The sequence below is a fragment of the Pontiella desulfatans genome, assembly GCF_900890425.1.
GTDB classification, from domain to species: domain Bacteria; phylum Verrucomicrobiota; class Kiritimatiellia; order Kiritimatiellales; family Pontiellaceae; genus Pontiella; species Pontiella desulfatans.
In genome coordinates this window covers 1,153,433-1,211,103 of sequence record NZ_CAAHFG010000002.1, presented here as the reverse complement: position 1 = coordinate 1,211,103, position 57,671 = coordinate 1,153,433, and the positions used below count along the sequence as shown (strand labels likewise).

The window sequence follows — 57,671 nt, the reverse complement described above, 5'->3', positions numbered from 1 at the left end:
GCGACCCCAACGCCCCGCTCCGCAAGCTCGTCATCCCATCCGAGCTGATCACGCGGGACTCCGTCAAACAGCTGTAACAAGGAACCTGCCACCCGACTTGCCCAACGGGGATCCCGGACGACCACGCCGTCCATCTCCGGATCGACTCGTTGGACGTGCTGTCCGGAGACTGCTCCCGCTCCGGTGGCAGCCGACGCAAGCCTTGCGCTACTTGAGCGAGGGAAGCCTTGCTTTCGAAAACCAACACGGGCACACCGGCGCCACGGAACCATCAGATAGGGAACGGCGCCCCATGGGGATGCAGTTACAGGAACCAAGACAAACATCATACTTGCATAAGTGTGAAAACCCGCTAGATCACAGCCAGCAAGGGCAGGTCTCAATATCACACTTATGCAAGTAAGATATTCACCCGCGGAAAAATGGTGGCATTCCTGCGACCGGGAACATGTAAAACCGGCGAGGGAGTTTCCAAAGCCCCCCTTTCATAGGGGAACTCCGACACAAACGCCCCGCTCGTCGGGAGGAGGCCCATCCCTTCAGGTTGCCAGCCCCCTGAAGGGGTGGCACCTGCTTTTCCCTACTGACTGTTGTGATTGCGCATGGCGCGCTGCGAGTCGCGATCGGATTCACGTTTTTTGAGCGTTTCCCGCTTATCGACCACATTCTTGCCCTTGGCCAGCCCAATCCGGATCTTGACCTTTCCGCGCACCAGGTAGACTTTCAACGGAACAATGGTCAGCCCCTTTTCGCGGATTTTTCCATATAGCCGTTCGATCTCCTTGCGATGAAGGAGCAGCTTGCGAGCGCGCGTCTGGTCATGATTGAAGATATTGCCGTGGTCGTAGGGCTGGATGGTGCAGCCCACCAGATAGGCTTCCATATGATCATCGACCTGGACGTAGCCCTCCTGGATGCTGACATGCCCCTGCTTGACCGATTTCACCTCGGTGCCGGACAGTACAATCCCCGCCTCGATCTTTTCCAGGATATGGAAATCGCGCAGCGCCTTGCGGTTGGTGGCCAGCACCCCTGCACCAGGATCGTTCTTTTTCTTTTTGTTTTTACCCGCCATAGAGAAACCAAATTCAAAATCCGAAGCACGGAATTCTAACCCAATTCAAAAACCACAAAAGCAAAAAGCCCAAAACAGGGATGCCTTGGGCTTTTGAGATTCGAATTTCGAGCTTCCCTCTAGAGGAGGATTGAAGCGTCGAAGTCGAGACCGGGAACTTCCGACTCTTCCTGGGTGAAGTTCATTTCCGCAGTCAGCAGACCGTTGGCAATCTCTTTCAGCACCAGATCGTGGTTATCCATTTCCGGATGGTCTTTCTTCACCATCGGGCGTGCACCGCTGTTCAGCTGGCGGGTACGGTAGGAAATCAGGTTGACCAACATCGGGGTATTCGGGATCTTTTCTTCGGCTGTGCTCAAGTATTCCATGTTCATATATAGTTTGCTCCGCGCAAGTGCTTTGCCTTATTCCGTTTAAACGGAATTCTAATAAATGTAAAAAAAATCGGCGCGTAGTATAGCACCCAACCCCTTGGCGTCAAACGCCATTTACAACAAAATCCGCTCCCCTGGAAGGGAGCGGATATGCACCTTGGAGTGCGCAGGCTCGACTGCGCTTTTAAAAGCGGCTGCGAGCCGCAGCACTCCAACGTTTTTTTCCTACATCATGCCGCCCATACCGCCCATGCCGCCCATGTCGGGCATTGCAGGGGCTGCCTTTTCCGGCAGGTCGGTGATCATCGCTTCGGTGGTCAGCAGCAGGCCGGAGATGGAGGCCGCGAACTGCAGGGCAGAACGCGTGACCATGGCCGGGTCGATGATGCCTGCGGCGATCATATCGACATATTCACCGGTCGCCACGTTGTAGCCCATGCTCTGCTTGCTCTTTTTGACTTCCTGCACCACGATGGCACCTTCTTCACCGGCATTGGCCACCAACTGGCGAAGCGGTGCTTCGATCGCCTTGCGAACAATGTCTGCACCGATCTTTTCATCGCCTTCAACGTCAATTTTGTCGATCGCTTTCTGAACACGGATCAGGGCAACGCCACCACCGGGAACAATGCCTTCGGCAACTGCGGCGCGGGTGGCGTGCAGTGCGTCTTCAACACGGGCTTTCTTTTCCTTCATTTCAGCTTCGGTAGCCGCGCCAACGTTGATGACCGCAACACCACCAGCCAACTTGGCCAGACGTTCCTGCAGTTTTTCGCGATCGTAGTCGGAGGAGGTTTCTTCGATCTGGCGACGGATCAGGTCGATGCGCGCCTTGATGGCGGCAACCTTTCCGCCACCTTCAACGATGGTCGTGTCATCCTTGCCCACGGTGATGCGCTTGGCGGAACCGAGGTCGTCGATGGATACGGTTTCGAGCTTGATACCGAGGTCTTCGGTGATGAACTTGCCGCCGGTCAGGACCGCGAGGTCTTCCATGATGGCCTTGCGACGGTCGCCGAAGCCGGGCGCCTTAACAGCGCAGACGTTCAGGGTGCCGCGCAGCTTGTTGACCACCAACGTAGCGAGTGCTTCGCCTTCGATGTCTTCGGCGATGATCATGAACGGCTTGCCGGTCTTTGCCACGTTCTGGAGCAACGGCAACATGTCCTGCAGGTTGGAAACCTTCTTTTCGAAGAGCAGGATGTAGGGATCTTCCATAACCGCTTCCATGGTATTGGCGTCGGTCACGAAATAGGGGGAAAGATAGCCCTTGTCGAACTGCATGCCTTCAACCACGTCGAGGCTGGTCTCGATGGACTTGGCTTCTTCAACCGTGATGGTGCCGTCCTTCCCGACCTTTTCCATGGCTTCGGCAATGATCTTACCGATGGTTTCGTCGCCGTTGGCCGAGATGGTGCCGACCTGGGCAACCTCTTCGCTGGTCTTGACCGTCTTGCTGAGCTTGCCGAGCTGGACAACCATGGCTTCGACGGCTTTGTCGATGCCGCGCTTGAGACTCATCGGGTTGGCGCCGGCGGTCACGTTCTTGAGGCCTTCGCGATAAATCGCTTCAGCCAGAACGGTTGCCGTGGTGGTGCCGTCGCCGGCGATGTCGGAAGTCTTGGAGGCCACTTCCTTAACCATCTGCGCGCCCATGTTTTCGAAGGGGTCTTCGAGTTCGATTTCCTTCGCAACGGAAACGCCGTCCTTGGTGACGGTCGGGGAACCGAATTTCTTATCGAGAATCACGTTGCGGCCTTTCGGGCCGAGGGTAACCTTCACTGCGTTGCTCAGCTTTTCAACACCGCGCAACAGCGCGTCGCGAGCTTCTACATCAAATACAATCTGTTTAGCCATAATCTTAATCTCCTTCGTCGATTAACAAATCCCAATCACTAAGCTCAAAATCCAAGACCCTTGTTTCCGAACATTGGAAATTGGCCTTTTGGATTTGTTTAGAATTTAGGTATTGGAAATTAGAATTTTGATTTATCCAATTACCGCGAGGATATCGTCTTCGCGCATGATCTGATATTCCTTGCCGTCAACCTTGACTTCGGTTCCTCCGTATTTCGGCATCAGCACGATATCGCCAACCTTGACATTGAAAGGGACTTTCTTGCCGTCCTTATCGATCTTGCCGGTGCCGACGGCAATCACTTTGCCTTCCTGCGGTTTTTCCTTGGCGCTGTCGGGAATGATGATACCGCCCTTAACAGCTTCTTCTTCTTTCACCGGCTCAACCAGTACGCGTTCACCCAATGGTTTAATCTTCATGGAACTATCTCTCCTTGTTAGGTTTTAGATTTTCAGCGGTCGCCCGCCACTAATAAATTGAACTTCGAACATCGAACTCCGAACTGCCAACCCTGAACACCTTAAGATGTTCAGAGTTCGAAGTTGAACGTTCTACTTCTTCTTCTCGTCTTCGTCGACCATTTCAAAGTCGGCTTCCTCAACATCGGAAGCCTGCTTTTCGCCGCCCGCCGATGCACCGGCATCCGCTCCCGGGGCCCCGTCGGCCCCTGGCTGGGCATTGGCATACATTTCAGTCGCCGCGGCCTGCATCTTTTCGTTGAGGGCGTCGAGGGCGGTCTTCATGCCTTCGTAGTCTTCGGCTTCGATCGCCTTCTTCACCGGCTCGATCGCGGCTTCGACTTCCGCCTTCTGTTCCGCCGAAACCTTGTCGGCGTTTTCCTTCAGGAATTTTTCCGTCTGGAAGACGGTGGAGTCCGCCTGGTTCTTCAAGTCGATCTGCCCCTTCAACTTTTCGTCTTCGGCGGCGTGCGCTTCGGCATCCTTCATCATCGCATCGATCTCTTCATCGGACAGGCCGCTCGAGTTGGTGATGGTGATGTGCTGCTCCTTGCCGGTGCCGAGATCCTTCGCGCTCACCTTCACGATGCCGTTGGCATCGATATCGAAGGTCACTTCGATCTGCGGCGTGCCGCGCGGTGCCGGAGGAATGCCGTCAAGGTTGAAGCTGCCGATGGTCTTGTTGGCGTTGGCCATCTTGCGCTCGCCCTGCAGCACCTTGATTTCCACGGCCGGCTGGTTGTCGGCGGCGGTGGAGAAGATTTCGCTCTTCTTCGCCGGGATGGTGGTGTTGCGCTCGATGAGCGGGGTGGAAATGCCGCCCATGGTTTCAATACCCAGCGTCAGCGGAGTCACGTCGAGCAGCAGGACATCTTTCACTTCGCCCTTCAGAACGCCGCCCTGGATGGAGGCCCCGATGGATACCACTTCGTCCGGGTTCACGCCCTTGTGCGGCTCCTGGCCAAAGATTTCCTTAACGGAATTCTGCACCTTCGGCATACGGGTCGAGCCTCCAACGAGAATGACTTCGTTGATTTCGGAAGCGCTCAGGCCTGAGTCAGCCAAACAAGAGCGAACCGGCTGGATGGCCTTGGTAATCAGGTCGTCGCAGAGTTCTTCGAGCTTGGCGCGGGAGAGGGTCACGTTCAAGTGCTTGGGCCCCGAAGCATCGGCCGTGATGAACGGCAGGTTGATTTCGGTGGACTGCGAGCTGGAAAGTTCGCACTTGGCTTTCTCCCCCGCTTCCTTCAGGCGTTGCAGCACCATCGGGTCGGCGGAAAGGTCGATGCCCTGCTCCGCCTTGAAGCCGGCCACGAGCCAGTCGATGATCTTCTGGTCGAAGTCGTCGCCACCCAGGTGGCCGTCGCCGCTGGTCGCGGTCACTTCGAACACACCGTCGCCGATATCGAGGATCGACACGTCGAACGTACCGCCACCGAGGTCGTAGATCGCAATCTTTTCTTCCGACTTCTTATCGAGGCCATAGGCCAGCGAGGCTGCGGTCGGCTCGTTGATGATGCGCAGCACTTCAAGTCCGGCAATCTTGCCGGCGTCCTTGGTGGCCTGGCGCTGCGAATCGTTGAAGTAGGCCGGAACGGTGATGACCGCCTGCGAAACGGTTTCGCCCAAATAGGCTTCCGCGTCGGCCTTCAACTTCTGAAGGATCATCGCCGAAATTTCCGGCGGGCTGTAGACCTTGTCGTCGATCTTAACATGCGCGTCGCCATTCTTGGCTTTTACCACATTGTAGGGAACGAGGTGGATTTCGTGTTCCACCTCATCGAACTTGCGCCCCATGAAGCGCTTGATCGAAAAGATCGTGTGCTGCGGGTTGGTTACCGCCTGGCGCTTGGCCGCGGTGCCGACCAGGCGCTCACCGCTCTTGGTGAAAGCCACGATCGAGGGCGTGGTGCGTCCGCCTTCCGCATTCGGGATAACGGTCGGCTCGCCGCCTTCCATCACCGCCATGCACGAGTTGGTGGTACCGAGGTCGATACCCAATACTTTAGATCCTGCTGTGCTCATTGTTAGTCTCCTAATTTAAAATGGTGTCGTTTGTGACACGCCCCCTTTAGCAACGGGTGTGCCACCCGACGTGATGCGTAGTGCGTGAGTCGTTAGGCACTGCAAACAAAGGACTTAAAACTTAACCACCCAAAACTTAAAACAGTATGGCCCAGAGCGAAACTGCGCCACATGTCCCACTTCCGCCCCTCCCCGTGTCACACATGGGACACGATGGCACACCACATGGGGCCAACTTTCCAGTCTGCCCAGAGCAGGCAAGAAAGCCCGCTCCACAAAGCCCCTTTACTTGTCATTTTAAATTTGTTTTGACATTTTGATAAGTTTTGCCATTTTACGCTCAACCAAGCCCGAGGGGACGGAACCATGAACGAACTGGCGATTAATCTGATGCGACTGCGCAAACTGAACAGCCTGACCCAGCAGGATCTGGCCGATGCCGCCGGGATCAGCCGCGTGGCCTACCGGAATCTGGAAAAAGGCAATGCCAATCCGCGCCAAGGAACCTTGCAGGCGCTGGCAACCGCGTTGAAAGTCCCGGCGTTCGACCTACTCGCCCCCCTGCCCAAACTAAAATCCCTGCGCTACCGCGCCAATAAGGAGATGACCGAGCAGGAAAGAGCAAAAGGGAACCAAGTGGTCGTACGCGCGGGCAACTGGCTGCAGGACTTCAACGAACTCGAATCCATGCTCGGCACCGGCAAACGAGCTGCGCTACCGAACATTCGTAAAGGAACCAATCCCCAAAACGCGGCGGAAAAACTGCGGACTGCGCTACTGGGCGATGGCGCCAAATGCGATTGCGTCCCCGACATCTGCGAGCTGCTTGAAAACAGCGGAATCAAAATCTTCCTCTTCGATTTCCAAATGTCCGAACTCTTCGGCCTTTCCATCGGCGAGGCCGACGGCGGCCCCGCCATGGCAATCAATACCAGCCAAAAGATTTCCGTCGAGCGGCAAATCTTTTCCATCGCCCACGAGCTTGGTCATTTGATCCTGCACAAGGAGAGCTATGGAAAAAGTCCCGACGAACTCAGCGACGAGCAAGAGCGCGAAGCCGATACCTTTGCCGCCGCCTTCCTCATGCCCGAAAAGAAATTCCTTGCCGAATGGAACGAAAACCGCGGCCTGCATTGGGTCGATGCCGTGCTTAAAACCAAGCGGCATTTCAAGGTTAGCTACCAAGCCGTCCTGCATCAGCTCGTCGACCTGGGCAAAGCCGAATCCCCCGCCATCTATAAACAATTCCGAGCCGACTATGAGACCCGCTACGGCCAAAAGCTCCACTGGAAAGAGGAGCCGCCCCTCAATCCAGCACCCCGGCCCCGTACCGCAGGCGTCTCGCCGGCCCCGCCGCCAAGCCGCACCGAAGAACCCCTCCACCTCGATCCGCTCGACCTAATGGAAGACCGCCTGGGCTCGCTCGTCCGCGACGCACTCGACAAGGCACTCATCACCGTCAGCCGTGCCGCCGAAATCCTGGACGTCGGCATCGAGGAAATGCGCGCCCGTCTCAACTCGTGGGAGATCGTTTCGTGAACCCATTTGCCGCAAAGAATGTAGACGATGTTTCCAGCTTCGTTGCAAATGAAAAGGTGATTTTGATCGGCCACGAAAATGCACAAAGGAACGCAAGACAACAGTACGGAATACGTCTAACCACGGAAGACACGAAATACACAGAAGGCGGAGAGGAAGCAAGTAGATGACCGACCGCCCCGCCGCCGTGATTAGCGATGCCAATGTTTTGATCGATTATATTTCGGTCGAACGGACACTGGTACTGCGGCTCGTGTCGGAGCACCTCTTCCCCATCAAACTCCCCCGCTCCATCCTCAACGAGGTTGACCAGCTAACCCAAGACCAAGCCGAAGCCCTCGGCATGGAAATCGTCGAAGAAACCTACGAGCAACTTAAAGAAGCCTCCATCCGTGGCGGCGCGCTGTCGCACGTCGACAAACTCTGCTTCGCCATCGCCCGCGACAACCACTGGGCCATCTGGACCAGTGACAAGCCCCTGCACAAACAATGCAAGACCTCCGGCATCCCCGTCTACTGGGGCCTCCAGCTCATGCTCGAACTTTGCCAAGCCGGGAAGCTTGATCCCGAATATGCAAAGGAAGCTGCCGAGGCCATTGAACAAATAAATGAGCGAATTACAGCTGAAGTGGTGAGTGAATTTATCATCAAACTAACGGAGGGACAGCGTGGCACACCTGCGCCATGAGAGTGCGACAAACACGCCCGCACAATTTGTTCAGCGCAAAATGAATATAGAGAATAACAAAGGAATTTATAGATTTAGGGGGTACTGAGTGCTGGCACACCTAGTGCGTTATGCGCCAAAACAAAAAGGGCAGCACAAGGCTGCCCGCAACAGAGCTGCTTGGAACAGCTTCCATCGCCTGAGAATCGAGGAACTTACCAGACGGTCTCTGTTGTTCAACTAGTAAAAACAACTATTGCCGCAAGGCAAGGAGACAGAAACATGGCTACAAATCCACCTAGTGGTGATGGGCATCGCAATGGCGCGGTGCGTGGACGCACCCAAACCTACAACCCTCAAAACGGGCGCTATATTAAGCGCGATACCAGCACAGGTCGCTTTATGGATCAAAAATCCGATGGCACAAAATTCAAAGGCGTTCGCCGCGAACGATAAAGGAGTAAGTCCATGAAGGAATATAAACTGAATGAATCCCCGTTTACAATAAGCTAGCGTTATTGCTGGTTGATGTTATTGCCCTATCGGATCTGGCGGAGCAGGCGAAGATGGATGGCGATATTTCTGAAGAAAAAACCGAGGCTGCATTCAAGGCCATCAATGAGCTGCGGAAGGAAGCAGAAGACGTTGTGACAGCGCTTAAATGTAGCGGTGGTACCCAGAACCGCAGGTGGCTCTAAGAGTCACTTGCCACTACAGTCGTAGGGTTGGCGGGGCGAGATTGCTTTTATGCGGTTTCACCCGGCCTACTCCGTTGAGCACAGTTTGCCCCCAGCCCTCCCGTTCCCGGTCAGCCGAAGACCACATGCCGACTCCGTCGAGCCGCTTGCCTCTCTAGAACCATCTCCTTTCGACTCCAACGACTTTCAAGTAGACTTCACCCCTTCGCATCCAGCCGACGCTTTTGGCCATCGACCGTCCCCGCCGATCAGACAACGGGTCGTCCCGGTTTTACCCTCCGCACCCTCGCAGGCTTTCACAGGCCGGAACTTCATCACTACTACGGGTTCATCTGCCTCCCTGCACCGCCCGGCTCTTGAGCTTCCTCTTGAGCCAGCCGATTCCGCCGAAACGGAAACGATGCCGGGCTTCTCCGGTTAATACACCGATCCCAGTGGATAATCCCATCCTCACTCACATGCACGGTCTGTCCGAGATTCGGGCGTCGTCCTATTTTGCGCACTCGCCGCCCCGTGCCTGCCGTATCTGGTTCGCTTGCGCTATGTACCATCCACTTCCTATCGCTTCGTTGCCACCCCGCCGTTACCAGCGACGCAGTTGCGATTCGGATTGATTTCCCCTCGGACGGGGCATCGCCGCTCTCTTTCAAGCGACCGGGTTTGTCGGCTTTGCCGGACAAACAAAAAGCCCCCCGGGGAAATCCGGAGGGCTCTTTTTTGCGGGGGAGATGGGATTATGCGGCTTTGGCGTTGCGGTGGCTGGAGCGCTTATCGTGCCGCTTGATCAGCTGGCGCTCGATACTTTGGAAGACATCGGCGATGGCGCTGTATACACCGTCGTGGATGCCGGTTTTTTCCGAGCTGTGCGCGGTATACATGCGCTCGCCGGGAATGGTCAGCTTCATCTTAACCTGGAAAACGCCGTTGTTTTCGCGGTGGTGGGTTTCATCGACCGTCACCGTGGCCGATGCGCCGCGTATGGGAAACTTTGTAAACCTTTCCATCATCTGATTCACCAGCCAAACCACCTTTTTCGATTCGTCCATGTGCCGGAACTGAACTTTTACAGGGATTGCGGGAGTCGTCAGTTTTGATGTGGTCATACCATCATTTCCTTTCCTGTTAGGTTTATTCAGATGTCGAGCAGTCCACCCCTCCGGGCGTCACGCTCGCGTTGCACAGGTAGACTACCCTTTGGGCGGCTCTGTTCAAAGATAATCCTGTCTCAAGAAGACCGCCTTATTTAGACAACGCCGTAACCCGCTCATTCCCAAAAAGGAGCGCATTTTCCACCTCGGAAAAGTTTTTCACCCCAAAGGCACGGAGGACACGAAGCTCCACCACCCATTTGATTGAAAATGGAAATAACCCTTCGTGCTCTGTGTGCCTTCGTGGTTATAATTCGCCTATTCCAATTGGAGGCGAGTTTATGGAAAAACGGAGTGTAACGGTCGAATACTGCTCGAAGTGCAAGTTCATGATGCGCTCGGCCTGGATCGCGCAGGAGCTGCTACAGACGTTCGAGGGCGATATCGACGAAGCCGTGCTAAAGCCGAGCGAGGTGCCCGGCATCTGGCGGATCTACGCCAACGGCCAACAGGTCTGGGACCGCAAAACCGAGCGCGGACTGCCGGAACTGAAAGACCTGAAGCGCCGCGTGCGCGACATCATCGCCCCCAGGAAAAACCTCGGCCATGCCGAGACGGTTGAACCCAAGAGTGAAAGCTAACCCATGAATATACCAGCCCCCCTCATGCTGGCGATCCTCTGCATCGCGCTGGCCATACACTATGTCAGCCAAAAGACGCTGCTGAAAAAAGGATGGGAGTCCGACGACCCGAAAAAGTATGTCAACCGGTTCATGATCAACGGGGCCGGGCTGATAATTGTGGCCGTTGCCGCCCTCGTTGCCGCCAGGCCGCCTTTTGGCCTATTCGGAATCCTGATCTTCATCGAAGGCGCGGTGTGCGTTACCTTCGGCCGCAAACTCAGCAAAAAATAGGGTTGTTCTCGGAAGAGCGTTTTTTAGGGTCGCCGCCCCGGAGGGTGGTGCGTACGGCCATGCGAACGCATCCATCCAAGGGGAACGACCAGGCCTAGGTTTCCGCCTTGGGATAGGAGCCGAGGACGGTCATGAGGGTGCAGTGCTCCTGGAGCTCGTCGAGGGCGCGGGCCACTTCGGGGTCGTCGGCATGGCCGTCGATATCGACGAAGAAATAGTATTCCCAGGCCTTGTTGCGGCTGGGGCGCGACTCGATCTTAGTCATGTTGATGTTGTCGGCCTTGAAGACGGAGAGCGCATCGTAGAGCGCGCCGACCTTGTGCTTCACGCCGAAGACGATGGAGGTTTTGTCGGCGCCGGTGGGTGCGCTGTATTCCTGCCCGATAATCAGGAAGCGGGTGGTGTTGCCCTGCATGTCCTGAATGTTCTCGGCCAGCACGTCCACGTTGTACATATCCGAAGCCATGACGCTGGCGATAGCGGCGGCACCGGGCGTTTCGATCGCCAGCTGCACCGCCTTGGTGGTGCTTTCCACCGGGGAAAGCTTTACGTTGGGCATGTTGGCCGTCAGCCAGCTGCGGCACTGGCCGAACACCTCCTGCTTGCTGAAGATCAGGTTGATCTCATTGCTGGGCTGATTGGAAAGGAGCGTCAGGGAAATGGGGAGATAGATTTCCGCGCAAATCTTGAGCGGGGTTGTGGCGAACTGGTCGAACGTGTGCGTCACGGCGCCTTCGGTCGAATTTTCGACCGGCACGACGCCATAGTCGGCGGTTCGGTTCTGCACGCAATTGAACACTTCGCTGATGGTGCTCGTCGAGATATAGTCGACGCTCACGCCGAATTTATTGCGGGCGGCCTGGTGGGTGAAGGTGGCCTCGGGGCCGAGATAGGCGATCTTCATTTCGGTTTCAAGCGCCAGCGCGGCCGACATGATTTCGCGGTAGATCGCATGCGCCGCTTCGTCCGGCAAGGGCCCCTGGTTCAAGGCTTTGATTTTTTCGAATACGGCGCGTTCCCTCGAAGGCACATAGACCTCCGCGCCGGCCTTTTTCTTTTCCTCGCCAATCTCCAACACAACATTGATGCGCTTGTTGAGCAGCTTAACAATTTCCGAATCGAGCGAGTCGATTTCGTTTCTCAAATGATCAAGATTCATATTCTGTGTCCTCGTAGATATTTCGACCGCAAAGACGCTAAGAAACAAAGACTCCCGATCCTTTGCTCCTTCGCGTCTTTGCGGTCATTTAATCCTGCTTCTCCGACTCTTCAGTCGTTACGGCGGTTTCCTCCGCTTCGATTTCTTCGTCGAGCGCGGCCATTGATTCGTCGGAGCTTTCCTCCTCGTCCGGAACATGCTTCGCCAAATCCTCTTCGATTTCCTGGAAGCTCTCCGTGGTTTCCTTTTTCTTTTCCTCCACCGGCATGGCCCGTTTCAGCTCCTGGCTGCCGGGCAGGTCGTCGATGTTGTTGATGCCAAAATGTTCCAGGAATTTTTGCGTGGTTCCAAACAACCACGGACGTCCCGGAAGCTCGCTGCGGCGCACAACGCGCACCAGCTGCATATCGATCAACTTGCGCAGCACGGCATCCACCGACACCCCGCGCACCTCTTCGATTTCCGAACGAAGGCAGGGTTGGCGATAGGCAACAATGGCCAAGGTTTCCAGGGCCGGTTTGGAGAGGCGCATGGTTTGGTTCTTTTCCAGCAATGCACGGACGAACGGCCCGCACGCGGCATCGTTCTGCAGTCGGTACGCGCCGCCAACCAAGGCCACGCCCAGCCCAACCTTGGATTTTTCCAGATCCTCCACGAGTTGGTCGATCGCGCCCTCGATCTGCGCGTCGGTCGCCTTGGCATACTGCTCGTACGGACCGCCAAACCCATTCCCGGTTTCAATCATGGCCTTGCGCATGCGCTTGATGGTGAGCGGCTCCTTGGCCGCGAACAACAGGGCGCCGACAATCTGCTTCAACTCCGGAAGTATATCTACCGTGCTTTCACTCATATCCATCTCCAGGACAATCTTGCCAAAGGGACGCAGCGGCACGGGGCAAAGAAAACCAGTTTCCCCTGCGCCGCGGTGTCTCCGTGGTCGAAAAACATTTAGAAATCCTCGTCTTCGTCATCCAATTCGTCCTCTTCATCGAAGTCATCGTCGATGTCAATCCGCTCGTCGCCCAGCGAAAACTCCGGATGCGGCTCTTCCGGTTCCTCCGGCGGAAGCGTCGGCTCGGGATCGGGTTCGCGCGGCTCCACGACAATATCGCCGAAGTGGGCATCCTGCACGCAGGCAATCTTGTTGAGCTTGATGAGCTCCAGCACGGCCAGGAACGTGCAGACGATTTCCTGCCTCGACACCATGCCGCCGAAAAGGTCGCTGACGCACATGCGGCTGACCACCTTGAGGTTTTCGACGATATAGGTCACCTTTTGGCCAACCGTGTATTCCTCGGCAAAGATTTCCTGCAGGTCTTCTTCCTGGACGCGGCCCAGGGCCTCGTTCAGCGAGGCGATCAGGTCGAAGATGCTGGCATCGCGCATGTCGATCTCCGGGGCGGCCCCCAGTTCCACATGGTCGCTCTCCCGTCCAAAGACGTTTTCCTGGTACAGTTCAAGGTCTTCAAGATAATCGGCGGCATCCTTGAATTTTTTGTATTCCACCAGCTGGCGGACCAGATCCCAGCGCGGATCCTCCTCGTCCTCTTCCTCCTGCTCCTTGCGCTCGTCGACCGGCAGCAGCATGCGGCTCTTGATGAGCATCAGCGTCGCCGACATCACGATGAAATCGCCGGCAATATTGAGGTCGAGCACCTTCATCAACTGCAGGTATTCCATATATTGATCGGTGATGCGGCCAATCGGAATATCGTAGATATCCACCTCATCCTTCTTGATCAGGTAAAGCAGCAGATCGAGCGGCCCCTCGAACACTTCGAGCGAGACCTTGTAGTCGTCTTTGATTAATTCCATTTGTGAACTCATTATATTTACAGGACGATGGATAACAGGACGATTCCACATTGCATCCGAATAGTCCTGTTATCAATCGTCCTGTGAAAATTCCCTATTGCAGGCCGACGGCGTGTCGGGCTTTGCTCAGCGTTTCGCGGGCGAGGACGGAGGCCTTTTCGGCACCGGTCTTCAGCACGTCTTCCACATAATCCATATTGGCGGCCAGCTCGCGGCGCTTTTCGCGCATCGGGGCAAAATGCGAGTTGATCTTTTCGAGCAGTTCCAGCTTGGCGTGGCCATAGCCCATGCCGCCGGCGCGGTAGCGTTCCGCCAAGGCCGCCTGCTCCTCCTCCGTTGAAAGCAGCTTGCAGAGCGCAAAGACGTTGCAGGTTTCCGGCTCCTTCGGATCCTCCAGCTGCTTGCTGTCGGTCAGGATCGACATCACCCGTTTCTTCAACGGCTTGCCTTCCATGAAGATTTCGATGGTGTTGTCGTACGATTTCGACATCTTCTGCCCATCGACGCCCGGCACGACCGCGACGTGTTCGCGGATCGAAGGCTCGGGAATGGTGAAGACCTCGCCAAAGGTGTTGTTGAACTTGACCGCCAGGTCGCGGGTCACTTCCACATGCTGCTTCTGGTCCTTGCCGACCGGCACCACGTTCGACTGCACCGCCAGGATGTCGGCGGCCATCAGCACCGGATAGGCAAACAGGCCGTGCATCGGCGAGATGCCCTTAGCAATCTTATCCTTGTAGGAATGGCAGCGCTCCAGCAGCCCCATCGGGCAGACGGTCGAGAGCAGCCAGGCCAGCTCGTGCACTTCCGGCACATCGCTCTGGCGATACAACGCCGTCCGCTCGGGATCGATCCCGGCGGCGAGGAAGTCCAAGGCCACATCGGTGGTCATTTCGCGCAGGGCGTTGCCATCCTGCACCGTCGTCATCGCGTGGTAGTTGGCAATGAAAATGTAGGCGTCGCCCTGCTCCTGCAGTTCGATGCACGGCTTCATGGCCCCGAAATAGTTGCCGATGTGCAATTTGCCCGAAGGCTGTATGCCCGATAGTATTCTCATAAAAGTTCCGCTTTTACCGTTGTCAGTTACTGGTTGTTGGTTATCCGTTGGAGAGTCCCCCTAATAACGGATAACCCCAAACCGATAACCGACGGTTTTCCCGTCAAAATCAAGAACCCGTGTTTCTACCGGTTCCGCGCCCCCGATACAAATCCATAAATGAAAAGGAAAAGGCCCGTCGTTCCGGATTGAGCAACGCCACCGGGGCCTCCACCCCGGAGTCATCATGAACGGGACTGGCGGGCGAAGCGCTGGAATTCCGCACTATCCCCTTGAGATCGGATCAGCGCTGGATTATGAATGCCCGCCAACCAGGAGGTCGTGCAGTAATGGGCGGTTCCGCTCGGCCAGCACGAACAGAGCATGTTTCGCATCCGAAAAATCTACGACGACACGTCCGTCGCCAACCGCCACGCCATTACGCAGGTGCAGGCGATCATCCAGCAACAGTTCCCCACCGCGCGGCGCGAGGATATGGAAAAGCTCCCGCTGCAGCTGCACGACCCCGTTAAATACAAATACCGCTCCGTCCTGTTCGTCGCCGACGACACCGCCGGCAACGTCAAAGGCTTTGCCCTCATGCTGCACATGGCCGACATCAACGTCACCTATCTCGAACTCATCTCCGCCGCCCCCCGGAAAAACGGCGGCGGCATCGGCAGCCTGCTCTACGAACGGATCAGGGAGGAGTCGGCCAAGCTGAAGGTCAACGGCCTGTTCTTCGAATGCAGCATCGATGAAGACCGGGTCGCAGACCCCGCCACCCTCAAGAACAATCAGCTGCGGATGAAGTTTTACGAGCGCTATGGCGTCTATCCCGTCTGCAACAACGCCTACGACACGCCCGTGAAGCCGGGCGACAAGGATTTGTACTACCTCATGTACGACGCGCTCGACACCGGCGCACCGCTGCGCCTCCCGCTGGCCCAAGCCGTTGTCCGCGCCATCCTCGAACGCAAGTACCACGGCATTGTCCCCAAGGAGCAGGTGGAAGAGGTGGTGGAATCCTTCCGCGACGATCCCGCCATCCTCCGCGCCCCGCGCTACAAGGCCAAGCCCGCCGCCGTGCACAAACACGAAAAGACCGCCATCGCACTGGTGGTCAACGAAGGGCATGCCATCCACCACGTCTCCGACAAGGGCTACCTCGAATCGCCGATTCGCCTGCCGCAGATCCTCAAGGAGATCAGCCGGACCGGCCTCTTTGAACGCGTCGAACCCCGCAAAACGCCCGCCGCGCTGCTGCGCCGCATCCACGACCCGGAATATCTCTCCTTCCTTCACGATGTCTGCAAACAGCTCCCGGTCGACAAATCCATCTATCCCTCCGTCTTTCCCGGCCGCAACCGCTACCGGAAATCAACCGATGTCGAGGTTCAGATCGGCTGCTTCTGCACCGACACGACCACCCCGCTCAACCGCAACGCCTACCTCGCCGCCTCCGGCGCCGTCGACTGCGCGGTGACCGCCGCCGAAATGCTGCTCGAAGACTACGACCTCAGCTACGCCCTCGTCCGCCCCCCGGGCCATCACGCCGAATGGAGCAAATTCGGCGGCTTCTGCTATTTCAACTCCACGGCCGCCGCCGCGGAATATCTCTCCGACTACGGACGCATTGCCGTACTCGACATTGACTTCCACCACGGCAACGGCACCCAGGACATCTTCTACGAACGGCCCGACATACTGACCGTCTCCATCCACGGCGATCCCTCCTACGCCTACCCGTTCTTTACCGGCAACGCCGCCGAAACCGGCAAAGGCGAAGGCAAAGGGTTCAACATGAACCTGCCGCTGCCGGAAGACTGCTCCGTCGAGCTCTACCAGAAAACCCTGGCCAAAGCCCTCAAGCGCATCGCCACCTTCAAGCCCGACTATCTCGTCATCGCCCTCGGGCTCGATACCGCCAAGCGCGATCCCACGGGAAGCTGGAACCTCGTCGCCAAGGATTTCCACAGGAACGGCACCCTGATCGGCGCCATGGAGCTGCCGATCCTCATCGTCCAGGAAGGCGGCTACCGCACCCAGACGCTCGGCACGAACGCCCGCTGCTTTTTTGAAGGCCTCCACCAGGCCCGTAAAAAAGACGCCGCCTCCTAATCCGCCGGTTCACCCCCACCGCCTGAACCGCCGCTCCGCCCGGCGTTTTTTTTGCAGAACCGCCACCGGAATACATTTCCCTATTCTGCGATGTTATTACTCATGTTTTTGTTTGAACATTATACCCTCCGGGGGTATCTATCGCTTTGGACAACCGGAGACTGAAGGATGAAAGGCCACACCACCACCCACTCGGAAAACATGGCGAGACTCTCCCGCATCGAAGGGCAGATCAAAGGCGTTAAGCGCATGATCGACGACGGGGAATACTGCATCGATATCATCACCCAGATCCAGGCTGCGCGCTCGGCGCTGCAATCCGTCAGCAAGATCATTCTCGAAAAGCACCTCAAACATTGCGTCGCCGATGCACTCGCGGAACAGCACGCAGACATCATCGACGAAAAGCTCGAAGAAATCATGACCGTCATCAAACGGATGGAAAAATAGAAAGGAAACCTGCCATGAACAGAAAAACCGCATTCACCGCCATCGCCGCCCTACCATTCGCATTGGCCGCCCGGGCGGGCGAAGAAAAGAAACCGGAACCGAAAAAACAGACCACCTGCCCGGTCATGAAGGGGCAGCCCATCGATAGGAACCGGTACATCGACGTGAAGGGCAAACGGGTCTATGTCTGCTGTTCCGGTTGCATCAACCAGGTTAAAGCCAATCCGGACAAATACATCAAGCGCCTCGAAGACCAAGGCGTGGAATTCGAAAAAGCCCCGGCAAAGGAATGAAGACCGCAAGAACCATCCTGGTCATCGCCCTCGCCCTCGGCGCCGGCTTTGTTATCCGCGGCTATGTCACCCCCTCTTCCTCGCACCCCCTCCCCCCCTCGGAACAATCCGCCCCGGAAACATGGACGTGCTCCATGCACCCCCAGATCCAACTTCCAAAGCAAGGGAAGTGCCCCATCTGCTTCATGGATCTCATCCCCCTCGAATCGGGAATGGATTCAGGCGGTGAGCGGGAAATCCGCGTTGGCGACTATGCCGCGAGCCTGATGGAGCTCGAAACCACCGTGGTTGAACGCCGCTTTGCCGAAGCCGAAATCCGCATGGTCGGCAAGGTGGACTACGACGAAACCCGCGTTTCCACCATCTCCGCCTGGGTTCCCGGACGCATTGACCGGTTGTTTGTGGATTACACCGGCATGCCGGTGAGGGCAGGCGACCATTTGGCCGAGTTCTACAGCCCGGAACTGGTGAATGCCCAGAAGGAATTGCTCCACGCCATCCGTAGAAGCCCGGAAATGGTGGATGCCGTCCGCGAAAAGTTCAGGTTCTGGGGATTCGATACCACACAGATTGAGGAACTCGAAAAACGCGGAACGGCCACCGACCACATGACCATCAACGCCACCGCCGGCGGAATCGTCATCCATCGGAATATTTCCGAAGGGATGTATGTCGAAACTGGAACCAAGCTCTTCACCATCGCCGACCTGTCCCGCGTCTGGATCCTGCTCGACGCCTACGAATCCGACCTCAACGGATTGCGCTACGGCAGCCCGGTTGAATTCTCCACCGAAGCCTATCCCGGCGAAACCTTCGAGGGCACCATCTCCTTCATCGCCCCCATGGTCAACCCGATGAGCCGCACCGCCAAGGTGCGCGTCGTGGTCGAAAACAACGACGGGCGCCTCAAGCCCGGCATGTTCGTGCGCGCCATCGCCCGCCCACGCGTCGCCGACGGCGGGAGGGTGATGGATCCCGACCTCGCCGGCAAATGGATCAGCCCCATGCACCCCGAAGTGGTGAAGGACGGGCCCGGTAGTTGCGACGTCTGCGGCATGCCCCTCGTCAGCGCCGAGTCGCTCGGCTACGTTGCCGCCGCCGAGGCCAACGCCCCCTTGCTTATCCCCGCCACCGCCGCGCTGAAGACCGGCAAGCGCGCCGTCGTCTATGTCGAGATCCCCGACCAGGAAAAACCGACCTACGAAGGGCGGGAGGTCGGGTTGGGCGCAAGGCTCGGCGATTTCTACGTGGTTGAAAGCGGGCTCGAAGAAGGCGAGCGCGTCGTCAGCCGCGGCGCCTTCAAACTCGACGCCGAACTGCAGATCCAAGCCAAACCCAGCATGATGTCGTTCAGGAGCCAGGAGCCAAGAGCGCAAACCCACTGCCCGGTCATGGGCAACCCGGTCAACAAGGAGGTCTACGTCGACCACGAAGGCCTGCGGATCTACTTCTGCTGCCCCGGCTGCGACTCCACCTTCAAGGAAGATCCCGGGAAATACCTGAAGCAGATGCAGGCCGCAGGCGTTGTTCTGGAGCAAGTGGAGCACCAGCATGCACATTAATTCCCCAACGACAGATTTCTTAGCCACAAAAGAACGCATAGAAAACAAAGATTCTATGCTGCTGTTTCTTTTGTGTCCTCTGCGCTCTTTTGTGGCCAATCCTCAAACCACACCGCTTCCGTACTACGATCCGTCAATTTCTTGTTTTCCTGACAAGTTTTCACCACTCGCTGCGCTAGAGGACACAGAGGCTCAGAGGATTAGGATGCTCTGTGTCTCTGAGTTCTCAGTGGTGAAAAAATTCGTGTCTTCGGTGTTAATCTGTGGTTCTAAACAATTTGGTTGCGGCTATGCCGCGCTAGGTATTCTGTGTATTCCGTGGTTCCCCTTCCGAAAGGAGCGGCCATGAGCAGCAACCACACTCCCGAACAACGCTCCCCAATCGGCAGGTTGATCCGCTTTTGCCTGGAAAACCGGCTGGTCGTCGTGTTGTTCACGGTGGCGGTTGTGTTTGCCGGCATCCTCGTTGCCCCGTTCGATTGGAAGCTCGGCGAGCTGCAGCGCTACCCGGTATCGGTCGATGCCATCCCCGACATTGGTGAAAACCAGCAGATCGTTTTCACCGAATGGATGGGGCGCTCGCCGCAGGATGTCGAAGACCAGATTGGCTATCCGCTCACCGTGCAGCTGCTCGGCATCCCTGGCGTTAAAACCGTCCGCAGCTATTCCATGTTCGGCTTCTCCAGCATCTACATCATCTTCAAGGAGGAGGTGGAGTTTTACTGGTCGCGTACCCGCGTGCTCGAAAAGCTCAACAGCCTGCCCGCCGGCACCCTGCCCGAAGGCGTGCAACCCGCGCTCGGCCCCGATGCCACCGCGCTCGGACAGGTCTTCTGGTACACCCTCGAAGGGCGCGACCCCGCAGGAAACCCGACTGGCGGATGGGATCCCGAAGAGCTGCGCACCATCCAGGACTGGTACGCCCGCTACTGGCTGCTCTCCGCCGAGGGCGTCGCGGAAGTCGCCTCCATCGGCGGGCACGTCCGCGAATACCAGGTCGATGTCGATCCCGATGCCATGCGCGCCTTTGGCGTGGGCATCGACGAAATCCACCGCGCCGTCCAGGGCGCCAACATCGACGTCGGCGCAAAAAGCATCGAGGTCAACTCGGTCGAATATTTCATCCGCGGCATCGGCTTTATCCAGTCGTTGGACGACATCGGGAACAGCGTGGTCAAGGTCAACGCCGACAACGTCCCGGTGCTGGTCAAACACGTGGCCAACGTTGCCCTCGGCCCCGCGCAGCGGCGCGGGGCGCTCGACAAGGGCGGTGCGCCAGCCGTTGGCGGCGTAGTCGTCGCGCGTTATGGCGACAACCCGCTGAAGGTCATCCAGAACGTAAAGGATAAAATTGCCGCCACCGCCCGGAGCCTTCCCCAAAAGACGCTGGCCGACGGCACCGTGAGCCAGGTCACCGTCGTCCCGTTCTACGACCGCACCGGCCTGATCTACGAAACGCTCAACACGCTCAACGAAGCCATCGTGCAACAGATCTTGGTCACCATCATCGTGGTGCTCATCATGGTCATGCATCTGCGAAGCGGGTTGGTCATCAGCACCATGCTGCCGCTCACGGTATTGCTCTGCTTCATCGGCATGAAGCTGTTCAACGTGCAAGCCAACATTGTCGCCCTCTCCGGCATCGCCATCGCCATCGGCACCATCGTCGATATGGGCATCGTCATCTGCGAAAACATCATCAAGCATCTCGACAAAGCCGATTCCGATGAATCCCGCCTGGAAGTGGTTCACCGCGCCGCCTCCGAGGTGGGCGGAGCGGTGCTGACCGCCGTGCTCACCACGGTGATCAGCTTCCTGCCCGTCTTCACCATGATCGGAGCCGAGGGCAAGCTGTTCAAACCGCTCGCCTTCACCAAGACGACTGCCCTCGTCGCCTCCATCATCATCGCCCTCACCATCCTGCCCGTACTCGCACACACCTTTTTTGGCAGAACAAAACCAACGGCGACGAAACGCAGGACGCGATTCATTCCCATCATCTTGACCATCCTGTTCGTCGGCGTTTGGCTCACGCTCGAATGGGAACCGCTCGGCATGGGCAACCCCCTTCGGAACCTACTGTTTGTGGCATTGATCATCGGCGGCCTGTTGCTCGTGTTCAACATCTTCCAATATTTCTACACCCGCATCCTCGGCTGGTGCCTCGACCATAAACTGCTGTTCCTGCTGGCGCCCCTCGGCCTGCTGCTGGCCGGCATCGGCTCGTGGCGGACGCTCGGCAAGGAATTCATGCCCAGCCTCGACGAGGGCTCGTTCCTTTGGATGCCCACCACCATGACCCACGCCTCCATCGGCGAGGTGCTCGACATCATGGAAAAGCAGGACATCGCCTTCCAATCGATCCCCGAAATCGAGTCCGCCGTCGGCAAGCTCGGCCGCGCCGAAACGCCGCTCGACCCCGCGCCGATCTCGATGATCGAAACCGTCATCAACTATAAATCCGAATACGGAATCGACGCCGATGGCAACAGAGTCCGCCAGTGGCGCGACCACATCCGCTCGCCCGACGACATCTGGAACGAGATCGTCAAAGCCGGAAAAATCCCCGGCACCACCTCCGCGCCGAAGCTGCAGCCGATCGCCGCGCGCATCGTGATGCTGCAAAGCGGCATGCGCGCACCCATGGGCGTCAAGGTGCAGGGCCCCGACCTCGAAACCATCGAGCGCGTCGGCCTTGAAATCGAAAAACTGCTCAAGGAGGTGCCCTCGGTCGAACCCGCCGCCGTCATCGCCGACCGCATCGTCGGCAAGCCCTACCTCGAAATCGTACCCGACCGCGAGGCGCTCGCCCGCTACGGCATCCCCATCCGCAAATTCCAGGACGTAGTTGAAATCGCCATTGGGGGAAGGAAGGTCACCAGCACCGTCGAAGGGCGCGAACGCTTCCCCGTCCGCGTGCGCTATCAACGTGAACTGCGCGACCACATCGAGGCGCTCGACCGCATCCTCGTGCCCGGCAGCGCCGGGCAGCAAATCCCGATCACCGAGCTGGCCGAAATCCAATATGTGCGCGGCCCGCAAAACATCAAGAGCGAGGACACCTTCCTCGTCGGCTATGTCGTGTTCGACAAGCAACCCGGCTTTGCCGAAGTCGATGTGGTCGAAGCCGCCCAGGCCCACCTGGCGGAGCATCTCGACGTTCCGGCGGGGGTGAGCTACCGCTTTGCCGGCTCCTACGAAAACCAGCAGCGCGCCGCCCGGACACTCTCGATGGTGCTGCCGATCGCGCTCTTCGCCATCTTCATGATCATCTACTTCCAGTTCAAGTCCGTCTCCACCACAGTGCTCATTTTCACCGGGGTGTTCATTGCGTGGTCGGGCGGATTCATCCTGCTCTGGCTCTATGGCCAGCCGTGGTTCCTCGACTTCAACCTCTTCGGCACCGAAATGCGCGACCTGTTCCAGGTGCATGCCATCAACCTAAGCGTTGCGGTATGGGTCGGCTTCCTCGCCCTCTTCGGCATCGCCACCGACGACGGCGTCGTGATGGGCACCTACCTCACCCAAACCTTCCGCGACAACACCCCCAAAAACCCGGCCGAAGTCCGCGAGCTGGTCATCCAGGCCGGCAACCGCCGCGTACGCGCCTGCCTCATGACCACCGCAACGACGATCCTCGCCCTGCTGCCCGTGCTCACCTCCACCGGGCGCGGCTCCGACATCATGGTGCCGATGGCCATCCCCTCCTTCGGCGGCATGCTCATCGAGACCATCACCATGCTCGTCGTGCCCGTCCTCTACTGCTGGCGGCAGGAAAAAAGCTTGTAGTCCCGCCTTCAGGCGGCTTAGTGGGGCAGACATTCTTGTCTGCCCTGCGCAGGCAAGAAAGCCTGCGTCACATATTCTCTACCGGACGGGCCGCCTGAAGGCGGGACTACATACCTTTTTCGAACGTTCCTCAAACGGTGACGACGTGCCCGGAGGCCATGAGCTCGTGGATGATGCCGGCCATGTCGCCCATGTTGACCGGTTCCATCTTGTCGGCGAGGCCATAGAAGTTGACGCAGGTGCCGCAGGCGGTCAGGCCGACGCCCTTTTTGGAGAGCATCTCGATGGCGTCGAGCACGGCGGAGCCTTCCGCAAGGAGTTTGACGGCGGAGTTGTAGAAGATGATTTCCTTCGGGAGCGCTTCCGCCGTGCAAAGCTTGCGCAGGAACGAACCCATGAGCGTTGCACCCAGTTCATCGTCACCTACTCCAAGAAATTCACTCGTAATTAAAAACGTCTTCTTCATGATTCCTCCTCTGACGGACTTTCTACAGAAGACCGCAAAGTACGCAAAGCGGCTTTTACTGGGATCCAACCTTCGCGTTCTTTGCGCTCTTCTGTTCAATTATTTTTCTAAACTGGTTATGTAACCAAAAACATCATCCGCACCACCGCGGAAGACAATCTTCTGTTTCTTTTTCTCCAGTTGATAGTCGTACATCGGGTCGTAGTATTCGACGAGCAGCAGCTCGACCCATTGCTTGTGTTCGTCGGGGTCGCCGGAGGCCAGCTGGTGTTCGTAGGCGGCTTGGAGCAACCCGTTGACGCGCTTGAGGCGTTCGCCGCCGAGGCGCTTGCGGATGCGCTGAATGCTGCCTTGGATATCTTCCAGCCATCGGGCAAGCCCATCGCCGCCGAACTCCGCACCAAACTTTTCCTGCGCGGAAACAACATATTCATCGAAGGTAATCCGCACGCGCTCCGCCAACGGGGTTTCGAGCTGAACCACATCCGCGGCGGAAAAATATTCCACCAGCGGCCGCGGAATATAGCGGCTCCCGACGTGGCGCCCTTCGTCCTCCACCACCATGAGTCGATGCCCTGCTTCTTCGTGCTGGATCAGCGCCCAGGCCAACCGGTCTTCAAAATCAATCTGCGTCGGCTGCGGATGGATAAACCGGCCAAACGAGGAGCCCCGGTGGTTGGCCAGCGCTTCGAGATCGACCACGTTGTCCAGCCGCTGGAGCAGCAACGTTTTCCCGGAACCGGTGCGCCCACCCAGCACCACGGGAACACTGCTCAACCAGCCCGGCTCCAGGTGGCCGATCAAATAGTTGCGGAACGCCTTGTAGCCGCCTTCGAGCCGGGGGATTTCGCGACCGACCGCCGCTGAAGCCCACTCCTGGCTCAGCTGGGAGCGCAGTCCACCGCGAAAACAATAGATCAAGGTTTCAGGATGTTCTTCAACAAACTGTTTCCAGGCCGCGATCCGCCCTTCTTTTACTGCACCGCTGACGAGTTCGTGGCCGAGGGCAATTGCAGCGGCCTGTCCCTTTTGCTTGTAGCAGATGCCAACGAGACGCCGCTCCTCGTCGTTCATCAGCGGCAGGTTGACCGCATTGGGAAACGCCCCCTCCGCAAACTCGACCGGGGCGCGCACGTCGATCAGGGGAATGTCCCCGACGACGATGCGGTGGAAATCGTTCGTAGTTTTAGCCATTTGCAAGCCTTCCTTCTCGGCAGTCACTTGATGACAGAATAATTATTCTGTTTCACACAACCTCGATGAGCTTGTCACCACGCGTACGGGTTTGGCCGATGGATTCGAGTTCGAGGCCGGCGGATGAGGTGAGCGCCAAAAACTCATCGACCGAGTCGGGCTTGACCATGCAAAGCAGTCCGCCGGACGTTTGCGGGTCGCAGAGGATACCGCGCTGTTCGTCGGTCAGCTCGCCGACGGTGTGGCCGTAGCTCTTGAAATTGTTTTTCGAGCCGCCGGGAATGCACCCTTGCGCCAGGTAGGTTCCGACGTTCGGCAACTGCATCACCCGGTCAAACTGCACGGTCGCCGAAATATCGCTGCCCGCGCAGATTTCGCCGAGGTGGCCGAGCAGTCCGAAGCCGGTCACATCCGTCATGGCCACCACGCCATCGAGCTGGGCGATCTCCGCGCCGATCCTGTTGAGCGTGCACATGCTTTCCACCGCCGGGTCGATGTGGCCGGGCGCAATGACGCCCTTTTTCTGCGCCGTGCTCAGGATGCCGATGCCCAGCGGCTTGGTGAGGAACATTTCGCACCCAGCCTCGGCCGTGTTGTTTTGCTTCAGGTTCACGTTGTCGACGATGCCGGTTACGGCCAGCCCGAAGATCGGCTCCGGCGAATCGATCGAATGGCCGCCCGCCAGCGGAATGCCGGCATCGTCGCACGCGGCGCGACCGCCGTCGATCACCTGCCGCCCCACCTCGGCCGGGAGCTTGTTGATGGGCCAGCCAAAGATGGAGATGGCCATCAGCGGCTTGCCGCCCATGGCATAGATGTCGGAAAGCGCATTGGTGGCGGCGATGCGCCCGAAGGTGAACGGATCGTCCACGATCGGCATGAAGAAATCCGTGGTGCTGAGCACCGAGGTTCCGTTGCCGAGATCGAAGGCGGCGGCATCGTCCTTGCTGTCGTTCCCAACCAACAGGTTGGGATGCGGCAGCGCCGGGCGCGAGGTTTCCAGAATCGATTCCAGCAGCTCCGGCGAAATCTTGCAACCGCATCCGGCGCCATGGCTATATTGGGTCAGCTTCACGTCTTCCATTACTCTTCTCCACTTCTACAACGGGGCGATGTCGTTTAATAAATGTTTGATCGAGACTGCTCGAATGTTTTCCGCCAACGGAAAGGTGTGGTCGCCCGCATGCAGTACATCGAGCCGGTCAAGCTTCAGGTCGGCCAGGGCGTGACGCATCGAAGGCGTCACCTTCGGCGCAGTGGTGCGTTTGATCTCAAAGCCCAGGCGTTTCCGACCTCGAACAACCAACAAATCAAGCTCGGCACCGGCATGGGTTGCCCAAAAAAAACACTCCTCCGAACGGGCGCCCAGGTGGCGGATGATCTGATCGAGCACAAAGCCTTCCCACGAAGCCCCGCTTTTGGGATGTGCCTCCAGATCGGCACGCTCCGGCAAATTCAATAGCGCATGCAATACACCGCTGTCGGCAATGTATACCTTGGGCGACTTGACCTGGCGTTTGGAAATGTTTTCGTGCCATGGCAATAGCTGGCGCACCACCAGCGCGGAGGTCAGCTGGTCGAGATAGCTCCGCACCGTCGTATCGGCAACGCCGAATGACCGGGCAAGTTCGGAGGAATTCCATATCTGACCGTGCCAGTGCGCCAGCATTGTCCAAAAACGACGCATGGTGACAGCGCTGACATTGACCCCCAACTGGGGCAAATCCTTCTCAAGAAAGGTCCGTACGTAGCCAATACGGTTTTCAAAGCTTTCCTTGTGCGAACGGGCAAGAAAGGAACGCGGCAACCCTCCGCGCAACCATAATCGGTCTGCCAGACCAACGCCGACTTCCTCCAATGAAAATCCGCCGAGTTCATGGTAGAATATTCGGCCGGCAAGCGATTCCGAACTTTGCCTCAGCAATTCCGGTGAAGCACTGCCTAGAACCAGGAACCGTGCAGGGCTCGGCCTACGGTCGGCCAATACCCTAAGCACGGGAAAAAGATCCGGATACCGCTGAACCTCGTCGATCACAACCAGCCCCTTCAGATCCTGCAGCGCCAGCATCGGTTCGGCCAGGCGCGCCATATCCTGCGGATCTTCCAAGTCAAACGCATGCGTCGGGCAATCCATGGATTCCAAATATTCAGCCACCAAGGTGGACTTACCCACCTGCCGAGCGCCTATGACGCCAACCACGCGGTGCCTTTCCAGCAGTCCGCCGAGTTCCGCCAACTCTTTCGCACGTTCAACCATACGCTTTACCTACCTTGAATATCCGGTCTTGTAAACAGAATTTTCAAGGTATGCTAACAACCGTTTCCATGATCGGCGACGGGTTGCCACACCACCCGGCCTCGGTTGCACACCTCTTAAAAGAATCCCATTTGCAATGGGTTTCACCAGCGGGCGAACGTACCCGAAACCTAAAGCTCAATTAACTTGCCATGTCGTTCAATTATATAAAAATGGCAACCGGGATTAACAACACGAGGAAAATCATGAAAATAGCACATTGTCTGATCGTAGTTGCCACGACCTGCCTGCTGGCTCAGGCCGAAATGCGCACCTGGACGAGCACGGCCGGAACCACGCTCGAGGCCGAATTCGTCAAACTCAAATACGACACCGTCTATCTGAGGACCGCCGACGGCGAGGAAAAGCGGATTCCACGGTCCAAGCTGATCATGGAAGACCAGCAACTGGCGCAAACGCTCTCCAATCCGTTCGCCAAGGATGCGGAGGACGTGAAGGACGTTCCGAAAGCCCCCGATGCCATCTACGCCCTCTTCGGGGACGAGCTCCGGGATGCCGACAAGAAGAAGGTTTCGGTCGATGCCCTCGCCGGCAAAACCATCGGCATCTATTTTTCCGCCCACTGGTGCCCGCCCTGCCGCGCCTTTACGCCGGAGCTGGTCAAGTTCCACAAGAAAATGCAGCAGAAGGACAAACCGTTCGAGATCGTCTTTGTCAGTTCAGACCGGGAGAAGGCCGCCATGTATGAATATATGGAGGATATGGACATGCCCTGGCTGGCGCTCCCCTTCGGCGACGACCATAAAGGCGCGCTCTCGAGCAAATATGGAGTGCGGGGCATTCCCATGCTGGTCATCATCAACAAGGATGGCGAGCTCATCACCAAGAATGGGCGCGGCGATGTTTCCAGCAAAGGCGACGACGCCTACGACAGCTGGAAATAACGAGGTGCTGCGGCGGGCCGGCACGGATGCCCGCCCCACGTGAGAGCTAGACGTTGAAGAGGAACTCGATCACATCGCCGTCCTTGACGATGTATTCCTTGCCCTCGGTGCGGAGCAGGCCGGCCTCGCGGCAGGCGGCCTCGCCCCCCTTTTCAACATAGTCGTTGTACGACATCACCTGCGCGCGGATGAAGCCGCGCTCGAAATCGGAATGGATGACGCCGGCGGCCCGGGGCGCGGTGTCGCCGCGGCGGATCGTCCAGGCGCGCGTTTCCTTCGGCCCCTGGGTCAGGTAGCTGATGAGGCCGAGGGTGTGGTAGCCGGTGTGGACAATCTGGTCGAGTCCGCTTTCCGCTACGCCGTACTCCTTGAGGAATTCGTTGCGCTCTTCTTCGGACATGCCGTTGAGATCCTCTTCCATCTTGGCGCAAATCTTCACAACGTCGGCGCCGCGCGCGGCGGCATAGGCCTGGACGGACTTTACATAGTCGTTGTCTTCAAGCAGGCCGTCTTCGTCGACGTTGCAGCAGTAGATCACCTTCTTATCCGTCAGGAACTGCGATTCCTTGAAGATGATCCTGCCCTGCTCGGAATCCTTGCCTTCGAACTTGTAGGCCATGTTGCCTTCGCCCAAATGCTTGAGCAGGGCTTCGAAGGCGGGGAGCGTGGCGGCAATCGCCTTGTCGGCCCGGGCGGCCTTCTGCACACGGCCCAACCGGTTTTCCATCATCTGGAAATCGGCAATAATCAGCTCGGCCTCGATGATCTCGATGTCGCGGATCGGATCGATGGAACCATCGACGTGCACGACGTTGCCGTCGTCGAAGCAACGTACCACCTGGAGAATGGCGTCGGTTTCGCGAATGTTGGAGAGGAACTTGTTGCCCAGCCCCTCGCCTTGGCTGGCCCCCTTCACGAGGCCGGCGATATCGACGAAATCGACGGTGGCATGGATGACCTTCTGGGACTTGGCGATTTCGGCGAGTTTGTCGAGACGCTTGTCGGGAACGGGCACCACGGCCTTGTTCGGTTCGATGGTGCAGAACGGATAGTTCGCCGCCTCGGCCTTCTGCTGGCGCGTCAATGCGTTGAAGATGGTGGATTTCCCAACGTTTGGAAGTCCGACAATGCCTACACTCAGTCCCATGGTGTTTCCCCTGATACGTGAAAAGTGAGACGTGAACCCAATCACGCCCCACATCCCACTAGTCGTTCAATTATTTGTCTTCAACAGCCTTTTTCTTGGCCGTTTTCTTTTTCGCGGCTTCCTTGGCCGGGGTGCGCATCAGCGGCTTTTCGCTCGGAAGCAACACACCGCCCACATTGTTGGCCCCGCCATCGACGTAGATCGTCTGGCCGGTGATCTTCTTGGAATATTTGCCGAGCATGAAGACCACCGCGTTGGCGACCTCCTTCTTATCGTTGACCACATCCCACGGGAGCGGACTGATCTGGCGCCACGTTTTGGCCAGGTGCGCGAAGTGCGGGATCGACTTGGCGGCCTTGGTGGCCAGCGGTCCGGCGGAAATGGCGTTCACACGGACGTGCTCGCGGCCGTATTCCCGGGCGAGCGCACGAACCAGGGCTTCGAGCGCGGCCTTGTTGACGCCCATCCAGTTGTAGTACGGGAAGGCCACCTGCGATTCAAACGAGAGCGTAACGATCGAGCCGCCCTTTTCCATCTTTTCGAGGGCAAAGTGCGAGACGGTGGCCAGCGAGGCGCAGCTGATGTGGAACGCCTGCTTGATGTCTTCGTAGGCGGGGGTATACATGGAGTCGCCCAGGCAGGTTTTCGGGTTGGCGAAACCGATGGAGTGCAGCACCCCGTTGATCGGGCCAGTCTTGGCGAAAAGGTTGCGGACTTCGTTTTCGACGGTGACATCGCAGTATTCAAAACGCATGGCGTCCTTCTCCTCCTGCGTCAGGTCGGGGCTGCGGTCGAAAAAGATGCGCTTCATGCGCTCACTCTGCACGGTATAGATGACCTTCCCGCCCAGATCCTCGATCATTTTGCCGGCGGCATAGGCGATCGAGTCGGTATTGAGCAGGCCCATTACGACATAAGTATTTCCTGGTTCAATCATTTGAGAACTCCTTTTCTTTGAAAACGGGCGCAAACCTATCATTTCGCCCGGGTAATGCAATCGGGGAATAAAGCTTTTCACCCGGGGCACGACCCCACGATTTTCCGTCCGTTGCCTGTACATGATCTAAACAGCAGCTATGATCCAGCCCATGAAGCGATTCCTTTTGATGATCCAGAGCCTGGCCGTTCTCACTGCGGCCCAAACACTTTCGGCAAAGAGCGTGGCCTACCTCCATGGCGACGTGGCCGAGGATGGAACCATTCCCTCGGGCGCGGCGGCGGCCTACGACCAAATGCTGCTGACGGATGCGGGGAACACCGGCTGCTCGCAGTTCAAGGCGATGGTCGAAGCCGAAGGCTATTCGATTTCCCAGCACTACGACCAAACCACCCTGCTCGACGCCGCCTTCCTCGCCCCGCTGGATGTCGTGGTGTTCGGCCTCCACCAAAAGGTATGGACCGCCCCCGAAAAGGCGGCGCTCGATGACTGGATACGGGCAGGCGGCGGCATCCTGATGTACAGCGACTCGGCAGCCGGCGGAAAATACAACGTGGTCGGCATCAAAAACCCGACCGGCCAAACCGCCGTCAACAATATCCTTTCCGCCTACGGGATGGAGGTCGCGGTCGACCAGGGCGGCGGCGTTCGTTCCTACACCTCCTCCCCCCATTCGCCCAACCCCATCGTCTGGGACCAGCCCGTGTTCGAAGGCGAAGGCGTTTCGCCGGTCGCCATCGATCCCTCCGGCAATGCGCAAGCGCTGGTTCCGCTCGACGAAGCCCACAAGGTTTCGGGCAGTGCCCTTTCGATCGACACGCGCGGCATCGCGATCTCCAACCCGGAATGGGCGGTCATCGCCCACTGCACCGTCGGCCGTGGCAACATCGTCGCCATCTTCGACCGCCAGCCGATGTGGAACAACGGCCCCGGCTCGGACATCAACGAAGAAGACAACAAGGAGGTCTTGCGGCGCATCGTCCGCTTCCTCGCCCGCGACTACGGCAACTCCAGCGAGTGGCTGGCGCTGACTTGCGATGGCCTTGAGCTGACCCACCGCCGATGGAGCACCGAACGCAACAGCCTCATCACCGTCCAGCACAGCACCAACCTGGTTACGGACGTCTGGGAAACCCACTCCAACTGGGTGGAATCCGTATCGGTGGCCCCCGAGTCAGCCGAAACGGAACTCGCCACCGTGCGGCTCCTGCCCGACGCAACGAACCCTACCCGCTATGCGCGGATTGCCATCCTGCCCGCAACCAACGCACCGCCACCGGCGTCCACCGCCGTTGCCATCAACTGCGGCGGATCGGCCTTCACCGGAAGCGACGGAACCGCCTATCTGGCCGACAGCTTCTACACCGGCGGACATACTGACGCCTTCCCCGGCAACGCCGTCGCCAACACCGACGACGACCTGCTCTACAACTATGCCCGTTCCGGGCACAGTGCCTACAACATCCCGGTCGACAACGGAACCTACACCGTCCACCTGAAATTTGCGGAAACCTATTTCAGCCAGGCCAACAAACGGATTTTCGATGTCTTCATCGAGGGTTCGCTGGTGCTCGAAAACCTCGACCTCTTTGCCACCGCTCCCGGGCAATGGGTCGCCTACGACCGCACCTTCACCGCCACGGTCAGCGACGGAACGCTCAACATCGGCTTCACGGCCTCCACTAATAACGCGTTGCTCAACGCCATCGTCGTACTCCGGGAGTAGCTCCGCCTTACGGCTCCGTACTGGCGAGGCGGAAAACGGCTTCGTAGACGCCGAGCACCACCTTGGCCATGCGGTCGTAGTCAAGCCGGTCGGCGGTATCGTTGGAACCATGGTAGGCGAAGTTTCTCATGAAGGCGGTATCGGTTACCATGACGGCGGGATAGCCCTGGTTCCAATAGTTGAGGTGGTCGGAAAAATCCAAGCCGGGAAAATCCCTGGGAGCGCACATCGCATGCACCGGCAGATCGGTGGCGCCGCGCATCGAATCCTTGATGTTGCGGGCCAGCTTCCGATCGCCCAAGGAGCCGATCACCGCGATGAAGTTACCGGTATCCGGATAGAACCCCTTTAGGAGGGCCGAAGGATAGCGCTGGCTCCCTTTGGCGTCGCTGAAGTAGCCGATCATTTCGAGGCACACCATGGCCTCCACCTCTTTCCCGCCCTTGCGCAAGCCATGGGCATGGCGCGCACTGCCCATGTTGCCGCTGCGGAAAAAGGGCGGCTCCTCCAGCGTGAAGGCCACCAGGTCGATCCGTTGCGGAAGATCGGCGCGCCCCAGCAGATAGGCCAGCTCAATCAGGCCGGCCACGGCGCTGGCGTTGTCGTCCGCGCCCGGCGTGTCCCGATAGGTGTCGTAATGCGCCCCCACCACGATGCGCGAGCGGCTTTCGCCCCCGAACGAGGCAACCACATTGCGATAGGTCTTCCCCTCGACCTCGTAGGTCTGTTCGGCCACCTTTCCGCCGGCCTGCTCGAAATGGCCGCCAATATAGTCGGCGCACTTGTCCAGGTTCCAGACGCGCTTGTAGTTGCGCGGGGCGAAGTCCACCGACAGCTTTTCAACATGATCGCGCAAGCGCGCGGGGGCCACGTGCTCGGCGGTTTCCGGATGCCGCGTGCAGGAAGGCTGCGTTGTGACCACAAACGCCCCCCCCAAACCGGCCAGTAGCACGGCAAGAATTCCTCCCAGCTTTACCAGCGGCGCAACGTTGTGCTTGGCAGGTCGTCCAACCATCACACCCTGCGACCGCCGCGGGGTTTGTTGATGAAACCGAGAACACCGAGAAACACGAACAAGCCGGCCACCACACCGGTGACCTTCCAATTGTACCGCTGCTTATCGGCCAACCGCCATGGGAAAAGTTGGATCAAGGGTTGCCCTTCGATTTCCATCGAATAGAGCGTCTGTTTCCAGACCTTGGGAAAGCGCTTTGCATAGCCGAGCTTAACCCGGGCACCCGGTGCCACGTTTTTCAGCACCATCTCGAACGCGGGCGTGCGCTCGATGTAGTAGATTTCCTCGCGACTCTTCACATGGACGTAGACCACCAGCTCATCCTTCAGCAGGTTGAACTTCCCGTTCCGGCCAACCTCCCTGGTGCGATAGTGCGAAAAAAGGCCGGATCGCTCCTGAAGCTTGTCCATCGATGGCAACACGCAGTTGTCGACCAAGGCGGTCCAAATGAAAAAACAGAACAGGAACACTATCAGCAGGTACTGTTTATTCATGGTCTTCTCCAATTCCTTTAATTCTTAAGGCTATGGATCGGTGCAGGTATCCTTCCCCCAAAACGCACAAAACGTGCCGATTTCCCTGTATTTCTCACCGGAAGGACTACGCTTTCACCAAAAAGACCCCCAAAAGAGACAAAGTCGCCCGCAGCCTTGCCCGGCACCGGAATCAAGCGGGCGGCCGTTGTTTTCGAATTGATCACCCCGATCATCAGTTCATCGGCTATGATGGCCGCAATGGTTTCGGGAGAGGTGTCTCCGGGAATCGGAACCATGTCGAGCCCGACCGAGCAGACACAGGTCATGGCTTCGAGCTTTTCAAGGGTCAGGCATTCAGATTCCGCGGCCGCGGCCAGGACGGAGTCCTCCATCACGGGAATGAATGCGCCGCTAAGGCCGCCCACGCTCTGCGAGGCAAAAGATCCGCCCTTCTTGACGGCATCGTTGAGCATGGCCACGATCGCGGTGGAGCCCGGCGCGCCGATGTCGTCCACCCCGAGGATCTGGAGGATTTCGCCCACGCTGTCGCCCACCGACGGTGTCGGTGCGAGGGAGAGATCCACCACGCCGAAGGGCAGCCCAAGCGCCTTCGCCACCTGGCGTCCGACCAACTCGCCGCAGCGCGTTACCCGGAAGGTGGCCTGCTTGATCTCTTCAGCGAGATCGTCGAGTCCCAGGTTTTCCGCGCCTTCGGCCGCAATCTTGCGTTCCAGCGAACGGGCAATCACACCCGGGCCGCTGACGCCGACGTTGATGACCGCCTCCGCTTCGCCAAGCCCGTGGATGGCGCCGGCCATGAAGGGGTTGTCGCCGGGCTGGTTGGCGAAGACCACAAACTTGGCGGCCCCAAAACCATGGGCATCGATGCTGGCCTCGGCGGTATCCTTGACGGTCTGGCCAAGCATGGCCACGGCATCCATGTTGAGGCCGTGGCGCGTCGAGCCGGCATTGATCGAAGAGCAGACTTTCCCCGTGGTGGCCAACGCCTCCGGCACCGCACGAATCAGGTTCATGTCGCCCTGGTTGATGCCCTTCTCCACGTTGGCGGAATAGCCGCCGATAATGTCGATGCCCACCTCGGCGGCGGCATCGTCGAGCGCCTTCGCCAGCAGCACGAAACCATCGCGCGAAAACCCGGCGCCCACATGGGCAATCGGTGTAACGGAGATGCGCTTGTTGACCACCGGCACGCCATACTTCCCGCCGATGCGGTCGCAGGTCTCCACGAAGTTGCCGGCGAGCAGCTTGATCTTGTCGCCGATCTTCATCGCCGTGGATTCGGCATCGCCGGTGCGGCAATCGAGCAGGCAAATGCCCATGGTTACCGCACGGACATCCAGGTGTTCCTTCTGGATCATTTCGACGGTCTTAAGAATTTGGTCGGATCGAATCATGGTTTAAATCTCGTTGGTTGCGCGGAAAATATCGTTGTGTTGCAGCACCAGGATAAGGTCGTTGGCTTTCCCGAAGGAGGCGAGCTCGTTCTCGAACGGTTCCGGTGCCCCGACGTTCGAGAGGTCGATTTGCAGCATCATGGTGTATTGGTGGTCTTCGACATGCGAAGCCAGGTCGAGGATGTTGATGCCGCGATCGCAACAAAAGCGCGAAACCTGCGCCACCAAGCCAACGCGATCGCGCCCCACGGCGGAGAGCACGTAGACCTGGTCCGCATCGCCGGCCTCGGCCAGCTCCCCTTGCGCCGGCTCGACGGAGACGCGCGAGGAGGTCCCTTCGGCCAAGGTTTTTTCGACCGCCTCCGCTGAAACATCGAGGGGAAAATTCGCCACGAGAATCATCGTGAAATAGCCGCACAGCACGGATTCGCGCAAGTCGGCCAGGTTTCCCCCCAGCTTGCTGATGCCCTCCGTGACCTCCGCCACAATGCCGGGGCGATCCCGATCCATCACCGAAATCACCATGGTCTGCCTATCGTTCATAAAAGCCCCTTTCACAGAATTCGGGGACTTTATGCCCGAAGTTGAAACCAATGGAATAAAAAACGTGTGCTTTTGCGGGAGCGAATGCGTAGAGTGCAGCCATGTCCAACCGGTTTAGCAGAAGACTCTTCACCGCCACGTGCTGCTGCGCCATGGCGGCGGGCGCGCGCAAGGCGAACCGCTGCGAGGTTTGCGGAGGCAAACTTCCGCGGAACCATTGGAACTATGATGGACGCATCTGCTGCTCGCAGATCTGCGTCGACCGGTTGCGGCCGCAATGCTCCGTCTGCAAAAAAACGATACACGGCAGCCATTTCACCTCCGGGGAACAGATTTATTGCTCGCAGGCATGCATCGACACCACCCTGCCCAAGTGCGAAATCTGCGCCACCCCGATCCATCGCGGCTACACCGTGACGCGCCACCAATACTGCGAAACGTGCGTCGAGAAAAGTCCCGTCTGCTTTTCGTGCGGCCTGCCGGCCGCCTACCCCGCCAAACTGGAGGACGGGCGCGAAATCTGCAACCGCTGCATGCGCTGGGCGGTCAAGACCCAGAAGACGGCGCAACGCAACTACGACCTCGCCCTGCGACATCTCCAGGCCTGGACGTCCACCGAACTGGCCTCCGTGCCGAAGCTCGAGCTGGTCGACCGCAACCGGATGCGGCAGCTCTCCCAGGATATTCGGAAGACCGACTCGAACGTTTCCATCCGGGGCCTCTACAGCCGGCAGGTCACCGTCACCAGCCGCAAGCTGTTCGGCATCTGGAAAGAACACACAAGCGAGGAGAACGAAACCATCTACATCGTCGACCACCTCCACGACGAAGTTTTCCGGGCCGCCGCGCTGCACGAGCTGATGCACGACCTGATCCACGAGCACTACGCCCGCCTGGAAAGCGCGCCGCTTTGGGTGCACGAGGGGATCTGCCAGCAAGCCGCCGCGGAATATTGCCGCCGCCGCAACCATGTCGACATCCTGCATGGCATCACCGAGTGCGAAGACCCCGACTACGGAGACGGCTACCGCTATTTCAACCGCCTCACCGGATTCCGCGGGTGGCCGGCGCTCAAGCGCTGGATGGAAACCGTGGAGGTCGAGTCGTTGCCGGAAACCGCTCCCAAATAGGTGGCGGGCCCCCGGCCTACTCCGGATCCCGCACGTGCGTGATGTGCAGGGCAATCAGGCGGGCCACGATGACCGCGAGGAAGACCTGGCCGATGGCCGCCTCCATGATGGCATAGGACTGGACACCCGGAGTGAGCGGCGTGATATCGCCATAACCCAGCGTCGTCAGCGTGACAAAGCTAAAGTAGAAGGCCCAGGTGCTGTTGATGGTGTCGCCCGACAGCAAAGCCGCCGGGATTTCGAAGCTGGCCGGATCGAGGTGGTGGAACAGGGTGAAGACAAATGTCCAAACGACGCCGATCATCATATAGGCCGAGATCGCCCCGCAGATTTTGTCGCCCGTCACCGGGGAACTATCGAGCACATAGCGCATGATGCTGAAAAACACGACCACGAAATAGGCCGAGCGCAGCACCAGCACCATGGAGCGGAATGCATCGGTCTCCATATCGCTGAAAATCTCCGCGCTTCCGACCACGATGTTGAGCAGGGTGAAGAGGGCCATGAAAACCAGGAAGCGGCGGGTGCGCGCAATTGCCCGCAGGCAACTGACGAGAACCAGCATAATGAAAACCCCGAAGGTCTTGTCGAGCAGAACCTGGTCGCCGGGAATCAGGGGGCCAACCAGAAACATGAGGGCCAGGGTAATAAGCAGGGCGCTGAACCGCCCTTTCAACACGGCATCGATGATGGGATGAGGCTGGTTGCTCATTCCTCTTCCGCCGGGATATTCCAGCCACCGCCCAGCGCCTTGTAGACCCCAACCAGGTTGGCGCTAACCCGCCCCTTGCTGGTGGCCAAGGCATCCTGTTGTTCCAGCAACGCCTGCTCCATGTTGAGCACATTCTGGAAATCGGTCAGCCCCGAGGTGTAGAGTTGGGTCACCAGATCCACCGACTTTTGCGCCGAGGTGGCCGCCACTTTCAACGATTCGATGCGATCCTTTTCGTTGGCGTAGGCCGACATCGAACCCTCCACCTCCTCGAGGGCGAGCAGCAGCGCCTGCTCGTAGGCATGCAGCGCGGCCTTGGTGCCGGCCTCCTCGGCCTTGATCTGGCTACGGATGCGCTGGCCGTTAAAGAGGCTCCAGCGCAACTGCGGCCCGAAACCGTAACTGGTGGAATAACCGTCCCCGATGGAGCCGACCGCCAAGGTTCCCGGCAGGGTCAACGTGGGGTAAAGCTCGGCCTTGGTGGAGCCGATGCGCGCATGCTGCGCCGCCAACTCGCGTTCGGCGCGGCGGATATCGGGCCGCTGGCGCAACAGCTCGGCGGGCACCCCCACCACGAGATCGCCCGACGCGGAAGGAATCGGCTTGGTTTGTTCGAGCTCCTGCTCCAGGGCATAGGGCATTGCCCCCATCAACACGCTCAGCCGGTTAACGGCCGCCACCTTCAACTGGAACAACGGCGGAATGAGCGATTGGGTGCGCGACAGGTTCAGTTGGGATTGCGAAACATCGAGCGCCGGAACCAATCCGGAATTAAAGCGGTTCTGGGTCAGCTCCAACGTCTTGCTTTGCGCTTCGAGGTTGTTTTTCGCAAAGAGGATCCGCTCCTGCAACGTTCGAACATCGATGTAGCTGGCGGCAATGTCGGCATAGAGCATCACGAGAATATCGCGATAGTTTTCAACGGAAGCCTGCAGCGAAGCATCGGCCGATTCCACCGAACGACGCACCCTGCCCCACAAATCCAGCTCCCACGCCATGCCCAGGTCGGCTCCGTATCGCTCACCGGACTGGCTTGCGCCGGTGGCCGATTCATATTCGGCCGTCCGGAAGGCGGTGGCCGAAGCGCCGGCGGAAATATCGGGCCAATACTGGCTGGCGCTCACTCCGCGCAGCGCCGCCGCCTGTTCGATCCGGGCCACGGCGGTCTTGAGATCCAGGTTGTTGGTGGCGGCACGCTCGATCAGACCATTCAGCGTATCGTCGCCAAAGACCGTCCACCAGGTTTGCAGGTCGGGTTCGCCGGTCTTGAATTCGTCCTGCACCGCCGCATGCCAAGCATCCGGCATTCCGGCCTCCGGCTCTTCATAGTCGGGCCCCACCGAAACGCAGCCATTCAACAGAACGATGGAAACACCGGCCATCAGCGGAAAAACCACGCGCAAATTCATAAGAGGACTCCCTGTTGCTCCAAGCACAATGCTTGATAGGCTTGAATACTAGGAAGCCAGCCCAGGCAAGTCAAACGTCGAATGCAAAGCCCTGGAAGCCGCCGAATCCATGCGGCAAACCTCCCGACCAAGCACGGGAATTTTTCGACAATTATTTCCGAAATATTAATGAGTATTTAAATGCAAATTCAAACAATACACTAACAATGAATTCTTTGTTTGTTTTTGCTTGAACAGTTCCCCTGCCCAAATTACGTATTATGCGTACATACTTTAATAGGGGATGACCAACCAACGGCGGAAACGCCTCAACTGACAGGGAGACTGAATGAAAACTGAAAACAAATGGGGAAAACTCGCACGCCGCACCGCAACCCTCGCAATCGTCGCATGTGTCGGCTTCGCGTTGACTGGATGCGGAGATGATGATGGGGATGGAGAGGGTACAACGTCGTCGATTATCGGCACCTGGGAATGCATCGAGATGGTAACACCGGAAGGAACCACCACCCTACCCTCGGGCGAGTATTTCTGGACGCTCACATTCACCGACGATGGCACGATGACCTGGGAGGAAAACCTCGAAGGCGGGGAGTATTTCAAAGAATCCAGCAGCTATTCCTTGAAAGGCAATGAGCTCCATTTTGACAATGGAGAATATTGGCCGGTTTCGATCTCGGGCGGAACCATCGTCGTTGAAGGACCCTCCTATAAATTTACGTTCCAGAAGAAATAACCATCACTAAAGGAAAACAAATGAAGACCGAAAGAAACTGGCTAAAGTTCGCACGGCGCACCGCAACCTTGGCCCTCATCGTTTGCTGTACGATGGCATTGACCTCCTGCAACGACGATGACGGTGGAGGTGGAGGAGATGGTTCCACGGTTGTTGGAACCTACGAACTCACCCGCCTCCAGGCAGGATCCTACGACATATCGTTCCCGACGGCAGAAGGATATTATGAACGGTTCACCTTCTTTTCCGATGGCTCGTGTGACGTGGAAACAAATTACAGCACCCTATCGACCACAGACGCCAGCGGAAACGTAACGAGCTTGGAATTCGAAGCCGAAGGAATTATTAAGTTTAACGTGGATTACCAACGTTCCGGCGACACCCTCACGTTCCCTGGACTCACCGACCATAGCTATTCGCTTTCCGGGAGTACGATGACCATGGTTGACGAAGATGGCTGGATCTATACATACAGCAAAAAATAAACCCTGAACATCCCGTACCATCAAGCCCCGCCTTCGAGCGGGGCTTTCGTTTGTCCTCCGGGCACGGCGCAGAGCACTAATGGCGCTTAAGCACGTTCCGCATGAAGAATCGGACCACCAGGAAAACCCCAAAGGCCAGGGCCATGCCGTAGACATCGGTGAGCCAGTCGGAAAGGCCGGCGGTGCGGTCGAGCGTCAGGTTCTGCATCGACTCGGTGATGGCGGCGAAGAGCAGGATGTCGAACGCGACCTTGAAATAGTAGGAGCGATGCTGCCCTTCGAGCGCGGCGGAAAGATAGACCAGGAAACAGAGCGAGGAAAAGAGCACGAAATGCCCGGCGACGTGCGCACCGTCCACCGCCTCGTTGAACCGGTCGATCCGCTTCGTTTCATGGACGTCGTGATCCACGGGCTTTTTCTTGATCGTTGTTTCCGGGGCGGCAGCGGGTTTGGATTGCGATCGCTTTTGGATCGCCTTGGCGACGGACTCCTTCAGTCCATCCGTTCCTTTCTGGATGACCACCGTGGGCATGAGGGTTCCGAACAATATGGCGAATATGTTCAAGAGGATCAGGAGGCGCAACCTGCGGTTATGAAGACGGCAACGGCGATAATAGAGGCCTGCCATGCCCACCCAGAGGAAGGCGAAGACGCCCTGCCAAACAAAGAACGTTTTTTTCAACCTGACGGGCTCGGCCGCAATGGAATCGAATTCCGCCGTTCCGGAAATCCCGGATTGCTGGATGACGACATCGGCATGGGCCGCCCCGGGAATCGTGGCAAAGACCTCTTGGTGGAACGACCACTCCCCGGTCCCCCATTGCGATACAAGGCCATGCTGGCCGGGGATCCATTTGTTGTTCGCATCGTATTGCGTCAGCAGCAAGCGGGCGCAGCGCCAGGAATATTTTCCCGGCACAACATCCGCGGTCCTGATGCGGCAGCGCACGCGGATCATCCTGAAGTCCGAGGCACCGGGCAGGCGGAAATTGATGCTCGCCATCTTGCCGTCTTCGTGGACGGTCAGCCTGAAGTGGCCATTGGTTCCGGTGCAGTCGCCGCGCACCCGGGTGGCATCGGCCAGCGCCGGCGACTCGAGCAGGACGTCCCCGTCCAGCGCGTAGCGGTCGTAGAGGCCCCAGAAAAGCAACGTGGCTGCCAGCAGCAACATGGCCGGCAGCCGTATCCTCAATTTTTTCCCCCATTCATTCATGCGCTAGGACGGTAGCATTTACGAACGGATTTAAAATGTAGTTTTTAAAAAACGTCTTGGAGCGAGTTGCCTCAAATTAAATGACACCGAAGCATCCGATAGGATGCGGGCGGAAAGGATTCGTTGACTCACAAAAAATCACACCCTGTATACAGGGAGGATGAAAGAGATGAGTTGCGAAACCAGAATGGAATACATCGCGGTACAAAAACGCCGCTATAGGCGCGCGGAAAAGGCCTACAAGACCCGGTTGCTCGATGAAGTATGCGCGGTATGCGGCTATGATCGCAAGCATGCCACCAAGCTGCTCAACGACTCGTTTACGCCCTCCAGGGGCAAACGCGGCCGCAAAGGCGAGTACGACTCTGCTGAATTGCGCAAGACCCTCAAAACTCTGTGGCTTCGTTCTGGACAACTGTGCGGGAAGCGCCTCAAGCCTGCTATGCCACATTGGCTGAAGCACTATGAAAAACATTACGAACCGCTATCGACCGAATGCCGTGAAAAGCTACTGAGAATCAGCCCGGCAAGCATCGACCGGGTGCTCAAACCCTTCAAAGCGCAGTACCAGCGAAGGCGCAATACCGGTACCAAGCCCGGCTCGCTGCTCAAGAATCAGATCCCAATCCGCACCTCCACCGAGGACATCGACCGGCCCGGCTATCTCGAAGCCGACACAGTAGCCCACTGTGGCGGATCGATGAGCGGGGACTTCATCTGGTCGATCACCTATACGGACATCATAAGCACCTGGACGGTAACCCGCGCGGTCTGGAACAAAGGCGCTGAAGGCGTGATGCACCAAACCCACGACGTGGAAAACAAGCTGCCCTTCGCCATCCTGGGCTTCGACTGCGACAACGGCAGCGAGTTCCTCAACCACCATCTCACGCGCTACTTCCTGCAACGCAAACAGCCCGTCTGTTTTACACGCAGCAGACCGTACCACAAGAACGACAACGCCCATGTCGAACAAAAGAACTGGACGCACGTGCGCGAGTTGCTCGGCTACGACCGGCTCGACAACCCGGCCATGATCAGAGAGCTCAACGCACTCTACCGCGACTGGGAACGGCTCAACAACTTCTTCAAACCCTCGTTCAAGCTAAAAAGCAAGGTTCGCGTCAAAAGCCGGTACAAAAAGAAATACGATGCCCCCGCCACGCCCTTTGACCGCCTGAAGGTCAGCGGCATCCTTGGCGAACAACAGGAGGCTGCTCTGCAACGCGAATACGAAACGCTCGACCCTTTCGAGCTGGGCAATCGCATCCAGCGCCGACGTCGCAAGATCGAAAAAATGAAGAAAACCGGCGAGTCCGCCGCAGTCGGGGAACCCGGGTTCCCCGACTGCCTCCCCACCTTGACAACCCCCGAATTAGAGGGTACCCATTAATGCAGTCAAACGACTCCTCATCCGCACCTCTACGGTGTCATTTATTTTTGAGGCAACGCGGGAGTGCGGTGGCAACCAACGGGCGACACCGCTCTTTGCAGACGGAAAGCGGCGTGGCGTTTCACTTCCCGCCGCACTTGTATGTTTCTCCAACCAACTCAAAACAGGTAGGGAAAAAGGATTTTGAGAATGAATTTCTATAACGTCGGAGAAATCCTTTTTCCCGTGAAAGGGGTTGTGCAATCCTCGTAGAGGAGTGCCTCCCCCGGCCGGCCAGCCGGGAGAGGTTCCCGTCCGGTGAGATCGTGCCGCACTGGTTCGCCTTTGGCGAACGTTCTGGAGCCCGGATCCGCCGGATGGTTGCCATATTGAACTCGAACTGTTGCATGAGCCGTACGAGCGAGCTCGCATTAGCAAGTAGGAGCAAATATGAACAAGGAAAAAGTATACTGTGGCGTCGATGTTTCCAAGAAGCATCTGGATGCCTTCAACGGAAAAACAGCGCGTCGCTTCGACAACACCTGCGAGGGTGCCACGGCGCTGATGAACTGGGCGGGCAGCGCCCACTATGTCTTCGAGTCCACGGGCGGCTACGAACGCATGGCCGCCTGGATGGTGATGGCCGCCAGCGGCACCGCGAGCATCGTGAACCCGTCGCGCGTCCGGCACTTCGCGCTGGGCATGGGGCAGATCGCCAAGACCGATCCGATCGACGCGCGGATGATCCGCGACTTCGCGTCGCACACCGACCCCAAGCCCTCCGAGAAGCCTTCGGCGACGCAGCGCAGGCTCACCGCCCTCGTTGATCGAAGGGTGCACCTGAGCGACATGCATACGGCCGAGAAGAACCGCTTGGGAACTGCCGACGAGCCGGAGATGGTCAGACTGATCAAGCAGCATCTCAAGTGGCTTGAAAAGCAGCTCGAGAAAATCGAAGCGAAAATCAAAGATACCCTTGCCGAAGACGCAACCATGACGCAGAAGGCCAAGTGTATCCAGTCCATCAAAGGCCTGGGCATCGTCAATGCGGTGACCCTGCTCGCCCACCTCCCTGAGATCGGCACGCTTTCGCGCAGGGAAATCGCGTCGCTGGCGGGACTCGCCCCCTTCAACCGGGACAGCGGGGGCAAGTCCGGCAGGCGGCATGTCTGTGGCGGGCGCCGAAGGTTGCGTTCCTGCCTGTACATGGCTGCCATGAATGCCAGGACATACAACCCAGTTCTTCGCGAGTTCTACCAGCGTCTGGTAAATGAAAACCACCGCCCAAAAATGGTCGCGCTTACGGCGGTCATGAGAAAGTTGCTCATCGCTGCTAACTCCGCCGTGAAAAATGCTGAAATTTAGGTTGCTGTTAAGCACTGTTGCTCCAGGAGGTTTAATCGTCCTTTACCTTCACCTTGCCCTTGAAGACGTGGTGGATGAACCAGGTGTAGCCCAGCACGATCGGCATGCCGATGAGGGCGATGACGAGCATGGAGATGAGCGTCAACTGCGAGGAGGAGGAATTGAAGACCGTCAGGCTCCATTCCGGATTGTTGGTGCAGGGCACCATGGACGGGAACAGGGCGCCGGCCACGGCCAGCATAACCAGGGCAATGGTGAAGCACGACGACAGGAACGCCGCCTTGGCCGCCCCCTTCTTGTTGAACATGAAGACCGCCGAGTTCGAGACCAGGGCCAGGATCACCAGCACCATCGGGATCGCCTTGATGCCATAGATGCAGTTCTTGATGCCATAGCCAACGGCCAGCATGAAGAGCAGCAGGAAGACATACCACGTCTTGGCCGCCCACTTGCGCGCCTCGGCGGCAATGGCGCCGTCGAGCTTCATGGAAAGGTAGAGTGCGCCATGGAGTGCAAACATGCTGAGCCCGACCAACCCGCAATTCAGGGCGAAGGGATTGAGCAGGGCAAAGAAACCGCCGGTATAGTCGCCGAGCGGACTCAGCTCCAGGCCGCGCAGGATGTTGCCGATCGCCACGCCATACAAAACGGAGGGCAGGATGCTGCCGAACGCGAAGGCGAAGTCCCAGGCCTTTCTCCAGCCGGGGCTATCGACCTTGTTGCGGAATTCGATGGCCACCGCGCGGAAGATGAGGCCGAGCAGCACCAGCATCATCGCCAGGTAGAACCCGCTGAAGACGGACGCATAGACCGGCGGGAACGCGGCGAACAAGGCGCCGCCGCCCGTGAGCAACCAAACTTCGTTGCCGTCCCAGAACGGTTCGATCGACTCGATGAATGCGGAGCGTTCGCCTTTCTTCTTGGCAAACAGATGCCAGAAACCAACGCCGAGATCGAAGCCATCGAGGATGGCGTAGCCAATGACGAGAATGCCGACGAGAAGGAACCAGGTGATTTGCAGTGCTTCCATTTTAGTTCACCTCCGTTTGAAATGTTTCGAGTGCGTCCGGCCCCTTATGGAACTGGCGGCGGAGCAGATAGATCCATAGGCCGAACAAGAGCGAATAGATCAGCGAGAACATAATGATGGATGCGAGGATCTGTCCGGCGGGCACGGAAACCGAAACGGCCTTTTCGGTGCGTAGCATGTTGTAGACCACCCACGGTTGGCGCCCCACCTCGGCGGCAATCCAGCCCACCTCGTTCGCCAGGAACGGGATTGGGACGGTGAGCGCCGCCAGCCTCAGGTAGAGGCGATGGTCGAGCAGTTTTTTGTTGATCCAGAAGATGACCCCGACGAAGGCGATGAAGGCCATCCACATGCCCATGTAGAACATGAGGTGGAACGACCAGAACGAAATGGCCACCGGCGGGCGGTCTTCGGGGGCGAAATCCTTGAGGCCCTGGATTTCGGTATCGAATTTGCCGCCGACCATCAGACTCACCATGCCCGGAACCTGAATGGCAAAATGGTTTTTCTCCCCCTCTTGGTCGGGCAGGCCGAACAGCATGAGCGGCGCATGGGTTTGCGTTTCCCAGATGCCCTCGAAGGCGGCCAGTTTGGCCGGTTGCGTTTCGGCCACCTGGTGGCCGTGCTTGTGGCCGACGATCATCGTGAGCATAATGACGGCGAAGCACGGGACGACCGCCGTGCGCATCGACAAGCGGAAAAACTCGGTGTTGCGATCCTTCAGCACCTGCCAGGCGGACGTGCCGAGAATGAAGAAGACGCCGACGGTCAACGCGCCGGTAATCACGTGGGAATAGCGCGGGAGCGTGGACGGGTTGAACACCGCTTCCCAGAAGTTCGTCAGTACGGCCTTCTGCACTTCGATGCCATTGATGGTTTCCGTAACCAGCTCGAATCCGGCCGGCGTCTGCTGCCAGGAGTTGGCCACCACGATCCAGAAGGCCGACATCGTTGCCCCGGCGGCCACCATCAGGCTGGAGAACCAGTACATTTTCTGCGACACCTTCTTGCGCCCATAGAGCAGGATGCCCAGGAAACTCGATTCCAGGAAGAAGGCGAACACCCCCTCGGCCGCCAGCGGCGCCCCGAAGATGTCGCCCACGAAGCGCGAATAGTTCGCCCAGTTCGTGCCGAACTGGAATTCCATCGTGATGCCGGTCGCGACCCCGATCACAAAGGTGATGGCGAACACCTTGGTCCAGAACTGCGCCAGCTGGCGGAACACCGGATTGTCCCCTTCCTGGTAGCGCGTGTTGTACATGAAGATCATCCAGCCAAGGCCGATCGTCAGCGGCGGGAAGATATAGTGGAACCCGATGGTCAGGGCGAATTGTATACGTGCGAGCAAGACCGCATCCATGGTGTGCAACTCCGTTTTTTGGGTGAAACCAGAAACATGCACACTACTGTACATGAATTAACGCCAAAAGGGATACAGCGACCAAACAGGTAATTCAATGCCAATTTATCGAATAATGGAATCGGTGCGGTTCTACCGTCCAACGCCGTCGGTTTTGAAAAAGCGGACGATCAAGGCGGGTGCGGCGGCCGGGAACGTGTGGGCGCCTGGCGAAATCAGCGTGACCAGCGGTGTGCCGCCTTGGGAGGCATAGCGCGTTCCCGTCAGATCGCCGGACGAATGCCACGGTTGCCCCTCGGCGGAACAGCCGTTGTTTTTCTTTAGAAACGCCATCATGCGTTTCTGCCAGGCATACTTCACCAGCTTGTCGTTCGTGCCGGCCACATGCAGCACCGGTTTGGGCTTCAGCAGTTTCGCCGCCTTTCCCGCCACCGCGGCCGAAGGCGCAACGGCCCGGAGCCGCTCCCCGCGCGCCGCCCAGAGGCAATAGGTGAAACCGCCGCCATTCGAATGGCCCGTACTGAAAACCCGGTTGGTGTCGATCCGGCCTTGGAACGAGGCATAGACCGCGTCGAAAAACTTCAGGTCGCGGTTGGCCGCATCGGACGGATTGGAATTCCAGCCATTCTTTTTTCCCTCGGGATCGGTCAGTTGCCCGGGCGTCGGCAGCCCCTGCATATAGACCACGGCTGCCTCCGGCCAGAGTTCATGGATCCGGAAGCTGCGCGCGCCGTTGCGCATGTTCCCGCCGTGGCCATGGAAAACAAACACCAGCGGCACGGGCGCTTCGCCCCCGGGCATATGCACCAGCGCCTCGCGTTTCACGCCGTCGACCACCCAGCTGCGCAGCTCCGGCTCCGCCGCAAAACAAGCCCCCGCCGCCAACAACAGGACAAGAAATAGAATCCGTTTCATAAGCATCTCCAAATAAGCCAAACGCCGACACCACGGGAATATTGCACCCACAAACCCGATGTGAAAAGATCAGGGCTTGTTCAGGGAGAAAAAAAATGACTAAAGACGAAATGCGCAGTTTCATTGCTTCGCAGAAAACAGGCATGGGAATGCCGATTCTCGAAGCCAACGGTTTTGTGGCCGTTAAACGATTGAAGAGACAAAAAGCCTACCTAAACGCCAAGACGATCGGTGCCTATGCCCCATTGCCGGACGACGTCGACATCGCCCGGATCATGACCGATCCCGAACGCACCTTCTACATTCCGGCATTCGATGAAAAACGCGGCGTCTACCGGCTGGCCCGCATGGGCGAAAACTTCAAGCGCAACCGCTTTGGCGGCGTTGAACCCATCGACCCCGTCTTTGCCGAAGAGGATGAAATCGATCTGATCCTGGTGCCGGGCATTGCCTTTGGCCACTCCGGCGAACGCATCGGGCGCGAGGAGGAGTGCTATGCCGAGCTACTGCCCCTCTACAACGCCTTGCGGGTCGGCATCTGCTTCGACTTCCAGTGCATGCCCGCGATCCCCTTCGATGAGCAGGATCTGCAGATGGACATGATCATCACCGAATCCAAATGCATCGAAATTTCCTACGAGGAATAACCCTTGAAACTAGTGCAACCGAAATGGATGGCTCCATGCGGTGGCTAGATGGTTTTCCCCATTTTCAGGTGGGGAAGGCCCACCTCCAAAAACGTTTCGCCCATCCCGGCGTATCCCAGTTTTTCATAAAACCCGACCGCCGATGCTCGGGCATTCAATACCAGCCGGCGAAAGCCGCGCCCCCTAAGGTTTTCTTCCAGCCCAGCCATGAGTTTTCGCCCAAGCCCGCTCCTCTGATGGGAGGTGGAAACAGCCATCTGACGGATTTTGGCTCCATCCGAACAACACGGAACCGCAACGACACAGGCCAGCAAATCGCCATTGGGCGCGAACAATCCAAAGTGCAATTGGCCCCTCTCATTGCCACGGTCTTCGTTCGAAAGCGAGAGGCCAAGGGGCTTGCGCAGCACGCCTTCGCGCAGGGCAAGTTCAAGCAAGTATTCATCCGACCCGAAAGAAATTTCCCGAAACTCCATCATCATGCGCTCCCCCCCCCCCCGCTAGCCGGCATCGGATGCTTGCTGGACCTTGAGCGCGGCCTCGGTGCGGGAGTGGACATGCAGCTTTTCATAGATGTGCTGGAGGTGGAACTTGATGGTGGCCACCGTAACGCACATGTGTTCGGCAATCTCCTTGTTCGTCATGCCGTGCATCACGTGCCGCAACACTTCGTTCTCGCGCGATGTCAGCTTCTCGACGTCCGACGAGGTCTGGGCCTGCGCCTGGAACTGCCCGATCACCTTCCGGGCAATTTCGGGCGTCATGGGCACATCGCCGTCATGGGCCTCCCGCACGGCCTCGACGATGCGCTCCGGGTTGGCCCGTTTGAGCAGATAGCCACATGCACCGGCCTGCAGGGCCCGGAAAATCCGGTCGGAATCCTCATAGACCGTCACCACCACCACCTGCACATCCGGGAGCTGCTCCTTGATGCTGGCGGTGCATTCGATCCCGGTGCCATCGGGCAACTGGATATCCATCATCACCACATCGGGCCTGGCCTTGGGGATCTGCTTCAAGGCTTCCCCCACGGTACTGCAGGTGCAAACGCATTCCATATCGCCCGAGCGGTTGATGAGGGTTTCGAACCCTTCGCGCAGCGTTCGGTTATCTTCGACGATCCCAACCTTGATCATTCCAGCCCTCCCGGTATCGGTGCCTGAAGGCGAACGGTGGTTCCCTTTTCCGGATCGCTTTCGATGGCGCATTCGCCATGGAGTGCCGCGAGGCGCTCCGTCATGTTGGCCAGCCCATCGGCCCCGTCCTTGCGTTCGCCGGGCATGAAACCCGAGCCGTCGTCGGACACGACAACCACCAGGTCGGTCCCTTGAATCCCAATGCGCAACCAGACTTTGCTGGCACGTGAATGCTGGATGATGTTCGCCAGCGCCTCCTTGAAGGCCAGGAAAACCTCCCGCCTGAACACAGGATCCAGCGAAAGGGACGGAAGCTTTTCGTCAATATCCAATCCACATTTGATCGATGCCAGCTCCAGCACCCGCTGGGCGTAGGCCCCGAAATAGCCGGCCAGGGACGACACCTTGTCGTTGCGCGGATTCACCGCCCACACGATTTCGTCGAGCGAGGTCACCATATGCAACGCGATCGACTTCATCTGGTCGGCGTATTTCCTCCGCTCCTCGGGCGTGTTGTACGGGCTGCCGACTAGCGAGGCCAGCATGTTCACCTCGGTCAGGCGGGCGCCGAGATCATCATGCAGGTCGTGGGCAACCCGGGCGCGCTCCTGCTCGATTTCGCGGTCATGCTCGGCCCGCTGCCGCTCGCGGATCTGGTTGCCCAGCTCCGCGGTTCGCTGTTCAACCGTCCTGCGGAGCGACGTGATCCAAACCGCGGCGGCAACCAATACGGCGGCCAGCAGGCCCACCACGCTCAACAGGCGTTCAAGCGTCCACCAGGGCGGACGTGAAAGGACAACGATGTCGGCCGCGCTGTTGAGCAGCAGCTTGAACGAATCGATCGGCCGTCCCAGCACCCGGTCGCCACCAAGCCCGATGTAGGCGCCGGTCAGCTCCAGCAGACTGCCGGTCGCCAGGTCGCCCAAATCATAATCGCCGTCCAACCCGGCCTCGAACCGCCGCAATCCATTCTGCAGCTCCAGCACATGCCTTCCGGGCTGGGCGCTGATGCCGAGCAACACGCCTTCAACCTTCACGAAGGTTGCATCGTGTTGGTCCCGGACGAGGTGGTCGGCGGGCAACCGGGCAGGCGCCGGCAGCCCCCCGTGTTCCGTTCTGCGGGTAATGGCCTCCCGCAGCACCGGGGCCGTTCCGCCCAATTCCAGGAACCCCGAAACATCCACCATGTCGCCCACCTCGGCATCCAGCCCGTCGATCGGCAGAAACCGGAGGCCGTAGCCCCCGTCCAGCAGGCAGCAGACCTCCTCGCCCTTATGGATGAGCGTTCCCCAAACCCGGATCCGGTGCAAGGCGCCGGCCAGGGGATCGAACTGGAGCAGGTCGCCCACTTTCTTGTAGCTAACGGCGAACGGATCGGCCGGGGCCGGCTCGACCACGCTGACCCAATGCTGGTCGAGAAAGATGCTGCCAACCAGGACTCGCCGCGTAATCGCATCCCAATCGGCGCGCAGGCAGCCGCGCAGCCGCACCGTGGCACCGAGCGCATCGGGCGGCATCGCCGTCCCGGATGGATTGAGCCGGACGTTGATCCGTCCGCCGCGGGTCAGCAAGGCCACCGTGTCGCCGCCCACGGAGGCAACGACCCCCTCCAGCTCCACATAGTTGCAGTGCAGGCTGCCGTTGATCAGTTGATCCCACGAAGGCTCGACCGGCTCCGGCAGGCTTCCGGCGCCGAGCACCTCCACCCGGGAGGCTTCGATGTATGGGGAAAAGCGGTACGGCCCCGTGGTCCCTTCGATTTCGCAATAGTCGCCAACCTGCAAGTGGATGGGGCCGTTCAGCGCCACATAGATGCCGCGCGAAGAATCCTGAAGCACGGCGCCATTGTTTTCCATCGGGCTGGTCACCACGCCCCGGACCTTGACGGGATACATGCGGGACGACTCTTCGATGCTGAGTTGGTAGACCTGTCCGATGGTGGTCAACACGGGCAGATTCTCGTCCCCGTCCCCTGCCTGGGGGCGGGATTGCGGCAGACCGATGTTTTCCAAGCGTTGCAGGTAAAACTCGCCCCACACCCAGTTCCCGGCCAGGTTGCGGATCCGCCGGGCCACCCCGACGGTGCGGATGCGGGCATGCGGCCCGAGCCCGTCGGGCACCGCATGGCCCTCGGCCATCCTGACGCGCACCAGCCCGGCCTTCGTCATCAACTCCATCTCGTATGCATCGGGCGTTCGATGAACCGCAACCACGCTCCCCTCGATTTCCGCCCATTGGAATTCCGGATCGGACGGGGCAGCCCCCTGCATCGCTGCAGGCTGCGGAGCGGGCAGCACCCCGCCGGCCAGCGTGGTCACCTTCAGCGAGGGCGGCCCGATAAACAGGCGGCTACCGTCGTCGGACTTGACATGAAAGGTGTAGTCGCCGGCCTGCGGAATCTGGATATGGCCGCCGAAGCGCACCCCCACATGGCTATCGCGGGTCCGGACCTCCGCATCGAAATTATGCACCACCCCGGTGTGGACGGCCGACATGAAATCGAAGTTGGGCAGCAGACGCCACCAGTGGCCCTCGTAGCAGCGGTATTCCAGCCCGTTAACCTGGTTCGTCGTGCCGGGCTCGTCGCGAAAGAGAACCGCGTCGGGAATGGGCAGCCGGGCCATCCCCGGTCCTTCGTATTCCACTTCCAGCCCCAGTTCGTCCGTCCGGTTGAACCAGAACACCTGAACCGGATGCCGCCCGGCTTCCAGATGGATTTCCCCCGACTGCTCATCCAGGGCATGGAGCCCGTTGTTTTCCACCACGGGAACAGGCGCGAGCATGATGGCATCGCGCGCCCGCGTCGCGGCGCATTCGCCCTCCAGGCGGAACCGGTCGCCCTGCGCCGGCATCGGGCAGGGGAGGTCGAGTTCCAGCAGCAGGGTTGCACCGGCATCGTGGAGGATCAGCCGCCCCCCGGCGGCGCTCGACCACAGCACCGTTGCCTCGAGGTCCACGGCGACGTTGCGGGGCCCGGCCGCGGCGGCCGCGGCCGCCAGTTCCGCCAGGCTTTCCACGGTTCCGATCGCACCCCGGCATGGCCAGACGCAACACACGCACGCCGCCAGCATTACCGCCGCCGACAGTCTCCCCAAATTGTTTGTTAAACGATCGCCATTCACTGCCAAGATCCCCTTTGGTGCATATTCACGAAGAAATGCATGATTGCCTATTTCGATCCCCAACGCAATCCCCTGCTTGCCTCGCCGGCCAAAACTAACCCCTTGGCTAGCTTGGCATCCGAGGGGTTAGGCGTATTATGGGAAACCTGGATGAGCGGCGTGGTTCGCGCCACCCCACAACCCGGGCGGAAAGAATGAAAAAACGAAGTTGCAACCCATTTTGGCTGACCGTGCTGCTGCTGGCGCTGCACCTGCCGCCGGCGGTACGGGCCGAAGAGGTGATCCTGCAATACTTCGGGACAAGCTGGAGCGAAATCACCGGACGGATGCCGGAGCTGGCCGAAGCGGGCTGGTCGGCGCTTTGGCTTCCGCCGCCGTTCAAGGCCGGCAGCCAGTTTTCGGTCGGGTTCGACACCTTCGACCGTTTCGACCTCGGCTCGAAGGACCAGATGGGCGGCGTCGCGACGCGCTACGGCACGGAAGCGGACCTGCTTAAACTCATCGAAACGGCCCACCGCTTCGGCATCCGCGTCTACTTCGACAACATCATGGCCCACAACGGCGGCTCCATTCCGGGCTACGACGAAAACACCTCCATCCACATCCAGCCCGGCTTCGTTCCGGAAGATTTCCACCTCATGACCACGCAGGACGGCTTCTACCGCAAGATGCCCAACTGGCCGGACTTCAACGACGAATGGCAGGTGCTCAACCGGAACCCGTTCGGCCTGGATATTGCCCACGAAACCCCCAACACCAGCTTCGGCGCCTACGAAGGCGCGCAGTTCCCGAAATATTGGGGCGTCCGCCACCCCGACCATCCGGAATACTACCTCGACACCGATCTCCAGATCGGCACCAACGGCGACGGCGATCCGGTCTATACCTTCGCCAACAACGAGCCGTTCGAGGACATCGGCCACGGCCCCTCGAACACCGGCGCCGGCAACGGCCGCTTCGATTGGAACGATGCCAACGGCAACGGGCAGCACGATGCCGGCGAAGCGAGCGAACCGTTCACCGACACCGGGCTCGACCCCAGCCGCCCGGGGTGGCAGGACGCCGCGCACGGACTGGGCGACGGCCTATACAACATGGGCAACCCGGTTCCCGAGGATGTCAACACCATGATGTTCCGCGCCATCCGCTGGTTCATCGACCAAGGCCACGTGGATGGTTTCCGGCTCGATGCGGTCAAGCACGTGCCCAACTATTTCTTCGGCAAGATGGACGCGCCGAAGGATGCCTCGAACTGGGGCTACAACGGCCAGATCCAGGAACAGTTCAACATTACCCACGGCTATTCCGACTGGAGCAACCACCGCGACTCCGTCTACAACACCGGCCAGGGGCGCGACGACGCGATGCTGTTCGGCGAGCACCTCGGCGCACCGCCCGCGAAGGACGGCTATGTCGATTCCGGCATGCGCATTGCCGACAACGACCTCTACAACAGCCTCTCCTACGCCGTGGCCGGCTACGGCAACCTTTCGGGATATGACCAGCCCGGCTACGCCACCTACGGCGTGAACGAAGCCGTGATGTATTCCGGCAGCCACGACTACAACTACATCTCCCCCTACGACCGCCCGTCCGCCCACGCCCTGCTCCTCACCCGCGCCGGGCTGCCGATCGTCTACACCGATGGCTACAACGAGACCCAGTATCCCGATTCGTCGGGGAAATATTTCCCGCAGCACGGCAACAACCCGTTCCTCGGCCAATTCAACGACAACCATCTGCTCAACCTGCTCCAGATCAACCAGCTCTTCGCCCGCGGCGAGCAGAACCCCAAGTGGAGCGACGACAGCTATGTGGCCTACGAGCGCCGCGACTGGCGCGAAACCGGAAACGAGGGCAACGCGGTCGTCCTGGCCTTCATGATGGCGCGCAACGGCGCCGGCGGACAGGCCAGGAGCTGGGGCACCAGTTTCCCGGAAGGCGCGCGCCTCTACAACTATTCCAAGCACGGCGGCGGGTTCTACGTGAACGTGTCCGACGGCCAGATCACGGACGACGGCGGCTACAACCCCGTTGTTCCCGCCGGCGGTTTCTTCGCGTTTTCCTGGCGCGTCCCGGAAATGCCGGCCGCCTGGGACGACGGCCCGTTCGGCGAAGTCCGGCCGCTGGAAATCCTTCAGGACGGGCAGCCGGCCGGCACGATGCCGCACGTCCGCACCGACGGCTATTCGGGCGATCCCAACTTCAACCCCTACGGCGTCCCCGGCGACACCCCGGACGACTATCAATACGAACTCCCCATCCCCCGCATCACCAGCGGCTCCAACCTCACCTTCATCGCCCGCGCCGACGGCTCGGCGGAAAACATCCTGGTCAAGCTCGATGGCGGCATCGACGTCAACGCCCACCTCGGCATCGGGCCGCAAAGCGGCGAGCTGCGCGACAACCCGCCCGCGCTGAGCCACGACCTGTTCCTCGGCTACGAACAGATGCAGTTCGCCCACCGCATCGCCGAAAAGTTCGCCGCCGTCGACACCGCGCGCAACGTGATCGGCTCCCCGGGCGCGGAAACCTACGAGGCAACCATTGGCTCGACCGGCTTCACCGTCAACCACGGCGGCGGCCCGAACACCGCCAGCGGCACCGCCGCATGGGCCTACCACGATCCGCAAGCCAGCAACGGTTCGGCCTCCCTCCAGTTTTCCCCGGCCCCGGAAAACGCGGCCAACTCAAACATCACGGTCTGGGTGAAGGTGGGCTACACCGGGCAGGTGCAACGCGCCTGGCTCTACTACACGGCCGATGGCGGCAGCTACCCGGAAGGAAGCGGCGGGGCTGGCAAGGGCACCACGCAGGTTGCCGGGCTCTCCTTCGCCCACACCGGCGCGCCGGATCCGGGCGGTACGCCGGAATGGTGGAAGGGCACCCTCCCAGCCCAGGCGCCGGGCACCGTCGTGCGCTACAAGATCGGCGTGGCCCGCCCCGATGCCTCCAGCATCTTCCCCTACGGCGCCAACGACATTGAGCTGAAGAAGCCGATGGAAACGATGTTCACCATCACCAACTTCAATGCCGAAACCGCAACCTTCCGCCCCCACAACAACTTCGGCACGCAACAGGCCGGCCTCGCGGAGGGCTACCATGTGCTCCGGACCAAGGCCTGCCTGAACCGCGGCGGCGCGGCCCCCCTCTTCAACCTGAACGTCCAGACCTTCTACTACGACACCCAGCGACCGGAAGGGGAAATCGTCTATCCGGCCAACGACGGCGACACCCTGCACGGCTCATCGTATGGCTTCGTGGTCCGGAGCGACGACAGCGTCGTGGAGGTCTTCTACCGCATCTTGGATAGCGATGCCGGAAACGACGACAGCGCAACGGGCGCGGAGCAGGGCAACGGCGCCTGGGCGCCCGCCCTCGCGGTGGAGCCCGGCCCCGGCGTCGGTTCCGGCCACCCGCTGGAATGGCGCTTCGACTACGTCAACATTCCCGCCAGCGGCAGTGCCACGATCGAAGTGCGCCTGAAGGAGGCCTCGTCCTCCACCAACCATGCATTGGCCGATGCGGTCGGCCATTTCACCACGCTCGCGCGCACCGTCAACACCAGCGGGCCGGACGTCCGCTTCTTCACCGCCTATCCGCAGGGCGATGGCGAGCGGATCGGCCCCGGCTATGTTGCCAAGATCCATTTTTCCAAGTCGCTCGCCGACGGCCTCACGACCGGGGAGCTGCTGGATGCGCTCACCCTGTGCGTCGACAGCAACCTGCAGCCGCGCTTGTCCTATCAAATCAACTACGACGTGACCGCGGACTACCACGCGCTGGCCTTCACGATGGAAAACTATTTCAACGACCTGCCCAACTATCCGCACACGCTGGCCGCGCAGTACGACCGGGACGGCTACCCGGCCCTGTCCGCCAAGCGGACGTTCCTTTCGTGGCCGGTGGTTGAACCCTACGTCAACATCGTTGCCCCGCCGATCGCCGATGCGCAGGGCGACCCCTTCCACATTGTCCTGCCGGACGTCGCGGCACCGGTGGCCACCCAGCGCCAATACGCGGTCTATCTCGAAACCGAAACGAATGCCCTGCACGTCGGCGTCTCCTTTGCCCAGGGAACCGGCAGCATGGCCGGCGACCCCGGCAACCCGGTGGCCACCAATGGCTATCTGGGCTGGCATTTCACCTGGAACTTCCCGCTGACCAACGACGCCGCGCAGATCGAAGGCACCTTCCGCCTGCTCGCCAGCGTCGATACCGACGGCAACACCAACACCGTGGAGGCCTCGGCCCTGCGGGAAGCGCGGGTCATCCTCCGCGAAACCGCGGCCGCGAACGCCGCCGACCCCGATGACGACGACGACGGCATTTCCGATTTCGACGAACAGACGCCCAAGCCCCTGCCCTCCACCCCCGTTACGGAATGGATCAATTCCGACGTGCACGCCTGGACGATCTACGGCCTCACGGAACCCTCGAGTCCGGACAGCGACGGCGACGGGTTGCCGGACGGCCTGGAAGCGGGCTGGCGGCTTCCGGCCGACACCAACGCAACGCACGCAACAACCGATACGGACGGCGACGGCTTCCCCAACTTCATCAGCGACCTCGACCCGCCCTTCTACAACACCTACGACAACTACAACCTCGTGCCCGGCGTTTCCGCATACAGCGAAGGAACCAAAACCGACCTCAAGGCCGGAACAACGACCGATCCCAACAATCCCGACACCGACTTCGACGGCCTGCCCGACGGACTCGAGGATGCCAACCGCAACGGCTGGGTCGACGGCGACGGCGAATCCATCCCGCCGGACTGGACCCCCTGGCTCGCCCGCAATTGGCCGGATGGCTCGCTCGACGGCTCCGACACCTGGCTCGAAACCGACCCCAACAACGCCGACACCGACCAGGACGGCTTGAGCGACGGACACGGCGAAGATGTGAACGCCAACGGCACCATCGACGGCGACACCGACGGCGACCGCGCATACGACGCCGGCGAGGCGTGGGCGGAGACCGACCCATTGAATCCCGACACCGACGACGACGGACTGCCCGACGGCTGGGAAGCTTCCTATGGCCTCAACCCGCTGGACGACGGAACCGACAACCTGGGCACCGCCGCCGCTTCGGATGGCGATGCCCAAAACGGCCCGGCCGGCGACCTCGATGGCGACGGCTCCAGCAACCTGGCGGAGTTGATCAACGGAACGAATCCCCGCGTATCCGATTCCGGCGGCCCGCCGCCAACCCCCTCCATCGTGATCGGCCCCCAGGCCGAGGTGGTGGTGGGTGCGGTCGCGAATGCGCGGGAGTTCACCGACTGGAAAGACGAAGACCTCATCGCGCTCGACCCCTACGACGAACTCGAATCCGCCAGCGGCGGCGATGTCTACTACCGCCCGTGGGCCAGCGACGGGCTTGAATCCTCCCGCGACCTGCTCGCCGTCTATGCGCAGGACGGCGGCGCGGTCGGCAACGGCGGCGACGGCAACCTCTATTTCCGCATCGACCTCTTCGACCTCGCCGCCTTCGCCGAGGATAGCGGGCTGGACTTCTATGTCGTCATCGACACCGGCAACACCGCCGTTGGCGAGCGCAAGCTCGTGGACAACGTCGATGTGCTCACCGACATGCGCTGGGAAGCGGTTGTGGCCGTCTACGACGCCGACCATGGCACGGTCTATGTCAACGCGCCCGGCAGCGACGATACCGACACGCTGGCGGACTCCATCGTCTATGGCCCGGCGGATGTGGACGTGCGGACGCAGGCCCATGCCGCCGGCTTCAAGGAAGCCTACTTCGACTCGGCACTCGATTCCGTCGAATGTTCCATCCACCGCCAAGCCCTGCTCGATGCGGGATGGAACGGTAGCTTCGCCCAGCTCAACTTCCAGGTCTTCACCACCCGCGACGGCACCGACGGCGGCGCGGGCGAGCTGGACGGCCCCGACATCCAGGACTCCATCCGCACGGATTGGATTGCGGAGGACTACGCCGGAATCAACACGGGGGATGTGGACAGCGAGCGCTA

50 protein-coding genes (2 of these 50 running past the window's edge) are annotated in these 57,671 nt (G+C 59.3%); 21 read left to right on the top strand and 29 right to left on the bottom strand.

The annotated features are described in order from the left end of the window. On the top strand, positions 1 to 77 hold the 3' portion of the coding sequence (locus E9954_RS20520; protein ID WP_136081138.1) for a LacI family DNA-binding transcriptional regulator. 931 nt of this gene lie to the left of the window's left edge; the window shows 77 of its 1,008 coding nt (coding positions 932-1,008); the start codon falls outside the window, past its left edge; the stop codon is at positions 75 to 77. A 503-nt stretch (positions 78 to 580) separates the two neighbouring features. Here the strand turns inward: E9954_RS20520 and smpB are convergent. The 5 genes from smpB to dnaK form a co-directional block, all read right to left on the bottom strand. After that, positions 581 to 1,075, bottom strand: coding sequence for an SsrA-binding protein SmpB (gene smpB, locus E9954_RS20515; protein WP_136081137.1), 495 nt, complete (start codon positions 1,073 to 1,075; stop codon positions 581 to 583). A 119-nt stretch (positions 1,076 to 1,194) separates the two neighbouring features. Continuing rightward, positions 1,195 to 1,449, bottom strand: a complete 255-nt coding sequence (locus tag E9954_RS20510) for a DNA-directed RNA polymerase subunit omega (RefSeq protein WP_136081136.1) — start codon at positions 1,447 to 1,449, stop codon at positions 1,195 to 1,197. A gap of 225 nt (positions 1,450 to 1,674) precedes the next feature. Next, entirely contained in the window at positions 1,675 to 3,309 is a 1,635-nt protein-coding gene (gene groL, locus E9954_RS20505; RefSeq protein ID WP_136081135.1) for a chaperonin GroEL, read from the bottom strand. Between the two features lie 129 nt (positions 3,310 to 3,438). Further along, positions 3,439 to 3,726 carry a co-chaperone GroES gene (groES, locus tag E9954_RS20500; protein WP_136081134.1) on the bottom strand — a complete coding sequence of 96 codons (288 nt, stop codon included), beginning with the start codon at positions 3,724 to 3,726 and terminating at the stop codon, positions 3,439 to 3,441. Positions 3,727 to 3,858: 132 nt separating this feature from the next. Next, complete coding sequence (dnaK, locus tag E9954_RS20495; RefSeq protein WP_136081133.1) at positions 3,859 to 5,790, bottom strand: molecular chaperone DnaK; 1,932 nt, start codon at positions 5,788 to 5,790, stop codon at positions 3,859 to 3,861. A gap of 366 nt (positions 5,791 to 6,156) precedes the next feature. Between dnaK and E9954_RS20490 the strand changes: the two genes are divergently transcribed. The 4 genes from E9954_RS20490 to E9954_RS33525 all read left to right on the top strand — a co-directional run bounded on the left by E9954_RS20490 (position 6,157) and on the right by E9954_RS33525 (position 8,694). Beyond that, entirely contained in the window at positions 6,157 to 7,329 is a 1,173-nt protein-coding gene (locus E9954_RS20490; RefSeq protein ID WP_136081132.1) for an XRE family transcriptional regulator, read from the top strand. 166 nt (positions 7,330 to 7,495) lie between these two features. Continuing rightward, positions 7,496 to 8,017 (top strand): hypothetical protein, encoded by a 522-nt coding sequence (locus tag E9954_RS20485; RefSeq protein ID WP_136081131.1) that lies wholly within the window; start codon positions 7,496 to 7,498, stop codon positions 8,015 to 8,017. Positions 8,018 to 8,278: 261 nt separating this feature from the next. Further along, on the top strand, positions 8,279 to 8,452 hold the full coding sequence (locus tag E9954_RS32670; protein ID WP_168442451.1) for a hypothetical protein: 174 nt from the start codon (positions 8,279 to 8,281) through the stop codon (positions 8,450 to 8,452). A 110-nt stretch (positions 8,453 to 8,562) separates the two neighbouring features. Further along, a complete protein-coding gene (locus E9954_RS33525; protein ID WP_281281250.1) occupies positions 8,563 to 8,694 on the top strand; it encodes a hypothetical protein in 132 nt (43 codons plus the stop codon). Positions 8,695 to 9,428: 734 nt separating this feature from the next. On the opposite strand, the gene E9954_RS20480 is transcribed toward E9954_RS33525, so the two are convergent. Next, positions 9,429 to 9,797, bottom strand: coding sequence for an HPF/RaiA family ribosome-associated protein (locus E9954_RS20480; protein WP_136081130.1), 369 nt, complete (start codon positions 9,795 to 9,797; stop codon positions 9,429 to 9,431). Between the two features lie 326 nt (positions 9,798 to 10,123). Here E9954_RS20480 and E9954_RS20475 point away from each other — a divergent pair, with 326 nt between their 5' ends. Together E9954_RS20475 and E9954_RS20470 are read left to right on the top strand one after the other, a co-directional pair. Next, positions 10,124 to 10,423: a SelT/SelW/SelH family protein gene (locus E9954_RS20475; protein ID WP_136081129.1), complete on the top strand. Its 300-nt coding sequence runs from the start codon at positions 10,124 to 10,126 to the stop codon at positions 10,421 to 10,423. Between the two features lie 3 nt (positions 10,424 to 10,426). Further along, positions 10,427 to 10,696, top strand: coding sequence for a hypothetical protein (locus E9954_RS20470; RefSeq protein ID WP_136081128.1), 270 nt, complete (start codon positions 10,427 to 10,429; stop codon positions 10,694 to 10,696). 94 nt (positions 10,697 to 10,790) lie between these two features. Here E9954_RS20470 and pheA read toward each other — a convergent pair whose 3' ends face one another. The 4 genes from pheA to trpS all read right to left on the bottom strand — a co-directional run bounded on the left by pheA (position 10,791) and on the right by trpS (position 14,727). Continuing rightward, a complete protein-coding gene (gene pheA, locus E9954_RS20465) occupies positions 10,791 to 11,855 on the bottom strand; it encodes a prephenate dehydratase (RefSeq protein WP_136081127.1) in 1,065 nt (354 codons plus the stop codon). 88 nt (positions 11,856 to 11,943) lie between these two features. After that, a complete protein-coding gene (gene scpB / locus E9954_RS20460) occupies positions 11,944 to 12,705 on the bottom strand; it encodes an SMC-Scp complex subunit ScpB (RefSeq protein ID WP_168442450.1) in 762 nt (253 codons plus the stop codon). Between the two features lie 98 nt (positions 12,706 to 12,803). Beyond that, positions 12,804 to 13,670 carry a segregation and condensation protein A gene (locus E9954_RS20455; RefSeq protein ID WP_222847256.1) on the bottom strand — a complete coding sequence of 289 codons (867 nt, stop codon included), beginning with the start codon at positions 13,668 to 13,670 and terminating at the stop codon, positions 12,804 to 12,806. Positions 13,671 to 13,764: 94 nt separating this feature from the next. Then, on the bottom strand, positions 13,765 to 14,727 hold the full coding sequence (gene trpS / locus E9954_RS20450; RefSeq protein ID WP_136081125.1) for a tryptophan--tRNA ligase: 963 nt from the start codon (positions 14,725 to 14,727) through the stop codon (positions 13,765 to 13,767). Positions 14,728 to 15,090: 363 nt separating this feature from the next. On the opposite strand from trpS, the gene E9954_RS20445 reads away from it, so the two are divergent. The 5 genes from E9954_RS20445 to E9954_RS20425 all read left to right on the top strand — a co-directional run bounded on the left by E9954_RS20445 (position 15,091) and on the right by E9954_RS20425 (position 22,921). Beyond that, the gene (locus E9954_RS20445) at positions 15,091 to 16,827 is read left to right on the top strand and encodes a histone deacetylase family protein (protein WP_136081124.1); all 1,737 of its coding nucleotides are present in this window, start codon (positions 15,091 to 15,093) and stop codon (positions 16,825 to 16,827) included. A 168-nt stretch (positions 16,828 to 16,995) separates the two neighbouring features. Next, positions 16,996 to 17,277, top strand: a complete 282-nt coding sequence (locus tag E9954_RS20440) for a metal-sensitive transcriptional regulator (RefSeq protein ID WP_136081123.1) — start codon at positions 16,996 to 16,998, stop codon at positions 17,275 to 17,277. Between the two features lie 14 nt (positions 17,278 to 17,291). Continuing rightward, positions 17,292 to 17,570, top strand: a complete 279-nt coding sequence (locus E9954_RS20435) for a hypothetical protein (RefSeq protein WP_136081122.1) — start codon at positions 17,292 to 17,294, stop codon at positions 17,568 to 17,570. Next, complete coding sequence (locus tag E9954_RS20430; protein WP_136081121.1) at positions 17,567 to 19,132, top strand: efflux RND transporter periplasmic adaptor subunit; 1,566 nt, start codon at positions 17,567 to 17,569, stop codon at positions 19,130 to 19,132. The genes E9954_RS20435 and E9954_RS20430 overlap by 4 nt, the downstream gene beginning before the upstream one ends. Before the next feature lie 345 nt (positions 19,133 to 19,477). After that, positions 19,478 to 22,921 carry an efflux RND transporter permease subunit gene (locus E9954_RS20425; protein ID WP_136081120.1) on the top strand — a complete coding sequence of 1,148 codons (3,444 nt, stop codon included), beginning with the start codon at positions 19,478 to 19,480 and terminating at the stop codon, positions 22,919 to 22,921. Positions 22,922 to 23,051: 130 nt separating this feature from the next. Here E9954_RS20425 and E9954_RS20420 read toward each other — a convergent pair whose 3' ends face one another. From E9954_RS20420 to E9954_RS20405, 4 genes are all read right to left on the bottom strand, one after another. Then, on the bottom strand, positions 23,052 to 23,387 hold the full coding sequence (locus E9954_RS20420; RefSeq protein ID WP_136081119.1) for a DsrE family protein: 336 nt from the start codon (positions 23,385 to 23,387) through the stop codon (positions 23,052 to 23,054). A 99-nt stretch (positions 23,388 to 23,486) separates the two neighbouring features. Continuing rightward, the gene (gene mnmH / locus E9954_RS20415; protein ID WP_136081118.1) at positions 23,487 to 24,581 is read right to left on the bottom strand and encodes a tRNA 2-selenouridine(34) synthase MnmH; all 1,095 of its coding nucleotides are present in this window, start codon (positions 24,579 to 24,581) and stop codon (positions 23,487 to 23,489) included. Positions 24,582 to 24,633: 52 nt separating this feature from the next. Continuing rightward, positions 24,634 to 25,665 (bottom strand): selenide, water dikinase SelD, encoded by a 1,032-nt coding sequence (gene selD / locus E9954_RS20410; protein ID WP_136081117.1) that lies wholly within the window; start codon positions 25,663 to 25,665, stop codon positions 24,634 to 24,636. A 15-nt stretch (positions 25,666 to 25,680) separates the two neighbouring features. Continuing rightward, positions 25,681 to 26,838 carry an ATP-binding protein gene (locus E9954_RS20405; protein ID WP_136081116.1) on the bottom strand — a complete coding sequence of 386 codons (1,158 nt, stop codon included), beginning with the start codon at positions 26,836 to 26,838 and terminating at the stop codon, positions 25,681 to 25,683. Between the two features lie 245 nt (positions 26,839 to 27,083). Here E9954_RS20405 and E9954_RS20400 point away from each other — a divergent pair, with 245 nt between their 5' ends. Further along, on the top strand, positions 27,084 to 27,782 hold the full coding sequence (locus tag E9954_RS20400) for a thioredoxin family protein (RefSeq protein ID WP_168442449.1): 699 nt from the start codon (positions 27,084 to 27,086) through the stop codon (positions 27,780 to 27,782). Positions 27,783 to 27,828: 46 nt separating this feature from the next. Here the strand turns inward: E9954_RS20400 and ychF are convergent, their stop codons facing one another. Next, positions 27,829 to 28,929: a redox-regulated ATPase YchF gene (gene ychF / locus E9954_RS20395; RefSeq protein WP_136081114.1), complete on the bottom strand. Its 1,101-nt coding sequence runs from the start codon at positions 28,927 to 28,929 to the stop codon at positions 27,829 to 27,831. A 70-nt stretch (positions 28,930 to 28,999) separates the two neighbouring features. Then, positions 29,000 to 29,866, bottom strand: a complete 867-nt coding sequence (locus E9954_RS20390; RefSeq protein ID WP_168442448.1) for an enoyl-ACP reductase FabI — start codon at positions 29,864 to 29,866, stop codon at positions 29,000 to 29,002. A 151-nt stretch (positions 29,867 to 30,017) separates the two neighbouring features. Here E9954_RS20390 and E9954_RS20385 point away from each other — a divergent pair, with 151 nt between their 5' ends. After that, positions 30,018 to 31,592, top strand: a complete 1,575-nt coding sequence (locus E9954_RS20385; RefSeq protein WP_168442447.1) for a malectin domain-containing carbohydrate-binding protein — start codon at positions 30,018 to 30,020, stop codon at positions 31,590 to 31,592. A gap of 7 nt (positions 31,593 to 31,599) precedes the next feature. On the opposite strand, the gene E9954_RS20380 is transcribed toward E9954_RS20385, so the two are convergent. From E9954_RS20380 to E9954_RS20365, 4 genes are read right to left on the bottom strand one after another with little or no spacing between them, the layout of a single operon-like run. After that, positions 31,600 to 32,607 (bottom strand): M28 family peptidase, encoded by a 1,008-nt coding sequence (locus tag E9954_RS20380; protein WP_136081111.1) that lies wholly within the window; start codon positions 32,605 to 32,607, stop codon positions 31,600 to 31,602. Beyond that, entirely contained in the window at positions 32,607 to 33,101 is a 495-nt protein-coding gene (locus E9954_RS20375) for a hypothetical protein (RefSeq protein ID WP_136081110.1), read from the bottom strand. Before E9954_RS20375 ends, E9954_RS20380 begins: the two co-directional genes overlap by 1 nt. Positions 33,102 to 33,118: 17 nt before the next feature. Next, positions 33,119 to 34,498 carry a PFL family protein gene (locus E9954_RS20370; protein ID WP_136081109.1) on the bottom strand — a complete coding sequence of 460 codons (1,380 nt, stop codon included), beginning with the start codon at positions 34,496 to 34,498 and terminating at the stop codon, positions 33,119 to 33,121. Positions 34,499 to 34,501: 3 nt separating this feature from the next. Beyond that, entirely contained in the window at positions 34,502 to 35,041 is a 540-nt protein-coding gene (locus E9954_RS20365) for a glycine cleavage system protein R (protein WP_136081108.1), read from the bottom strand. Between the two features lie 101 nt (positions 35,042 to 35,142). On the opposite strand from E9954_RS20365, the gene E9954_RS20360 reads away from it, so the two are divergent. Further along, the gene (locus E9954_RS20360) at positions 35,143 to 36,171 is read left to right on the top strand and encodes a hypothetical protein (protein WP_136081107.1); all 1,029 of its coding nucleotides are present in this window, start codon (positions 35,143 to 35,145) and stop codon (positions 36,169 to 36,171) included. 16 nt (positions 36,172 to 36,187) lie between these two features. Here the strand turns inward: E9954_RS20360 and E9954_RS20355 are convergent, their stop codons facing one another. After that, on the bottom strand, positions 36,188 to 36,883 hold the full coding sequence (locus E9954_RS20355) for a potassium channel family protein (RefSeq protein ID WP_136081106.1): 696 nt from the start codon (positions 36,881 to 36,883) through the stop codon (positions 36,188 to 36,190). Beyond that, complete coding sequence (locus E9954_RS20350; protein WP_136081105.1) at positions 36,880 to 38,292, bottom strand: efflux transporter outer membrane subunit; 1,413 nt, start codon at positions 38,290 to 38,292, stop codon at positions 36,880 to 36,882. Before E9954_RS20350 ends, E9954_RS20355 begins: the two co-directional genes overlap by 4 nt. 328 nt (positions 38,293 to 38,620) lie before the next feature. Between E9954_RS20350 and E9954_RS20345 the strand changes: the two genes are divergently transcribed. Then, the gene (locus E9954_RS20345) at positions 38,621 to 39,028 is read left to right on the top strand and encodes a lipocalin-like domain-containing protein (protein WP_136081104.1); all 408 of its coding nucleotides are present in this window, start codon (positions 38,621 to 38,623) and stop codon (positions 39,026 to 39,028) included. A 20-nt stretch (positions 39,029 to 39,048) separates the two neighbouring features. Continuing rightward, the gene (locus E9954_RS20340; protein WP_136081103.1) at positions 39,049 to 39,513 is read left to right on the top strand and encodes a hypothetical protein; all 465 of its coding nucleotides are present in this window, start codon (positions 39,049 to 39,051) and stop codon (positions 39,511 to 39,513) included. Between the two features lie 76 nt (positions 39,514 to 39,589). On the opposite strand, the gene E9954_RS20335 is transcribed toward E9954_RS20340, so the two are convergent. After that, a complete protein-coding gene (locus E9954_RS20335; RefSeq protein WP_136081102.1) occupies positions 39,590 to 40,705 on the bottom strand; it encodes a VanZ family protein in 1,116 nt (371 codons plus the stop codon). 190 nt (positions 40,706 to 40,895) lie between these two features. Between E9954_RS20335 and E9954_RS20330 the strand changes: the two genes are divergently transcribed. Both E9954_RS20330 and E9954_RS20325 read left to right on the top strand, forming a co-directional pair. After that, complete coding sequence (locus E9954_RS20330; protein ID WP_136077388.1) at positions 40,896 to 42,119, top strand: DDE-type integrase/transposase/recombinase; 1,224 nt, start codon at positions 40,896 to 40,898, stop codon at positions 42,117 to 42,119. Positions 42,120 to 42,548: 429 nt separating this feature from the next. Beyond that, entirely contained in the window at positions 42,549 to 43,463 is a 915-nt protein-coding gene (locus tag E9954_RS20325; protein WP_136078431.1) for an IS110 family RNA-guided transposase, read from the top strand. 31 nt (positions 43,464 to 43,494) lie between these two features. Here E9954_RS20325 and cydB read toward each other — a convergent pair whose 3' ends face one another. From cydB to E9954_RS20310, 3 genes are all read right to left on the bottom strand, one after another. Further along, positions 43,495 to 44,493 (bottom strand): cytochrome d ubiquinol oxidase subunit II, encoded by a 999-nt coding sequence (cydB, locus tag E9954_RS20320; RefSeq protein ID WP_136081101.1) that lies wholly within the window; start codon positions 44,491 to 44,493, stop codon positions 43,495 to 43,497. Between the two features lies 1 nt (position 44,494). Beyond that, positions 44,495 to 45,853, bottom strand: coding sequence for a cytochrome ubiquinol oxidase subunit I (locus tag E9954_RS20315; protein ID WP_136081100.1), 1,359 nt, complete (start codon positions 45,851 to 45,853; stop codon positions 44,495 to 44,497). 132 nt (positions 45,854 to 45,985) lie between these two features. Next, the gene (locus E9954_RS20310) at positions 45,986 to 46,768 is read right to left on the bottom strand and encodes an alpha/beta hydrolase family esterase (RefSeq protein ID WP_222847255.1); all 783 of its coding nucleotides are present in this window, start codon (positions 46,766 to 46,768) and stop codon (positions 45,986 to 45,988) included. A 95-nt stretch (positions 46,769 to 46,863) separates the two neighbouring features. On the opposite strand from E9954_RS20310, the gene E9954_RS20305 reads away from it, so the two are divergent. Next, positions 46,864 to 47,415, top strand: a complete 552-nt coding sequence (locus tag E9954_RS20305) for a 5-formyltetrahydrofolate cyclo-ligase (RefSeq protein WP_136081099.1) — start codon at positions 46,864 to 46,866, stop codon at positions 47,413 to 47,415. Between the two features lie 44 nt (positions 47,416 to 47,459). On the opposite strand, the gene E9954_RS20300 is transcribed toward E9954_RS20305, so the two are convergent. The 3 genes from E9954_RS20300 to E9954_RS20290 are packed head-to-tail and all read right to left on the bottom strand — an operon-like array spanning position 47,460 to position 51,622. Continuing rightward, the gene (locus E9954_RS20300; protein ID WP_136081098.1) at positions 47,460 to 47,897 is read right to left on the bottom strand and encodes a GNAT family N-acetyltransferase; all 438 of its coding nucleotides are present in this window, start codon (positions 47,895 to 47,897) and stop codon (positions 47,460 to 47,462) included. 18 nt (positions 47,898 to 47,915) lie between these two features. Continuing rightward, positions 47,916 to 48,551 carry a response regulator transcription factor gene (locus tag E9954_RS20295; protein ID WP_168442446.1) on the bottom strand — a complete coding sequence of 212 codons (636 nt, stop codon included), beginning with the start codon at positions 48,549 to 48,551 and terminating at the stop codon, positions 47,916 to 47,918. Continuing rightward, positions 48,548 to 51,622 carry an ATP-binding protein gene (locus E9954_RS20290; RefSeq protein ID WP_136081096.1) on the bottom strand — a complete coding sequence of 1,025 codons (3,075 nt, stop codon included), beginning with the start codon at positions 51,620 to 51,622 and terminating at the stop codon, positions 48,548 to 48,550. Before E9954_RS20290 ends, E9954_RS20295 begins: the two co-directional genes overlap by 4 nt. 245 nt (positions 51,623 to 51,867) lie before the next feature. Here E9954_RS20290 and E9954_RS20285 point away from each other — a divergent pair, with 245 nt between their 5' ends. Beyond that, a protein-coding gene (locus E9954_RS20285; RefSeq protein WP_168442445.1) for an alpha-amylase family glycosyl hydrolase crosses the window boundary here: on the top strand, positions 51,868 to 57,671 show its 5' portion. The gene runs 2,572 nt beyond the window's last position; 5,804 of the gene's 8,376 nt are visible here — the first part of the coding sequence; it begins with the start codon at positions 51,868 to 51,870; its stop codon lies off the right edge, out of view.

Excerpts from the sequence above, each read along its gene's own strand:
- E9954_RS20380 (WP_136081111.1), bottom strand. The coding sequence starts at position 32,607 with ATGGTTGGACGACCTGCCAAGCACAACGTTGCGCCGCTGGTAAAGCTG.
- E9954_RS20340 (WP_136081103.1), top strand. The coding sequence starts at position 39,049 with ATGAAGACCGAAAGAAACTGGCTAAAGTTCGCACGGCGCACCGCAACC.
- E9954_RS20455 (WP_222847256.1), bottom strand. The coding sequence starts at position 13,670 with ATGGAATTAATCAAAGACGACTACAAGGTCTCGCTCGAAGTGTTCGAG.
- cydB (WP_136081101.1), bottom strand. The coding sequence starts at position 44,493 with ATGGAAGCACTGCAAATCACCTGGTTCCTTCTCGTCGGCATTCTCGTC.
- E9954_RS20290 (WP_136081096.1), bottom strand. The coding sequence starts at position 51,622 with ATGCTGGCGGCGTGCGTGTGTTGCGTCTGGCCATGCCGGGGTGCGATC.
- E9954_RS20440 (WP_136081123.1), top strand. The coding sequence starts at position 16,996 with ATGAAAGGCCACACCACCACCCACTCGGAAAACATGGCGAGACTCTCC.
- E9954_RS20475 (WP_136081129.1), top strand. The coding sequence starts at position 10,124 with ATGGAAAAACGGAGTGTAACGGTCGAATACTGCTCGAAGTGCAAGTTC.
- E9954_RS20480 (WP_136081130.1), bottom strand. The coding sequence starts at position 9,797 with ATGACCACATCAAAACTGACGACTCCCGCAATCCCTGTAAAAGTTCAG.
- E9954_RS20485 (WP_136081131.1), top strand. The coding sequence starts at position 7,496 with ATGACCGACCGCCCCGCCGCCGTGATTAGCGATGCCAATGTTTTGATC.
- E9954_RS20385 (WP_168442447.1), top strand. The coding sequence starts at position 30,018 with ATGAAGCGATTCCTTTTGATGATCCAGAGCCTGGCCGTTCTCACTGCG.
- E9954_RS20435 (WP_136081122.1), top strand. The coding sequence starts at position 17,292 with ATGAACAGAAAAACCGCATTCACCGCCATCGCCGCCCTACCATTCGCA.
- E9954_RS20310 (WP_222847255.1), bottom strand. The coding sequence starts at position 46,768 with ATGAAACGGATTCTATTTCTTGTCCTGTTGTTGGCGGCGGGGGCTTGT.
- E9954_RS20420 (WP_136081119.1), bottom strand. The coding sequence starts at position 23,387 with ATGAAGAAGACGTTTTTAATTACGAGTGAATTTCTTGGAGTAGGTGAC.
- E9954_RS20370 (WP_136081109.1), bottom strand. The coding sequence starts at position 34,498 with ATGATTCGATCCGACCAAATTCTTAAGACCGTCGAAATGATCCAGAAG.
- E9954_RS20470 (WP_136081128.1), top strand. The coding sequence starts at position 10,427 with ATGAATATACCAGCCCCCCTCATGCTGGCGATCCTCTGCATCGCGCTG.
- E9954_RS20355 (WP_136081106.1), bottom strand. The coding sequence starts at position 36,883 with ATGAGCAACCAGCCTCATCCCATCATCGATGCCGTGTTGAAAGGGCGG.
- E9954_RS20430 (WP_136081121.1), top strand. The coding sequence starts at position 17,567 with ATGAAGACCGCAAGAACCATCCTGGTCATCGCCCTCGCCCTCGGCGCC.
- E9954_RS33525 (WP_281281250.1), top strand. The coding sequence starts at position 8,563 with ATGGATGGCGATATTTCTGAAGAAAAAACCGAGGCTGCATTCAAGGCC.
- E9954_RS32670 (WP_168442451.1), top strand. The coding sequence starts at position 8,279 with ATGGCTACAAATCCACCTAGTGGTGATGGGCATCGCAATGGCGCGGTG.
- E9954_RS20400 (WP_168442449.1), top strand. The coding sequence starts at position 27,084 with ATGAAAATAGCACATTGTCTGATCGTAGTTGCCACGACCTGCCTGCTG.
- pheA (WP_136081127.1), bottom strand. The coding sequence starts at position 11,855 with ATGAATCTTGATCATTTGAGAAACGAAATCGACTCGCTCGATTCGGAA.
- E9954_RS20425 (WP_136081120.1), top strand. The coding sequence starts at position 19,478 with ATGAGCAGCAACCACACTCCCGAACAACGCTCCCCAATCGGCAGGTTG.
- scpB (WP_168442450.1), bottom strand. The coding sequence starts at position 12,705 with ATGAGTGAAAGCACGGTAGATATACTTCCGGAGTTGAAGCAGATTGTC.
- E9954_RS20490 (WP_136081132.1), top strand. The coding sequence starts at position 6,157 with ATGAACGAACTGGCGATTAATCTGATGCGACTGCGCAAACTGAACAGC.
- E9954_RS20360 (WP_136081107.1), top strand. The coding sequence starts at position 35,143 with ATGTCCAACCGGTTTAGCAGAAGACTCTTCACCGCCACGTGCTGCTGC.
- trpS (WP_136081125.1), bottom strand. The coding sequence starts at position 14,727 with ATGAGAATACTATCGGGCATACAGCCTTCGGGCAAATTGCACATCGGC.
- E9954_RS20325 (WP_136078431.1), top strand. The coding sequence starts at position 42,549 with ATGAACAAGGAAAAAGTATACTGTGGCGTCGATGTTTCCAAGAAGCAT.
- E9954_RS20375 (WP_136081110.1), bottom strand. The coding sequence starts at position 33,101 with ATGAATAAACAGTACCTGCTGATAGTGTTCCTGTTCTGTTTTTTCATT.
- ychF (WP_136081114.1), bottom strand. The coding sequence starts at position 28,929 with ATGGGACTGAGTGTAGGCATTGTCGGACTTCCAAACGTTGGGAAATCC.
- selD (WP_136081117.1), bottom strand. The coding sequence starts at position 25,665 with ATGGAAGACGTGAAGCTGACCCAATATAGCCATGGCGCCGGATGCGGT.
- E9954_RS20345 (WP_136081104.1), top strand. The coding sequence starts at position 38,621 with ATGAAAACTGAAAACAAATGGGGAAAACTCGCACGCCGCACCGCAACC.
- E9954_RS20405 (WP_136081116.1), bottom strand. The coding sequence starts at position 26,838 with ATGGTTGAACGTGCGAAAGAGTTGGCGGAACTCGGCGGACTGCTGGAA.
- E9954_RS20315 (WP_136081100.1), bottom strand. The coding sequence starts at position 45,853 with ATGGATGCGGTCTTGCTCGCACGTATACAATTCGCCCTGACCATCGGG.
- mnmH (WP_136081118.1), bottom strand. The coding sequence starts at position 24,581 with ATGGCTAAAACTACGAACGATTTCCACCGCATCGTCGTCGGGGACATT.
- E9954_RS20510 (WP_136081136.1), bottom strand. The coding sequence starts at position 1,449 with ATGAACATGGAATACTTGAGCACAGCCGAAGAAAAGATCCCGAATACC.
- E9954_RS20305 (WP_136081099.1), top strand. The coding sequence starts at position 46,864 with ATGACTAAAGACGAAATGCGCAGTTTCATTGCTTCGCAGAAAACAGGC.
- E9954_RS20390 (WP_168442448.1), bottom strand. The coding sequence starts at position 29,866 with ATGATTGAACCAGGAAATACTTATGTCGTAATGGGCCTGCTCAATACC.
- E9954_RS20350 (WP_136081105.1), bottom strand. The coding sequence starts at position 38,292 with ATGAATTTGCGCGTGGTTTTTCCGCTGATGGCCGGTGTTTCCATCGTT.
- groES (WP_136081134.1), bottom strand. The coding sequence starts at position 3,726 with ATGAAGATTAAACCATTGGGTGAACGCGTACTGGTTGAGCCGGTGAAA.
- smpB (WP_136081137.1), bottom strand. The coding sequence starts at position 1,075 with ATGGCGGGTAAAAACAAAAAGAAAAAGAACGATCCTGGTGCAGGGGTG.
- E9954_RS20445 (WP_136081124.1), top strand. The coding sequence starts at position 15,091 with ATGTTTCGCATCCGAAAAATCTACGACGACACGTCCGTCGCCAACCGC.
- E9954_RS20300 (WP_136081098.1), bottom strand. The coding sequence starts at position 47,897 with ATGATGATGGAGTTTCGGGAAATTTCTTTCGGGTCGGATGAATACTTG.
- E9954_RS20295 (WP_168442446.1), bottom strand. The coding sequence starts at position 48,551 with ATGATCAAGGTTGGGATCGTCGAAGATAACCGAACGCTGCGCGAAGGG.
- E9954_RS20330 (WP_136077388.1), top strand. The coding sequence starts at position 40,896 with ATGAGTTGCGAAACCAGAATGGAATACATCGCGGTACAAAAACGCCGC.
- E9954_RS20365 (WP_136081108.1), bottom strand. The coding sequence starts at position 35,041 with ATGAACGATAGGCAGACCATGGTGATTTCGGTGATGGATCGGGATCGC.
- dnaK (WP_136081133.1), bottom strand. The coding sequence starts at position 5,790 with ATGAGCACAGCAGGATCTAAAGTATTGGGTATCGACCTCGGTACCACC.